54 protein-coding genes, 1 tRNA gene and 2 pseudogenes (1 of these 57 running past the window's edge) are annotated in these 55664 nt (G+C 59.4%); 37 read left to right on the top strand and 20 right to left on the bottom strand.

Features of this window, described 5'->3' with window-relative positions; genetic code table 11:
- Window positions 1-242, bottom strand: partial view of a hypothetical protein gene (locus MOV76_RS08015; protein ID WP_247264303.1) — the 5' portion only. The gene continues 184 nt to the left of window position 1, outside the view; the window shows 242 of its 426 coding nt (coding positions 1-242); the start codon lies at window positions 240-242; its stop codon lies beyond the left edge, outside the window.
- Between the two features lie 251 nt (window positions 243-493).
- Between MOV76_RS08015 and MOV76_RS08010 the strand changes: the two genes are divergently transcribed.
- Both MOV76_RS08010 and MOV76_RS08005 read left to right on the top strand, forming a co-directional pair.
- The gene (locus tag MOV76_RS08010) at window positions 494-715 is read left to right on the top strand and encodes a hypothetical protein (RefSeq protein ID WP_222371650.1); all 222 of its coding nucleotides are present in this window, start codon (window positions 494-496) and stop codon (window positions 713-715) included.
- Between the two features lie 89 nt (window positions 716-804).
- Window positions 805-1317 carry a hypothetical protein gene (locus tag MOV76_RS08005; RefSeq protein ID WP_247264266.1) on the top strand — a complete coding sequence of 171 codons (513 nt, stop codon included), beginning with the start codon at window positions 805-807 and terminating at the stop codon, window positions 1315-1317.
- On the opposite strand, the gene MOV76_RS08000 is transcribed toward MOV76_RS08005, so the two are convergent.
- Window positions 1296-2582 (bottom strand): site-specific integrase, encoded by a 1287-nt coding sequence (locus MOV76_RS08000; protein ID WP_247264265.1) that lies wholly within the window; start codon window positions 2580-2582, stop codon window positions 1296-1298. The two genes, MOV76_RS08005 and MOV76_RS08000, sit on opposite strands and share 22 nt — an antisense overlap.
- A gap of 140 nt (window positions 2583-2722) precedes the next feature.
- Here MOV76_RS08000 and MOV76_RS07995 point away from each other — a divergent pair.
- A tRNA-Arg gene (locus MOV76_RS07995) sits at window positions 2723-2792 on the top strand.
- 168 nt (window positions 2793-2960) lie between these two features.
- Window positions 2961-3534, top strand: a pseudogene (locus MOV76_RS07990) (AAA family ATPase).
- Between the two features lie 228 nt (window positions 3535-3762).
- On the opposite strand, the gene MOV76_RS07985 reads toward MOV76_RS07990, so the two are convergent.
- From MOV76_RS07985 to MOV76_RS07975, 3 genes are all read right to left on the bottom strand, one after another.
- A complete protein-coding gene (locus MOV76_RS07985) occupies window positions 3763-5844 on the bottom strand; it encodes a choice-of-anchor Q domain-containing protein (RefSeq protein WP_247264264.1) in 2082 nt (693 codons plus the stop codon).
- A 791-nt stretch (window positions 5845-6635) separates the two neighbouring features.
- A complete protein-coding gene (locus MOV76_RS07980) occupies window positions 6636-7049 on the bottom strand; it encodes a hypothetical protein (protein WP_247264263.1) in 414 nt (137 codons plus the stop codon).
- A gap of 50 nt (window positions 7050-7099) precedes the next feature.
- Window positions 7100-9544: an arylsulfatase gene (locus tag MOV76_RS07975; protein WP_247264262.1), complete on the bottom strand. Its 2445-nt coding sequence runs from the start codon at window positions 9542-9544 to the stop codon at window positions 7100-7102.
- 626 nt (window positions 9545-10170) lie between these two features.
- On the opposite strand from MOV76_RS07975, the gene MOV76_RS07970 reads away from it, so the two are divergent.
- The 7 genes from MOV76_RS07970 (at window position 10171) to MOV76_RS07940 (ending at window position 17261) form a co-directional block, all read left to right on the top strand.
- Window positions 10171-11973 (top strand): adenylate cyclase, encoded by a 1803-nt coding sequence (locus MOV76_RS07970; protein WP_247264261.1) that lies wholly within the window; start codon window positions 10171-10173, stop codon window positions 11971-11973.
- 218 nt (window positions 11974-12191) lie between these two features.
- Window positions 12192-12998, top strand: a complete 807-nt coding sequence (locus MOV76_RS07965; RefSeq protein ID WP_247264260.1) for a DUF2092 domain-containing protein — start codon at window positions 12192-12194, stop codon at window positions 12996-12998.
- Window positions 12995-13207, top strand: a complete 213-nt coding sequence (locus tag MOV76_RS07960; protein ID WP_018241862.1) for a hypothetical protein — start codon at window positions 12995-12997, stop codon at window positions 13205-13207. Before MOV76_RS07965 ends, MOV76_RS07960 begins: the two co-directional genes overlap by 4 nt.
- Before the next feature lie 15 nt (window positions 13208-13222).
- Entirely contained in the window at window positions 13223-14512 is a 1290-nt protein-coding gene (locus MOV76_RS07955) for an alpha/beta hydrolase (RefSeq protein WP_247264259.1), read from the top strand.
- A gap of 138 nt (window positions 14513-14650) precedes the next feature.
- Window positions 14651-15433: a hypothetical protein gene (locus MOV76_RS07950; protein ID WP_247264258.1), complete on the top strand. Its 783-nt coding sequence runs from the start codon at window positions 14651-14653 to the stop codon at window positions 15431-15433.
- A 297-nt stretch (window positions 15434-15730) separates the two neighbouring features.
- Window positions 15731-16708, top strand: a complete 978-nt coding sequence (locus MOV76_RS07945) for a formylglycine-generating enzyme family protein (RefSeq protein WP_247264257.1) — start codon at window positions 15731-15733, stop codon at window positions 16706-16708.
- A 256-nt stretch (window positions 16709-16964) separates the two neighbouring features.
- Window positions 16965-17261: a hypothetical protein gene (locus tag MOV76_RS07940; RefSeq protein ID WP_247264256.1), complete on the top strand. Its 297-nt coding sequence runs from the start codon at window positions 16965-16967 to the stop codon at window positions 17259-17261.
- Between the two features lie 195 nt (window positions 17262-17456).
- Here MOV76_RS07940 and MOV76_RS07935 read toward each other — a convergent pair whose 3' ends face one another.
- Together MOV76_RS07935 and MOV76_RS07930 are read right to left on the bottom strand one after the other, a co-directional pair.
- Window positions 17457-17747, bottom strand: coding sequence for a DUF982 domain-containing protein (locus MOV76_RS07935; protein WP_018241867.1), 291 nt, complete (start codon window positions 17745-17747; stop codon window positions 17457-17459).
- Window positions 17748-17887: 140 nt separating this feature from the next.
- On the bottom strand, window positions 17888-18235 hold the full coding sequence (locus MOV76_RS07930; protein ID WP_247264255.1) for a hypothetical protein: 348 nt from the start codon (window positions 18233-18235) through the stop codon (window positions 17888-17890).
- Window positions 18236-18689: 454 nt separating this feature from the next.
- Here MOV76_RS07930 and MOV76_RS07925 point away from each other — a divergent pair, with 454 nt between their 5' ends.
- A complete protein-coding gene (locus tag MOV76_RS07925) occupies window positions 18690-18869 on the top strand; it encodes a hypothetical protein (RefSeq protein WP_018241869.1) in 180 nt (59 codons plus the stop codon).
- A gap of 123 nt (window positions 18870-18992) precedes the next feature.
- On the opposite strand, the gene MOV76_RS07920 is transcribed toward MOV76_RS07925, so the two are convergent.
- Both MOV76_RS07920 and MOV76_RS07915 read right to left on the bottom strand, forming a co-directional pair.
- A complete protein-coding gene (locus MOV76_RS07920; RefSeq protein WP_080764114.1) occupies window positions 18993-19304 on the bottom strand; it encodes a hypothetical protein in 312 nt (103 codons plus the stop codon).
- Window positions 19305-19474: 170 nt separating this feature from the next.
- Window positions 19475-19924 (bottom strand): DUF3597 domain-containing protein, encoded by a 450-nt coding sequence (locus MOV76_RS07915; protein ID WP_247264254.1) that lies wholly within the window; start codon window positions 19922-19924, stop codon window positions 19475-19477.
- A 399-nt stretch (window positions 19925-20323) separates the two neighbouring features.
- Here MOV76_RS07915 and MOV76_RS07910 point away from each other — a divergent pair, with 399 nt between their 5' ends.
- Window positions 20324-20995, top strand: a complete 672-nt coding sequence (locus tag MOV76_RS07910) for a hypothetical protein (protein WP_018445476.1) — start codon at window positions 20324-20326, stop codon at window positions 20993-20995.
- A gap of 162 nt (window positions 20996-21157) precedes the next feature.
- On the opposite strand, the gene MOV76_RS07905 is transcribed toward MOV76_RS07910, so the two are convergent.
- The 4 genes from MOV76_RS07905 to MOV76_RS07890 all read right to left on the bottom strand — a co-directional run bounded on the left by MOV76_RS07905 (window position 21158) and on the right by MOV76_RS07890 (window position 25453).
- A complete protein-coding gene (locus MOV76_RS07905) occupies window positions 21158-21931 on the bottom strand; it encodes an amino acid ABC transporter ATP-binding protein (protein WP_003559021.1) in 774 nt (257 codons plus the stop codon).
- A gap of 34 nt (window positions 21932-21965) precedes the next feature.
- Window positions 21966-23120, bottom strand: coding sequence for an amino acid ABC transporter permease (locus MOV76_RS07900; RefSeq protein ID WP_247264253.1), 1155 nt, complete (start codon window positions 23118-23120; stop codon window positions 21966-21968).
- 1 nt (window position 23121) lies between these two features.
- On the bottom strand, window positions 23122-24324 hold the full coding sequence (locus MOV76_RS07895) for an amino acid ABC transporter permease (RefSeq protein WP_026230541.1): 1203 nt from the start codon (window positions 24322-24324) through the stop codon (window positions 23122-23124).
- Window positions 24325-24427: 103 nt separating this feature from the next.
- A complete protein-coding gene (locus MOV76_RS07890) occupies window positions 24428-25453 on the bottom strand; it encodes an amino acid ABC transporter substrate-binding protein (RefSeq protein WP_018241875.1) in 1026 nt (341 codons plus the stop codon).
- A 362-nt stretch (window positions 25454-25815) separates the two neighbouring features.
- Between MOV76_RS07890 and MOV76_RS07885 the strand changes: the two genes are divergently transcribed.
- On the top strand, window positions 25816-27006 hold the full coding sequence (locus MOV76_RS07885) for a cystathionine beta-lyase (RefSeq protein WP_247264252.1): 1191 nt from the start codon (window positions 25816-25818) through the stop codon (window positions 27004-27006).
- Window positions 27007-27037: 31 nt separating this feature from the next.
- On the opposite strand, the gene MOV76_RS07880 is transcribed toward MOV76_RS07885, so the two are convergent.
- Window positions 27038-28192, bottom strand: coding sequence for an FAD-dependent monooxygenase (locus tag MOV76_RS07880; protein ID WP_247264251.1), 1155 nt, complete (start codon window positions 28190-28192; stop codon window positions 27038-27040).
- A 27-nt stretch (window positions 28193-28219) separates the two neighbouring features.
- The gene (locus tag MOV76_RS07875) at window positions 28220-28465 is read right to left on the bottom strand and encodes a zinc-finger domain-containing protein (RefSeq protein WP_018241878.1); all 246 of its coding nucleotides are present in this window, start codon (window positions 28463-28465) and stop codon (window positions 28220-28222) included.
- A 158-nt stretch (window positions 28466-28623) separates the two neighbouring features.
- Here MOV76_RS07875 and MOV76_RS07870 point away from each other — a divergent pair, with 158 nt between their 5' ends.
- The 6 genes from MOV76_RS07870 to clpA all read left to right on the top strand — a co-directional run bounded on the left by MOV76_RS07870 (window position 28624) and on the right by clpA (window position 34492).
- Window positions 28624-29409, top strand: coding sequence for an alpha/beta fold hydrolase (locus MOV76_RS07870; RefSeq protein ID WP_247264250.1), 786 nt, complete (start codon window positions 28624-28626; stop codon window positions 29407-29409).
- Window positions 29410-29537: 128 nt separating this feature from the next.
- Window positions 29538-30371 (top strand): serine O-acetyltransferase, encoded by an 834-nt coding sequence (gene cysE / locus MOV76_RS07865; RefSeq protein ID WP_003539276.1) that lies wholly within the window; start codon window positions 29538-29540, stop codon window positions 30369-30371.
- Between the two features lie 140 nt (window positions 30372-30511).
- On the top strand, window positions 30512-30715 hold the full coding sequence (locus MOV76_RS07860) for a DUF3126 family protein (protein ID WP_003539277.1): 204 nt from the start codon (window positions 30512-30514) through the stop codon (window positions 30713-30715).
- 274 nt (window positions 30716-30989) lie between these two features.
- A complete protein-coding gene (locus MOV76_RS07855; protein ID WP_047621678.1) occupies window positions 30990-31361 on the top strand; it encodes a phasin family protein in 372 nt (123 codons plus the stop codon).
- Window positions 31362-31638: 277 nt separating this feature from the next.
- The gene (gene clpS / locus MOV76_RS07850; RefSeq protein ID WP_017988219.1) at window positions 31639-31989 is read left to right on the top strand and encodes an ATP-dependent Clp protease adapter ClpS; all 351 of its coding nucleotides are present in this window, start codon (window positions 31639-31641) and stop codon (window positions 31987-31989) included.
- Between the two features lie 10 nt (window positions 31990-31999).
- Window positions 32000-34492, top strand: a complete 2493-nt coding sequence (gene clpA / locus MOV76_RS07845; RefSeq protein ID WP_018241881.1) for an ATP-dependent Clp protease ATP-binding subunit ClpA — start codon at window positions 32000-32002, stop codon at window positions 34490-34492.
- Between the two features lie 239 nt (window positions 34493-34731).
- On the opposite strand, the gene MOV76_RS07840 is transcribed toward clpA, so the two are convergent.
- From MOV76_RS07840 to MOV76_RS07820, 5 genes are all read right to left on the bottom strand, one after another.
- Complete coding sequence (locus MOV76_RS07840; protein WP_081624632.1) at window positions 34732-35088, bottom strand: DUF2750 domain-containing protein; 357 nt, start codon at window positions 35086-35088, stop codon at window positions 34732-34734.
- A 211-nt stretch (window positions 35089-35299) separates the two neighbouring features.
- Complete coding sequence (locus MOV76_RS07835) at window positions 35300-35731, bottom strand: HIT family protein (protein WP_247264249.1); 432 nt, start codon at window positions 35729-35731, stop codon at window positions 35300-35302.
- A gap of 152 nt (window positions 35732-35883) precedes the next feature.
- Entirely contained in the window at window positions 35884-37074 is a 1191-nt protein-coding gene (locus MOV76_RS07830) for a GNAT family N-acetyltransferase (RefSeq protein ID WP_247264248.1), read from the bottom strand.
- A gap of 78 nt (window positions 37075-37152) precedes the next feature.
- Window positions 37153-37872, bottom strand: a complete 720-nt coding sequence (locus tag MOV76_RS07825) for a glycerophosphodiester phosphodiesterase (RefSeq protein ID WP_247264247.1) — start codon at window positions 37870-37872, stop codon at window positions 37153-37155.
- A complete protein-coding gene (locus tag MOV76_RS07820) occupies window positions 37869-38339 on the bottom strand; it encodes a RidA family protein (RefSeq protein WP_130716330.1) in 471 nt (156 codons plus the stop codon). The genes MOV76_RS07825 and MOV76_RS07820 overlap by 4 nt, the downstream gene beginning before the upstream one ends.
- A 136-nt stretch (window positions 38340-38475) precedes the next feature.
- Here MOV76_RS07820 and MOV76_RS07815 point away from each other — a divergent pair, with 136 nt between their 5' ends.
- The 17 genes and pseudogenes from MOV76_RS07815 to MOV76_RS07735 form a co-directional block, all read left to right on the top strand.
- Window positions 38476-39312, top strand: a complete 837-nt coding sequence (locus tag MOV76_RS07815) for a cell envelope integrity EipB family protein (protein ID WP_018241886.1) — start codon at window positions 38476-38478, stop codon at window positions 39310-39312.
- Window positions 39313-39502: 190 nt separating this feature from the next.
- Complete coding sequence (locus MOV76_RS07810; RefSeq protein ID WP_247264246.1) at window positions 39503-40579, top strand: toxic anion resistance protein; 1077 nt, start codon at window positions 39503-39505, stop codon at window positions 40577-40579.
- Between the two features lie 14 nt (window positions 40580-40593).
- Window positions 40594-42162 carry a substrate-binding domain-containing protein gene (locus MOV76_RS07805; protein ID WP_247264302.1) on the top strand — a complete coding sequence of 523 codons (1569 nt, stop codon included), beginning with the start codon at window positions 40594-40596 and terminating at the stop codon, window positions 42160-42162.
- A gap of 7 nt (window positions 42163-42169) precedes the next feature.
- On the top strand, window positions 42170-42787 hold the full coding sequence (locus tag MOV76_RS07800) for a 5-bromo-4-chloroindolyl phosphate hydrolysis family protein (protein WP_247264245.1): 618 nt from the start codon (window positions 42170-42172) through the stop codon (window positions 42785-42787).
- Complete coding sequence (locus MOV76_RS07795) at window positions 42787-43893, top strand: substrate-binding domain-containing protein (RefSeq protein ID WP_247264244.1); 1107 nt, start codon at window positions 42787-42789, stop codon at window positions 43891-43893. Before MOV76_RS07800 ends, MOV76_RS07795 begins: the two co-directional genes overlap by 1 nt.
- A gap of 181 nt (window positions 43894-44074) precedes the next feature.
- On the top strand, window positions 44075-44842 hold the full coding sequence (gene rpsB / locus MOV76_RS07790; protein WP_003559062.1) for a 30S ribosomal protein S2: 768 nt from the start codon (window positions 44075-44077) through the stop codon (window positions 44840-44842).
- A 255-nt stretch (window positions 44843-45097) separates the two neighbouring features.
- Window positions 45098-46024, top strand: a complete 927-nt coding sequence (gene tsf, locus MOV76_RS07785; protein WP_018241887.1) for a translation elongation factor Ts — start codon at window positions 45098-45100, stop codon at window positions 46022-46024.
- A 96-nt stretch (window positions 46025-46120) separates the two neighbouring features.
- A complete protein-coding gene (pyrH, locus tag MOV76_RS07780) occupies window positions 46121-46843 on the top strand; it encodes a UMP kinase (RefSeq protein WP_003539289.1) in 723 nt (240 codons plus the stop codon).
- 51 nt (window positions 46844-46894) lie between these two features.
- On the top strand, window positions 46895-47455 hold the full coding sequence (gene frr, locus MOV76_RS07775; protein ID WP_018241888.1) for a ribosome recycling factor: 561 nt from the start codon (window positions 46895-46897) through the stop codon (window positions 47453-47455).
- A 37-nt stretch (window positions 47456-47492) separates the two neighbouring features.
- Window positions 47493-48236, top strand: coding sequence for an isoprenyl transferase (locus MOV76_RS07770; RefSeq protein ID WP_247264243.1), 744 nt, complete (start codon window positions 47493-47495; stop codon window positions 48234-48236).
- Entirely contained in the window at window positions 48236-49066 is an 831-nt protein-coding gene (locus MOV76_RS07765; RefSeq protein WP_130716336.1) for a phosphatidate cytidylyltransferase, read from the top strand. The genes MOV76_RS07770 and MOV76_RS07765 overlap by 1 nt, the downstream gene beginning before the upstream one ends.
- 28 nt (window positions 49067-49094) lie before the next feature.
- A complete protein-coding gene (gene rseP, locus MOV76_RS07760; RefSeq protein WP_247264242.1) occupies window positions 49095-50228 on the top strand; it encodes an RIP metalloprotease RseP in 1134 nt (377 codons plus the stop codon).
- Window positions 50229-50427: 199 nt separating this feature from the next.
- Entirely contained in the window at window positions 50428-52767 is a 2340-nt protein-coding gene (gene bamA, locus MOV76_RS07755; protein WP_113542290.1) for an outer membrane protein assembly factor BamA, read from the top strand.
- A gap of 50 nt (window positions 52768-52817) precedes the next feature.
- Window positions 52818-53885, top strand: a complete 1068-nt coding sequence (gene lpxD, locus MOV76_RS07750) for a UDP-3-O-(3-hydroxymyristoyl)glucosamine N-acyltransferase (protein ID WP_018445462.1) — start codon at window positions 52818-52820, stop codon at window positions 53883-53885.
- Window positions 53878-54345, top strand: a complete 468-nt coding sequence (gene fabZ, locus MOV76_RS07745) for a 3-hydroxyacyl-ACP dehydratase FabZ (protein ID WP_168299889.1) — start codon at window positions 53878-53880, stop codon at window positions 54343-54345. The genes lpxD and fabZ overlap by 8 nt, the downstream gene beginning before the upstream one ends.
- A complete protein-coding gene (gene lpxA, locus MOV76_RS07740; protein ID WP_018241895.1) occupies window positions 54342-55160 on the top strand; it encodes an acyl-ACP--UDP-N-acetylglucosamine O-acyltransferase in 819 nt (272 codons plus the stop codon). Before fabZ ends, lpxA begins: the two co-directional genes overlap by 4 nt.
- A gap of 3 nt (window positions 55161-55163) precedes the next feature.
- Window positions 55164-55664: pseudogene (locus MOV76_RS07735) on the top strand (DUF1009 domain-containing protein); the annotation flags it as partial.

Below are 55664 nucleotides of genomic sequence, written 5' to 3'. Positions count from 1 at the left end.
GCGGCTGCTTGCCTTTGCTGGGCGACCATCCGCTCACATTCCAACATGCTCATCCCGCGTCGGTTCACTTCCGCCACGAGCTGGAATTGAAATGCTGGATCTTGCGTTTCCAGTGCCGTCTTACAAAGCGCGGCTTTGCTCACCGCCGACGGCTTGTTGTTGAATTCAGACGGCGTCGTAGTGCAGCCCGCCAAAGCGAGCGAAATCGCCGCGACGCCGAAGCGTCGAGCTGACAGATACATTTTCACGGATAACCCCTCAGTTGCCCGCCGCTAACATCGCAGATTTCTGTTCGACGTCAAATTGCATATTAATCTATCGTTAACGCAGCTTGTGCGTGCGGCTGGCGGATTGCACCTTAGACCGAAACGGTCGTCATTGTGTGCCAGATTGGCGTGCCCAGTTCAAAAGAGAGCGCCGGCTGACATACTTTTTGTTGACTTCGTTGTGCAGAGATTCAAAAATTCTCTCGTTAAGCGAGAGGATTATCAAGATGTCCGAACTCGAAGACCTTTTACGACAGAAAGCCGAGATAGAAGCCAGGATCGAACAGGTTCGGGCATCGGAAATCGATGGGCTCAAGCGACGATTTGCCGAAATGGCTCTGCAATTGCGCGAGCTGAATGCGTTGCCTGGCGCCATTGTTGAAGCGTTCACGGATAAAGCGGGCACCTTCAATGTCTTCCGAACCATGAAAGTCAAGAAGCCTTCCTAGGGGAGGGGATTTTGCACCTACGTGATCTAACACGAGGCGCGGCGTCGGCTGCTCGCCTTCGCGGCCATATCCTTCGTTCCGGATATACCTTGTTCGGCCAAAAGGTTTGGACGGAAGGCGAGAACCTGGCATGCCGGCTGTTTTATCCAGACTACTTCGCCCTGAAACAAATTCTCTACACGCGGACAGCAAGGGCCATTCGTGCTCACTGCCAGGCGCTCGGCCTATGCAGGAAACGTCACCTTTGGGGCCCGTTGGATAAGATGCTGCTGAAAAAGCTCTATCCGACTGGCACTCGCGATGAGATATGCGCGGCCTTCCCGGGCGTCGAGTGGGAAAATATCTGTGCGGTTGCCCGCTATTACGGCTACCGGCGGAAGAAGAAGCCTTACAAGAAAACTGGAGTGCCGGCCTTAGATGCTGTGCGCGTGCGCTGTTATGACGTGAAGATCAACATGCGCGAGTTGGACGAGGACTGCCGCACTAAGAAATATTTCCAAAAGCGGGGATACAAGGCGCAATATCCGAACTTCCGAGCCATAAACCGTGCCGCATCCTATTTAGGCGGCTATCTCGATTTTCACTTTCCCCCCGAGACCTGAAGCGCATTAGAAGCAGCGGTCCCGTCTGGAGCCAGACCCTTGACGTGGTCCGCCCATGCAATGAGCGCAGCCCGCTTTTCCTCGGCATAGTCGTAGCGATTGTAAACCGCTGCAACGCCCTTGATCGACCCCGATCGGTGATTGATCACTGCCTCGACGACATGCACCGGGACGCCCAGCCGAGCCATCCCACTTGCTGCTGTGCGTCTCAAGTCATGGAATGTCCAAGGCTCAAGCTCGACCTTGGCACCGGACTGGCCTAGCGCCTCGGCTTCCTCCCTGGCTATCTTCAGCATTTCCGCATCGATGTTCTTTTTTGCTCGACCATACCCAGAGACTTTTGTCACCCCCGTTGTCGTGAAGAGAAAAATCGGCTCTTCGTCGTCGGCCGGCCGGATCTTTGGTAGCGTCTCGATTTGGCGTATGGTTTCAGCTGCAAGAGCGACGAAATGCTCTTTCCGGTTCTTCGATCGCTCAGGCGGAATAATCCATTGCTGGTCGTTTCCTGCCAGATCGATTTCCCACCATCGGGCACCAGAGACCTCGCTACGACGTTGTGCGGTCAAGAGCAGAAGCCGGGCCATTGGTCCGAAAGGATAGCCGATGTTTCCGGATGCCAGCCAGAGAAGCCTGACTTCGTCATCCGTCAAAACCCGATCGCGCGTCGTCTCTTCACTGGGTTTATCGATCTTCTTTTCCATCGGTGACACGTCGATAATATCGCGCTGAACAGCCCAGTTAAAAAACTTCCTCAGCAGCGAAAGCAGCCGGTTCGCGACGATAGGCGCCCGCTCTGCGACCTCGTCCAGGTGAGCGACAATCTCTTGTCTCTTGATGCTCTTCATTGTCCGTTTGCCGAACTTCGGCCGGACGTCCTTATCAAAAAGCCGCTTCCTCTCTGTGATAGTCGAAGGTCGGTTTTTCTTCTCGACATATCGCTTGATGAACTCGTCGAGCGCATCATTCACGATATCGAGCTTGAGCGCCTTCTTGGTCGCTTTGGCTGCCGCGGGGTCGTTACCCTCCGAGACGTCGCGCAATAGCTTTGATGCCTCTTCGCGGGCTTTAGCCAAGGGAAAAAGGGGCAGGGGGCCGATCGTGAACTTCTTTGGCTTGCCTTCAAACCTGTAACGGATGGCCCAGCTAGTCACGCCGGAAGGCTGAATGATCAGGTAGAGGCCAGGCAAGCCGCCGTCAGGAATTTCCTGTCGAATGTCCGTCGCTTTGAATGCTTCGATTGCGCGAACGGTCAGGGCTTTTGCCATAGGTCTTTCCGGGGTAACGCCGGGGTAACGGCGGAAGGGTGATACGTCGTGATTGCCAAAGTTATTATCACGATTCACCACAAGCCCTGCAAGCCTTGGGATTCAGGCTGTCCGCATATATCTGTTGATAGCTGTTGATAGGCCGAGTTAAGGGAAATCACCTGCCTTCTAAGCAGGTTGTCGCAGGTTCGATTCCTGCAGGGGTCGCCATTTTTCAAGTGTCCATCCATGCAGCATGCCTTTCGCCAAACAGGTAGAGCGGCTTCCGTAAAACGAAGCTGCTGGGCCGTGGACCGTCTATCCGATTGGAACATGCATTTACGGCCATGTCTTCGGGCGACATGATTATCAACGAAAACTATGTAGGTGTCGCGAAAGATGGGTGTCCGCATCGTGCTCATAGGCTTCCCGGGCGTTGGGAAGTTGACCATCGCGAAAGAGTTGAGCGCCATGGTTTCGGCAAAAATTGTCGACAACCACCGGGTCAACAACCCGATTCTGCGTCTGCCGGATGAGGATGGAACGGCCCCGTTTCCAAAGGGAATATGGGAGTTTACAGGTCGAGTTCGACAAACCGTCCTTGATGCAATCACCGCTTACGCGCCGTCCGCCAATTTCATTTTCACGCATGCCGGCTTGGATGGTGATGAGCGGAGCCTTCGTACCTTTCAACAGATCGCCGGTGCTGCCGAAGGCTGCGACGCCGTTTTGGTGCCGGTGCGATTGCTGTGATGAAGAGGAGCTGGCTCGCCGGGTTTCGAACCCCGAGCGACGCCAAAGGTTGAAATCCACGGATGTGGCAGCCTCGAGGGATCGCAGTCGGAGGGCGGGGGTTTTCGATCCACTCCACCCAAACACATTGGTGCTCGACGTCACTTCCGCATCACCGGGAAAAACGGCCAACACGATCCGAGAGCATATTCTAAAGGTCCTTGGCGACCTGTCAGCCTGAAATTCGTCGGAGTTGATTCTATTCGCGCTACGATCGTCGATACGCCTGATGGCGGGAGGTGAGGCGTTCTGACGAGCTATCGGTTTACGCAAAGCCGGCCCGAAAGGCCGGCTGACGCCTGCCGAAAAATCGCAGCGCGCGGATGGGGCTCCCTCATCCGCGCGCCGAAGTAGCCGACTTTTGCGGCCAGCGTGTTGTGGCGATCGGACGACCGCCACAACGCTATCGTTACAGGAGAAAATCGCCTGCCCCCAGGTGGACGAGGCCCTTCAGCTGAACCTCGAAGTCATGAATGCCGTCGCCGTTCGTGTCGGCCTGGATAACGGTAACATCGCTCGCGGATCCGGCGTTGTCGTCATAGTGCCAAGCGAGCGCGCCAGCCTTGTGATCGAACAAGGCATTCTCCTGTGCCTGGAAATGGAAGGTACCATTGCCCGCCGCAGAGCCATTCGCATCGATCGCCGAGATGTCGATCTTATCGACGCCGTGCTGGAAGTCGGTGATGACGTCGCGGTTCAAGCCGGACCCGGTTTCCGTCGGTGCCTTCAAGATAAACGTATCCTCACCGATGCCACCGGTCATAATGTCCTTTCCGGCACCACCAATGAGGACATCATTGCCGGCGCCGCCGTCCAGCTTGTCCGCGCCAGCCCCGCCAGTGAGAACGTTGCCGCCGCCGTTGCCGCCGGTCAGTACGTCGTTGTAGCTTGAGCCGGTCAAGTTTTCGATGCCGGCGATCTTGTCGCCGGTCGCCTGACCGCCCGATGCGACCTTAGTCGCCAAGTTGACGTTGACCGCGTCGGAGCCCGCATAGCTGGCCGTGTCATTGCCAGTACCGCCGTCGAGCACGTCCGCGCCGGCCCCGCCCTTCAACACGTCACTACCGCCGAGACCCTTGAAGGTTTCGTTGCCGCCGTTGGACTGGCCGGTGTGCGGCAGGATGTCGTTACCGTTGGTGCCGATGAATTCCTTTGTCGGCGCCGTTGGCGTTGTCGGTTGCGTCGGCGTGGTCGGCGTGGTCGGCGTTGTCGGTTCCGTCGGGGTGGTTGGCGTTGTCGGATTCGTCGGCGTGGTTGGCGTTGTCGGTTGCGTCGGCGTGGTTGGCGTTCCCGGTGTCGCACTGGAGCCCGATTCGTAGGCACCCATATCGACAGTTCCAACGACGCGAGCGTGGCCGTCCAGATCGACCGAGCCGACGCCGTACTTGGCGGTTCCGCCGTCGATCGCTGCCGAGCCGGAGCCGAGGTGGAAGTTGTCGCTCGCTGCTCCCAGGAATTTCGGGTCGACGCCGAGCTTGTTGCCGTTCGCCGTGCTCGGCATAGCGTTGCCGCCGTCGGTCCTGACCGAGGCCTGGCCGGCCGTGCCGTTGTAGGTGTCGTTGTTGGCCCAGACGACGTTGGCGTTGGTATAGCCGCCGTACGACGTGTTATCGACCGCAGTGTTGTTCTTGTTCACCGACGGGTCGGCTACGGCGATGTTGTTGATCCAGGTGTTGTTGCTGGACTGCGCGTTGCTGAGTTCGCCGCGCCAGGTGCCGTCGTTCAGCAGGTCCTGATTGTTGTGGTATGCGGTGTTGTTTTTCACCGTGACGGAGTCGCTCCAGGTAACTTGGATGCCTTTGCTGCCGTTCTCATAGACGAGGTTGTTGTCGACCAGGGTCTTAAACGTGTAGTTCGGATGACCGCTCGTCTGCGTGCTCTGGAAATCGTCGATGATGATGCCGTTGCCATCGGTGTGCGCACCCGACTTCGTGACGTTGTCGTGCGAGATGTTGTTCCGGATGATGTTGCGGAAGCTGCCATCGTCCGGCGCCCCGGTGATATTCCGGTTCTGGTAGAGAGAGATGCCTGAAAACCAGCCAGAACTCGCATTTTTGTAAGTCTCGTTCCCTTCGATCGTGATGAAGTCGGATCCGGCGAAGGCGATGCCGGACGCACCGTTGTCGTGGGAAACGTTATTGGCGATCCTCACATGGTGGACGCCATCACCAACAATGCCGTGCGAAGCGCTCCCGTAGACCTCGAAGCCCTCGACCGCCACATAGTTAGCAGTGATGTTAATACCATTTGCGCCGCCCGACGCTGAGTGGATCACCGCTCCACCCGGTACCTCCGACCGCAAGGTAATGTAGCCGGCGGCGGAACCATCCTTGTACATGTTCACCGACTCATTATAGACGCCGGCGCGCACCACAACCTCGTCGCCGGGCTTAAGGTCCGACGCCATCGCGTCGCTGATCGTGTGAAAAGGAGACGTGGCACTGCCGTTACCGCCGCCGCTGCTGCTCGAAGCTACGTAGTATGTCGTCATGGTCTTGTTCCTCAACCTTAGCGTTGTCTTTGCCGGTTACTATTTTTAGTTAATCAGGCGTTACGGCGGGGGGTTATAGGGCGACATTCTGGAAGGCGCAACAGCAACGCGACAGTAAGTGCTTGAGAAACATAGCCATATTGCTGCCACATTATCCCGATCACTCCGAAGTTACATTTTGAAATATTTGCGGAAATTCGAGTCGCCCAAATTACGGCAGTATAAAGGTCCCGCATGCCGAGAATTATTCTTTCTGCAACTATAGCGAAACGCATCCATTGAAAACATTAGAAAAACCCAGGGGGCGTGACTGGATTCCTCTCGCCAAAGGCGGAATCGACATTTTTTGTGAATTTCGCAATTTTGGGCAGCGTCGCCTTACCAATTCGTGCTGATCGAGATGGTAATGGGGGCATGACCGTAGCTGATTCGACCAAACCCATTGCGCAGCATTTCAAGCGCGCCACCGCCGCGAATATGCCTCGGCACCCATCGCTCATACTCTTGCCCTCGAGCAGCCGGGCGACAAATCGAAGACGTTCCTCCATGACCGAAGTCTCTCTCCACGGCATGAGAAACACGAAAGCAGTCATCGTCTCGCTACCGCCTCACATCATCTCTGAGTATGACAAATGACGATGCAGACTGAGCGACTTCTCGGATATCGCGCAATGACCGCAGCGGGTGCATCTGGCCAATTGCGTTGCGGGAAAAAGGCTGCTTTGCAATGACACGGTAAAGGTTGCCAGCAGATTGCGGCAGGTGAACATGAGGATATCGATGACAGCCAGCTAACGGTCTGCGATGCGCGGTGACGCCAATCCGCACGCCACGCACCAGACGGTCAGCCCGACGTGCCCCACGACAACTGGCCAAAACGCGATGCCGGAAATGCCGTGACGGAGCCAGGAAAATGCCAGGATTGCGGTGACGGCAACATTGTAGAGAAGCATTGCCGATACCAGTCCTCTGACGGCCTTGCCTCCCGCTTCGTGCCGCCCAAGCCAGCAGGCGACGGCCAAGGCGAGCACTGCCGCACCAGCGACACGGGCGACGGTCATGTCGACAGGGGTATCTGGCGCTGCCCCGAGCAGCACTTCAATCAGAAGAGCGGGTACCAGCAGCAACGCCAGGCCCGTGGCTGCTTCAACCACGCCCGTCACCGAAAGCAGGAGCTTGGAATTCGCTCGCATGGTTTCAGGCATGTCGCCTCCTTGAACATCTCGGCGTTTGCGTCGGAGACCCACGTTCGCTTCTACTGGCCGAGTTTGAAAGTCAGCTCGTTGATCTTGCCGGTGAACTTGAACGGAGCGTCGTACCGATACTCGACCATGGCGACCCCGGTGCGCGTATCCTGCCCGACGTCGAAGCTTTCATCCTCCGGAAAGGTGACCGGGATCGTGTGTTCGACCGAGTTCGTCGCCACGTCCTTGCCGTCCACCGACAGCACGCCTGTGCCGCCTTTTCCCAGGCCTGGACCATCGGACTTGAACGTGAAGACGATCTCGTGTTTGCCGGGTTCCAGTTCCGGCCCTTCCCACATGGTGCGCTTCAGGTCGAGAAGGTTGTAGAGAAACACCACCCTGCCTCGCCCGACGCCGAAGTCGCCCTTGCTGAGGAACAAGCCGTAGCCGCCGAACCGGCCGCCCTCGGTGACGATCATGCCCTCCGCGCCGCCTTCGGGTATCTCGACCTCGGCCGTGATCGTATAGGACTTGTTCAAGACGCTCGGCGCTGCACTGGGCGGCACGCCGCTGAGTTCTCCCGAATAGGCAAACTCGGTTCGTCCGGCAGTCAGGTTCGGGCGCGGCGTGTTCCAGCGGGAAAGCGTCGAATTGTCCAATGGCAGGACGTTGTACTTCTTCGCCTCGGAATAGAAGAGGTCCTGCATCTGCTTGAGCTTGTCCGGCAGCTTGGCGGCAAGGTCGTTGAACTGGGTCGGATCATCGTTGACGTTGTAGAGTTCCCAGTTGTAGCCACTGATGACATCGGGAGGCGTCGCAGTGCTCAACTCCCATGGACGGGTCGCCGGCGTCGTCGCAGCCACCCAGCCATTGTCGTAGATGGCGCGGTTGCCGAGCATCTCGAAATATTGCGTCGTGTGCCGGGTGGCAGCATCGACATTTGCCTTATCCCATGTGTACATCATGCTCACCCCTTCAATGGGGCGTTGCTCGATGCCGTTGATTGTCTGAGGCGTCGGGATGCCGGTCGCTTCGAGGATCGTGGGCACGATGTCGATGACGTGGTGGAACTGGCGACGGATGCCGCCGACGTCATCGATATGGCCAGGCCAGGACATCGCCACACCTTGAGAGGTTCCGCCAAAATGCGACGGCACCTGCTTCACCCACTTGAAAGGCGTGTCCATCGCCCATGCCCAGGCCGCGGCGAAATGCGGGAAGGTTCGTTCCGATCCCCAGAACGGATACCAAAGCAATTGATCCTTCACCGGCACGGGGATTCCGTTGAAGGTGGTGAACTCGTTCGGCGTGCCGTTCAGCATGCCTTCAGCGCTCGCGCCATTGTCGCCGCCGATATAGATGATCAGCGTATTGTCGAGTTCGCCGAGATCGTCGACGGCCTGAATGACCCGACCGATTTCATTGTCGGCATAGGCGAGATAAGCGCCATAGATATCTGCCTGCTTGATAAAGAGTTTCTTCTCTTCCAGGCCTAAGCTATCCCATTCCGGAAGTTCCTTCGGCCACGGCGTCAGTTGCGCGTTCTCGGGCATGATGCCGAGCCGCTTTTGGTTGGCGAAGATCGTCTCGCGCAGCTTGTTCCATCCTTCGTCGAAGAGGTGCATATCGCTGATCTTCTTGACCCATTCCGGTGTGGGGTGATGCGGTGCATGGGTGGCGCCCGGGACGTAATAGACAAGCCAAGGTTTCTCGGGGGCAATCTCCTTCAATTGCTTCATGTAGTGGATGGCCTCGTCGGCCATCGCCGTTTCCAGGTTCCAGGTCGGATTTCCTTCGAAGGGATAGATCGCAGTCGTATTGCGGTAGAGGTTGGGCTGCCATTGGCTGGCGTCACCGCCGACAAAACCGTAGAAATATTCAAAGCCCATACCCGTTGGCCATTGATTGAACGGCCCTGCCTGGCTCGATTGATAGGAAGGCGTGTTGTGGTTCTTGCCGAACCACGATGTCGCGTAGCCATTCTCCCTGAGGATCGTGCCGATGGTGCCTTTCTCGATCGGGATGATGGAATCATAACCCGGATAGCCCGTCGCAATTTCGCCGACGACCCCGGCGCCGACCGAATGGTGGTTTCGCCCCGTAATCAATGCAGCCCGTGTCGGCGAACAAAGTGACGTTGAATGGAAATTGGTGAAGCGCAACCCCTGGTTTGCAATGCGGTCCATTGCAGGGGTGGGAATGACGCCGCCAAAGGTGCTGGGTGCACCGAATCCCTGGTCGTCCGTCATGATCAGCAATACGTTCGGCGCACCCTTTGGCGGCACGACGCGCGGCGCCCACCAAGGCTGTGACTCCGAGGCTTTCTCCTTGATGACGCCGCCGAAATTCGGTGCGGGAGGCGGAAGCTGCTTGCCGTCGAGGGTGATCGTCGCTCCGGGCGCTCCCGTGACCGCCTGCGCGAATGCCGCAGGACAGCCGCCCAACCCGGTCAAAGCTGTGAAACCCAGCGCGGCGAGCGCGCCGCGAGAAAAGTGCAACGCATTTCGACGGCACATGGAATTTCTCCTCCTGGATAACGTCGCGGCGCGGACCGGTATGGTGGCTGCCAACAGGTGGGCACGACGGCTTCGCGCCCATCGCGACGGGGGCGGACGTCCGCGATGATCGCTCAACGCGATCCACAATCAACGTATGTTACCGTAACAACGGCAGCAACTACGCGGCAGGGCCTTCACCCTGATGCGGCAGCCGATACCGCACGATCATTCCGACCGCCGAAGCAAGTGCGAGGCAACCGAAGACAATTGCGGCGATCGTCGATGCGCTCATGCGGCAAGTCCGCGGCTGTTGACGACGCCATCCCGATTTTGCCGTGTCACCGTTATACCTCGCGCTTGATGAGCCGTTGCTCCAGCAAACCAATTAGGCACAACGGAGCGTGTCGCCACTCCACGGCGGGCACGCTCACTTCGGGTGGGATGTCGACCGCCGATTGCATCCTGGCCGGGGCACTGAAAAAAGCAACGTATGTGACGGTAACACACGGTAAGCCCGCAACTGCCGTGCAGGCAACGCCAAGGCGCGTCCACGACATCTCCGTGGACGCGGATGACTTTGTGCAGTAGATTACACTAATAAAATTTCTGGTAGTTGCGCCCTCAAGAGCGGTGAGGAGCATGTCATGCAGAATGCGATGGCAGCCGATGCTGCACGACCTTCCACGCGACCGCCTCCCGGACCTGATGATATTCGCAGGCAGCTTGAGCGCATCATCGCGAATCCGGAGTTTCCCCACACGGGCCGTAGCGCCGATTTCCTGCGGTACATCACAGAAGAGACGCTCGCAGGCAACGCCAAGCGCATCAAGGGCTATTCCGTTGCGGTGGAGGTGTTCAAGCGCTCCCAAGGCTTCTCGCAGGACGACCCGGTCGTGCGGATCGGGGCGGGACGGCTGCGGCAAAGCTTGGAGCGCTACTATCTTGTAGCCGGACAGGATGATCCTGTTCGAATGGACATTCCGAAAGGGGGCTATGTTCCAACGTTCGTCTGGAGCAGCCCGGGAGACACCAAGTCTTCCGTTGGCGCATCTGCGCCCGCAGATGGACCAGTCGGTATTGGCAGGTTTCACGGGTATGGAAGGTGGCTTGTCGCCAGTCTGTTGATTCCAGCTCTGATATCGACCTTCCTGTATCAGGTGCAAAGCGGATCACCGTCTTTTGTCCGCAATCCGACGGCGATGCCGGAAATGCATACGGCAAGTCTGGTCGTTGCCCCGTTTGCGAATCTTGGTGAGGATCCTAAGGCGGAGATTTTTTCGGCCGGCCTGACCGAGGAGCTTCTCACAGCCTTGCCACGCTTCAAGGAGATCAAGGTCTTCGGCCGTGAGACGTCCAGATCGTTGTCGCCCGAAGTCGATGCTTCTCGCGTCCGGAACGCACTCGGTGCCGGCTATCTGTTGATGGGAGGAGTGCGTATTTCGGGGGACAAGATGCGAGTTACCGCGCGGCTGCTTGATACGGACAACGGCGAAATCCTGTGGTCGCAGATCTATGACGAGAACATGGGTTCGGGCGATCTGTTCGCGATCCAGGCAGACGTCGCAAACAGGGTGGCGACGGCCATTGCTCAACCCTATGGAGTTATCGCGCAGGAAGATGTCGCCAATCAACCTCCCGACGATCTCGGCGCCTATGCCTGCACATTAAGCTTCTACACCTATCGAACCGAGTTGAGTCCGGAACGGCATCGGCAGGTCAGGGATTGCCTTGAAAGTGCGGTCGCTCGTTATCCATCGTTCGCGACCGCATGGGCGATGCTGTCGATCGTCTACCTCGACGAAGATCGGTTCGACTTCAATGCGCGGCGGGGATCGTCCATTCCAATCGAGCGTAGCCTCGTCGCGGCGCGGCGCGCAATCCAGCTTGATCCCGGCAGCACGCGCGCGCATCAGGCATTGATGATGGCGCTGTTCTTCAATCAGCAGCTGGATGAGGCTTTACGCGTTGGCGAACTGGCGCTCGCAACCAACCCGAACGACACGGAACTGCTTGGAGAGTTCGGGACACGCGTGGCGATGGGCGGGGATTGGGCTCGCGGGGCAGCACTTCTTGAGCGGGCCATCGTTCTCAATCCGGGTGGCGGCGGTTACTATCACGGGACACGAGCGCTTGCTGCGTTCATGCTGAACGACGGCAAGACGGCGGTCGCGGAAATCAGACAGGCCGATTTGCAGAAATTCCCGCTATTCCACCTCGTTGCCGCGGTTATCTATGCCGAGAATGGATTTGAGGCTGAGGCACGGCGCGAAGGCGCAAAGTTCGTTGAAATGCGCCCGGACTTCCTGCCCAACTTAGCGGCGGAACTTCAGTCCCGAAACGTCCGCCCCGTGGATCAGGAGCGGTTCAGCGCCGCAATCCGAAAGGCGGGACTGGCCATAAGCAGTCGAACCGCAACCACAGTTTCGACCGTTGGGTCAGGTCTTTGATCCCACAGCCCTGAGGCGTTGTCCGTATCTGCTTTACGGTGCGTGTACTACAGAGCATACCCGATGTTACGAGCGCCGAGCTCGTCTTTGCCGCACAATAGCTGATGCAACAGGACAAAGGGGCGGAGCGAATGAGGCGGTCATCCCTGGATCGCGATCTCATCCTCTCCCGACACGTTTGACTTCGCTCGCCACCAAGACGCAAGGAGCACAGGTCGATGGTAAAACTTTCCTGCAAGCATTGCCTGACCGCAAACTGGCGATCCTCCGTAGCGCTTGCGCTGGCCGTCACGTTGATCTCACCTTTGGCCGCCCGTGCCGAACAGCCCGATGCCAGGAAGCTCGTCAAGGCGATGTCCGACTATCTCTCGGCCCAGAAGGCGATTTCATTCGCCTACGACACCAATTTTGAGATTGTCACCACCGAGCACCAGAAATTACTGCTCGCAAGTTCCGGAAAAGTGGAGATGGGCCGACCCGACAAGCTCCGCGTTACTCGCACCGGTGGCTTTGCCGATGTCGAGATGACCTTTGACGGCAAGACGGCGACGGTCCTTGGAAAACATCTCAATCTTTACACTCAGGCTGATCTGCCCGGCACGATCGATCATCTCGTCGATGAAATGCGGGATAAACTTCACCGCCCGGTTCCCGGCGCCGATCTCCTGCTGCCCAATGTCTATGACGAACTGATGCGCGACGTTGTTGACGTCAAGGATCTCGGAAGCGGCGTGATTGGCGGCGTTGAATGCGATCATCTTGCATTCCGAACCAAGGAACTCGACTGGCAGTTATGGATCGCGCAAGGCGAAAAACCATATCCTTGCCGATACGTGATTACCGCCACACAGGTCGATCTGGGACCGCAATACAGCATCCAGATCAGCGACTGGAAAACAGGCACCGATGTCGTTGCCGAAGACTACAGTTTCAAGAACACCACGGATGCAAAGAAAGTCGAGCTGGAAAAGCTCGTGGACATTGATGAGCTTCCGGATCGTTTCGCAAAGGGAGACAGCAAATGACCTCGTTGCAAAAAATCAAAATCCTGCTGCTGACCATCGTTGTGGCCATGTCCGGTCTTGAACTCGGCGAACGGCTGGCGGTCCCTGGAATGACGGGAATCTTTACGCCGGCCGAGGCGCGTGTCGGGCGGCCCCTCACGCCCGTCAGCGTGGCAGGTGTTGCACGACGCACCGTCAGGCGATGCGCGGTCGGTGTCTATTACTGCTGAAAGCAAAGGGCACCTATGGGGATCAACGAATTGCCTACCAACCTCCTGGTGATTCTCTGCATTTCGCTCATTTTTCTTTCTGGTTGCGGTGGCCATCCCAAGGGCGTCCTTACGCCGATCGCCGATACCTCTTCACCTGGTTTGAGCCGGGTGAACCTCCTTGTCGCAACGACCAGGAGCCGCTCGACCGTTCCCGGCGAGATGTTCTCGGGCGAACGTGCGCTGAAGCCCACCTTTGCGGAAATGACTATCTCCATCCCACCTGACAGTGCCCGCAAGGTGGGAAGTGTCGCATGGCCAAGAAGGTTGCCTCCGAATCCTGCAAGGGATTTCGCGACGCTGAAGGCCAAGGAGATCGATATCGACGCCGCAAAATCCTGGCTCAGCGCCAGCGTGCGCAAGACACCGGATGGAAGCGTCCTGGTGTTCATCCACGGTTTCAACACGCGATTCGAAGATTCCGTCTACCGCTTTGCCCAGATCGTCCATGATTCCCGCGTCCACAGCGCGCCCATTCTCGTCACATGGCCATCGCGCGGCAGCCTGCTTGCCTATGGCTATGACCGGGAAAGTACGAACTACACCCGCAATGCGCTCGAAACGCTGTTTCAGTACCTGGCCCGCGACAAAGAGGTGAAGGAGGTTTCCATCCTCGCCCATTCGATGGGGAACTGGCTGACACTGGAGTCACTGCGTCAGATGGCCATTCGCAACGGCAGGCTGCCGGCGAAGTTCAGGAACGTCATTCTCGCCGCACCCGACGTCGATGTCGACGTGTTCAGCCAGCAGATCGTGGATATGGGCAAGCAGCACCCGCAGTTCACGCTGTTCGTATCACGAGACGACCGGGCGCTTGCCGTCTCGCGCCGCGTTTGGGGAGATGTGTCGCGCCTCGGCGCGATCGATCCGGAGCAATCGCCCTACAAGGAAGAACTGGAGATCAACAAGATCAGCGTGATCGATCTCACCAAGGTCAAGCAGGGCGACCGTCTCCACCACACGAAGTTTGCAGAATCTCCCGAGATCGTTCGGCTGATCGGTTCCAGGATTTCCGACGGGCAGACGCTGAGCGAAGACAAGGTGGGGCTGGGTGACCACATACTCGATGCGACGATCGGAACGGCCGCGGCAGCAGGTCACGCCGCCGGTCTGATCCTCACCGCCCCGGTTGCGGTCGTCGATCAGAATACAAGAGAGAATTATGGGGACAGGGCAAACGCGCTGATAGGTGGCGACAAGCGTGCCCGCACGGCGGCAACGGCCTGTGCCGCGGGACATTCGACGCAGGAATGCCAAAAGCAGTGATTGCTACCGGCGGAACACAATTTATGCGCGCTTGCGTAATGGAAATTTATTTATAATTTTATTAGTTATCTGGAATATTTTGTTTTGGGGGAACTGTCAGGCGGGATTCGCACTCGCTTGCTGATTGAGGGATAGGACATGAAAGCCATCTATATCGCCACCGTCTGCGCCGCGCTTGCGATTGCATCACCTGCCAGGACGGCCGACATCACGCCGCTGACGCCCGATGCAAAGCAGGTGGAAAGCTCAAGCGGGTGGACCTTCACGGTCGCCCCCTATTTCTGGGCGGCCGGCATCTCCGGAGATACCGCACAGTTCGGATTGCCCGAGGTCCACATGGACGCCGACTTCGGCGACCTGCTGTCAAATCTCGACTTTGCCTTCATGGCGGCAGGTGAGGCGCGTTACGACCGCTTCAGCATTTTCGGCGACGTCATCTATACCAAACTCGGGGCGGATGCGAGCACGCCTGCCGGCATCCTGGCCGACAGTGTCGACGTCACCTCGAAGACGTTTGCCGGCCTGCTCGGTGTCGGCTACTCGGTGCTGGAGAGCCCATCCGGCCACCTTGATATCGTCGGGGGTATCAGGGTCTGGTCGGTCGACACGACCATCGGATTCAACGGTGGGCTGCTCGACGGCGTGGAAGGCGACGATGGTGATACCTGGGTCGATGGCATCGCAGGTTTCCGGGGCAATTACTTCTTTACGCCGGAAATCTACATGACCGGATGGGGACTGGTCGGGGCAGGCGGCGCTGATATCGACTGGGACGTCGCATTGGCCCTCGGCTACAAATTCAACGAGACGGTGTCCGCGGTCGCGGGGTACCGGGCATTGGGGGTCAACTACAGCAACGACGGGTTCGTCTTCGACGCCGTGCAGCAAGGGCCGATCGTTGGGCTCGCTATCCATTTCTAGCGGGTGGACTTGGATGGTCGCGATGGGTCGACAAGCGGTTCTCGCACTATTCGAACAGACCGTCAGGTGAATTGTGATGCCGCGGTTCCCGCGGCACCATCAGTTCAAAGCCAGTCGGAGTTTGTCAACGAACGGCAATAGCTTGTCATCCGTCCTAAAGCGTCGATGAGAGGTCGGTCATTGAAGGGCGACCGTTACGGGAGCGGCTTCCTTGATGGCCAAATAGGGATGCAGATATGGTTGAGCTGAGCGGGTACCCGCCGCGCGATGCTCGGCGGTCATACCATGGAGGCGGCAATGGCCTTGGCATTCGGAGCAGAACACGTGCCCGACGATCTGGTGTGGATCGAGGGCCGTACGTTCACCATGGGATCGAACGACCACTATCCGGAGGAGGCGCCGGCCCACCCGGTGAAGGTCGACGGCTTCTGGATAGAGCGGACACCGGTCACGAACCGCAAGTTCATGGAATTCGTAAAGGCGACCGGACACGTGACCGTCGCCGAGAAGGTGCCCGATCCGAAGGACTATCCCGGCGCGCTGCCGGAGATGCTGAGGGCGGGATCGCTGGTGTTCACCCGGCCGAAGTCGGTGAATGGCCCCAATATCTCGCAGTGGTGGACGTTCAAGTTCGGCGCGACCTGGCGGCGGCCTCTCGGCGGTCTGAGCGATCTTCGCGGCAAGCTCGATCATCCCGTCGTCCACGTCGCGTGGTCCGACGCCAAGGCATATGCCGACTGGGCTGGCCTCGACCTGCCGACCGAAGCGGAATGGGAGCTCGCGGCGCGCGGCGGTTCGGACGACACGGAATATGCATGGGGCGACGAATTCATGCCGGACGGCGTCGCCATGGCCAACACCTGGCAAGGCGTCTTTCCCACGACGACGACAAAGCCGAAAGGCCATGAGCGCACCTCTCCCGTCGGCTTGTTTCCGGCAAACGGCTACGGCCTCCAGGACATGATCGGAAACGTCTGGGAGTGGACGTCCGACTACTGGTCGACACGCCATCCGGAGCCTGCCAGCCATTCGTGCTGCATTCCAAGCAACCCGCGCGGCGGCGATGCCGAGGCGAGCTTCGACCCCCGCCAGCCCGAGATACGCATCCATCGGCGCGTGCTGAAGGGCGGATCGCATCTCTGCGCTCCGAACTACTGCCGTCGTTATCGCCCGGCGGCTCGTCACGCCGAGCCGGAGGACACCTCCACCAGCCATGTCGGGTTCCGTTGCATCAAGAGAAAACCCGCGACCGGAGAAGCTAAGACCGCACCTTGATTTCAGAACGATACCCGTCGGACATGACATCTCCAGCGCTTGCCCTTTCGCGCTGGGGCGAGTTCAGCCTGCGGTATGGGCAGCTAATCACAATAGGTGGGATGTCGTTTCGCCCGATGGGTTGTAATTTGGCCGTCAATCTTTAGGGGCCCAAACATGAGAAACATCCTTTCGAGCGTTGGTGCGGCGGCACTCTTGCTGTCGGCAGTGAAACACCTATGCCGCCGATCTCCCGGCAGGGGCCAAGAAGGTCACGATGGAAGAGTTCAAAGCGTTTGCTGATGGCAAGCCTGTAAAGGTGGAAATTCTCGATCTGGAAAAGCCCGTGACCGCTGATCTCGTATGGAGTTGGAAGAAGGGCACCATTACCGGTAAGGCGGATGTCGGCGGCAAAATGATCGACGTGAAAACGAAACTCACGTTCAGGGGCGATAAAGCTTGTTCCAACGGTAAAGGCGAAAAGCCAAATTGCCACTTTATCTATATCGACGGGGATAAGTTCTATGAAGTTCGAGATGACATGAAAGTCCATGCAATCTCGACTGTCGGGTGAGGTTGGGGATCTCTCCGCTCACTGCCGCGGCTCAATCTGGGAGGGCTCATAGAACCCGGTGCTACCCCGCACTTCCCCCAGCCCTTATACGCGGCAAGCTGCAGCTTTCCGTCATCCGTCCAAGCGGTGTATTCGGCTTCGGCGATCAGCGTCGGCTGCGCGCCTATTGCGTGTTGCCGGATCCAGGCAGTGATCTCAGTGAACCACCGAGAGGTAGCGGATGCCGGCTTCATCAGCCGCTCTCATCAGCGCTTCCCGCGCGGCGTTTGGGGGCGTGGTGCCGCGGATGGCGTCGAGGCATGTCCTCACTGCCACGACATACTCCTCGCCATCATCCCCAGGCCATTCGGAAATGAGCATGGTGGCTGCGTCGCCGAGGGTCCTGACGACGCTGTATTTATCTTGGCCGCTCATGAGGATCCTCAGTGCGGGAAACTGATGCGATGTGTACCGATTCATGACATTTGGTCCTTGCATCATAAACATATTAGTAACTCTGCAAGAAGCGTTCCAACCGGAGCTGCAGCATGATCATCCGCAGATGGTTCCGCAAAACTGTCGGCAACTGAACGGGGAGGTCAAGTCCAATTGAAGGAATTATCCAGTCGCAGAGTGATCAAGCCGATCTACGTCAAAGCGCTGCGGAGCAGATCCGAATTGATCTTGGGGTGCTTCTCGGACGGATGATAGGCTCCAATTAGGGCCGCCGTTACCATGATCGACACCGAAGGGAATGATGCGACGATGCTCAACACGGGAACCGGAGAGTTTCGACCCGCCCAGAGGAACACAAAGCCAGCCGCGAAAGCAAAGAACCAAAAGACCAGGACTTCGCCCATTGTCCCCGCGAATACCTCCATTGCTCCAGAGGACACCGAAGCCACGGTGTCCAATCCTCCAAGCCACAACACGATGTTCATCACCATATCCGCGATGAAGGCCAATACCATCGATCCTATCAAAAGCCGTGACATCTCGTTTCTCCGTTGAAATCTTAAGTTGTTGTTTTGTCAGGCGCAGCTTTCGATCGGATTATCTGGATTGTTAAAATGCTTAGGGCTATTGCCCTCTTGTCCGATTGGGCAGCAATTCAAAGCAATGATTACACAACCAGGTGGCCGGGAACTTGTTTTAAACACATTGCCGTCCTATTGATTCTTCTATCGAAATTGCTTGTCGAGCTTGGTTTGCGCCCCGGCGTCCCAGCTGATCTTTCCTTTCAAAATCGATTTCTGCGCCGCCCGGCAGCCGCCGGAGGGTGATTGTCATGCCGGTTGAGGGGGAATCGTCATGAACGCAGGCAATTCTTTGATCGACGCAAGCCTCCGCCAAACACCCATCGCCGCTGCCTGATATGCCTTCGGTCTTTGACCGCGGATGTCAGTAGCGGCATTCCGGCTGGGTTTTCCAGCCATTGAGGAGAATTTCATGAGCAAGACCAATGCAGAGGCACTGTTGCGCAAAGCGCAGCGCCAGGTTGCCAATACCAGCGGCGGTGGCCATCTCGGCGGCACCAACTTCGGTCAGGGCAATGACGCTAAGACCTCGTCCGGAAGCGGCAATCGCCCGGCAGGCAAGGGTCGTCCACCAACTGGCGGCAAACGCTGACGACAGCGCCGCGCGTCTTTCCGATTTAAGGAATTATGCAGAGGTCGCAGCATCTCGATTGAAGACAGCCCCGCCAAAATGGCGGGGTTCTTGTTTGATAGGCCCTGAAGGGCCAGTCTCTTCTCAGCGATCCAGGAAGTGATCGAAGTAGACCTGGGGGATGGGGTACGCGTAGACGCCTCTGTCGACGAAGCTGTACCTATAGAGGCAACTTCTGAGAGCCGCATTGTAATGCAGGCTTCGCGGGTCCGGCGAGCCTCGTCGCCATGAGCCTGCTTCCGGCACGCAGCGTTGAAGCGCTTTATCGTATCGAGCCAGGAGCGCCGGGTCGGTATCGACCCGAATGCCGCTGTAGGAATGATAGTTTGAAGGAGATTCTGCGGCCGATATACAGCCGAGGCTAAGTGCAAGACCAACGACTACCATCAATCTCATCGGATTTAATTCCCCCTGATCGATTATCGAAGTATCGAGCGGAACGTTATTCGTTCCAGTGCCTGCGGGCAAGGGGACCTGCCGGCCCCCGGTCTGATCGGCCGTGACCTCGGCGGAACAGCAATCGCATAGCTGCCACCACAAAAATGGCGGCAGCCATCCGTCATCGATCAATCCAGGAGATCGGCAGGTACCTTGCCGCCATTTTCCGAAAGCCGCTTCATCAGCGCCTTGTGCAGCCACATATTCATTTTTGCGGAATCGTTGCTGTCGCCCGTATAGCCGAGTTCAGCGGCAAGTTCCTTGCGCTCGGTCAGGCTTGCATCCATCCCGACGGCTTTCATCAGGTCCACGATCGAGCGGCGCCAATCGAGCTTCTGGCCGCTCTTCTTCACTGCCGCGTCAAGGATCGGGACGATATCGACTGTGCCTGTGCCTGGAGCAGTGGCCGTGGGGGCCGGCTTGCTCTGCGGGGCAGGGGCCGCAGGCGTAGGACTGGGCGCTGCCGACGGTGAGGTAGGCGCTTGCGCCGGCTCTGTCTTCGGCGCGCCGGCAGCAACGGGTTCGGCTGCTTTCGCCTCTCCGAAAATTGCATGTTTGATCTTGTCGAAAATGCCCATTCTAAACCTCCAGTTCCATCAGATGAGAACAAGCTGAAACATGGACTTCGCGCCTGATATATCCAGACGGAAGGGGAGTTATTTTTAGCAATCTAAATCGGAGGTGGAAAAGTCAATTCGAGGGAAGGGTGTAGTCGACCTGCGCGAAAACGCTGCAAGTGGATTAATCGCCGCCAATGGTATCGCAAACTGAGATTTGCTTGCTGGCCCTAAGTTTCCTGGCGCAATGGGGGAGGAAATACACTGTCGGCTCTCCAGCCGCTGCGATATATGTTTGCTTTTGGCGCAGTCTGTCAGATAATTCGTATTTCAATAACCGTGAAACATCATCGCACGCTACCGAACCGACTTGCCGCGCCGTCTCGTGAAACATTCGTGATCCCTTCACGTTGCCTTGCCATGGACGTCCTGGAGTTGCAGGCGTCCGATCGATCGAAGGCACGCGCGTTCCTCGATTTTCGACTGCCGGACAGATCGTCCGACAGAATGGAAACGGAGGAAAACATGACCCGTAATCACAAGACACTATCCCTTGCAGTGCTCGCGTCCAGCTGCGCCCTCCTTGCCATGCCGGCAAGCGATGCGCGTGCGCTCGATGTCGGCGTGTCGGTGAATGCCGGCAATGCTGTCAGCGCCGATGTCGGCGCGTCACTCGGCGGCGGGAGTGGCATCAGCGCCGATGCCAATGCTTCCGTCGGCGGTTCGAACGGCGTCAATGCCGATGCGACCGCCAATGCTGGCGGCGGCCGGGGCATCAATGCCGATGTCAATGCACGCGTCGGCGGTTCTAGCGGAATCGATGCCAAGGCCACGGCCTCGGTTGGCAACCGTAATGACGTCGATGCCAATCTCGCCATCGGCGGGGTGGATGAAGCTGGCGGCAGCAATACCACGGCTGCGCCCGGCAGCACGCTCAGCGCGTCGCGGGCACGTACCCTGGAGGCCTTTCGCAGCATGCCTGTCAATGACCAGCGCAAGATGCTCGTCCGTTGCGCCGACATCTCCGCCTCCGGCGGTGATTCCGGCCTTGCCGGTCTCTGCAGTCTGCTGCAGGCGACCGCCTCCCGCTGAACATACAAAACCCGCCGAGCCAGCGGCTCGGCGGGTCCTTTTCAAAGGATGCTTCGATCTAAAGCATGTTGCGCAAAACTGTGCAGCAGTTTTCCGACAACGACATGCGTAAAAACAATGACCTAAAGCGCGAAGAGCGAATCTGAAAGATCGCGACGCGCTTTAGTGCAGGATCTGGCTGAGGAACAGCTTGGTGCGTTCGTGCTGCGGGTTATCGAAGAAGGCGGCCGGTTCGTTCTGTTCGACGATTTGACCCTGGTCCATGAAGATAACCCGGTTGGCGACCTGGCGGGCAAAGCCCATTTCATGCGTGACGCAGAGCATGGTCATGCCTTCTTCGGCAAGCCCCACCATGGTGTCGAGCACTTCCTTGATCATTTCGGGATCGAGTGCGGAGGTCGGCTCATCGAACAGCATGATCTTCGGGTTCATGCACAGCGACCGGGCGATCGCCACGCGCTGTTGCTGGCCGCCGGAAAGCTGTCCCGGATACTTGTTGGCCTGCTCCGGAATCTTGACCCGCTTCAGAAAATGCATGGCCACTTCTTCGGCCTGCTTCTTCGGCATCTTGCGCACCCAGATCGGCGCCAGGGTGCAGTTTTCGAGGATCGTCAGATGCGGGAAGAGGTTGAAGTGCTGGAACACCATGCCGACTTCGCGCCGCACCTCGTCGATCTTTTTCAGGTCGTTGGTGAGCTCGGTGCCGTCGACGATGATGCGACCCTTCTGATGCTCTTCCAGGCGGTTGATGCAGCGGATCATCGTCGACTTGCCCGAGCCCGACGGGCCGGCAATGACGATCCGCTCGCCGCGCATGACCTTCAGGTTGATGTCGCGCAGCACGTGGAAATCGCCGTACCACTTGTTCATGTTGACAATCTCGACCGCCACTTCCGTCGCGGAAACGGTGAGCTTTTTCGCTGGAGCTTCAGCCATGATATTTTCCCTCATTCTTATCGTTTTAGCGTTCTTATCGTTTGTGGCCGGTATCGAGATGGCGTTCCATGAAGCCTGAATAGCGCGACATGCCGAAGCAGAACAGCCAGAAGATAAAGCCCGCGAAGATCAGACCCGTGATCGGCGTGACGGCGCTTGCCCAGTTGGCATCGGAGAAGTTCAGCTTGACGATGCCAAGCAGATCGAACATGCCGATAATGGTGACCAGCGACGTGTCCTTGAAGGTTCCGATGAAGGTGTTCACGATGCTCGGGATGACCAGCTTGATGGCCTGCGGCATGATGATCAGCCGGGTCTTTTGCCAATAGCCGAGGCCAAGCGAATCGGCGCCTTCGAATTGTCCCTTCGGGATCGCCTGAAGGCCGCCGCGGATCACTTCCGCCATATAGGCCGAGGTGAAGATCGACACACCGATCAGCGCCCGAAGCAGTTTGTCCACGTTCCAGCCTGTGGGAAGGAAGAGCGGCAGCATGACACTTGCCATGAACAGAACGGTGATCAGCGGAACGCCTCGAATGACCTCGATGAAGGTAACGCAGAGCATCCGGATGACGGGCATCTTCGAGCGGCGCCCCAGCGCAAGCAGAATGCCGCAGGGTAAGGAGACGGCAATACCGACAAAGGACAGGACGAGCGTCACCATCAGCCCGCCCCAAAGCGGAGTGTCCACCACTTCGAGGCCGAAGCCGCCGTGAAGAAGCCAGAAGGCGAGGACCGGCAGAACGGCGAACAGAAGAATGGCGTTCAGGCCCTTGCGCGGCGCCGAAGGGATCAGCATCGGAACCAGCAGCAGAATGAACAGGATCCCGACGATCGCCGGTCTCCAACGCTCATCCAGCGGATAGCGGCCGAATATAAACTGATCGTACTTGGCGCTGACGAAGGCCCAGCATGCACCACTCCAGCCGTCAGGCTGAATGCCGCCCTGGATCGTCGTCGCGCAGAATGTGCGGTCCGGCCCGGTCCATACGGCCTGGATGAACAGCCAGTTGACGAGATGCGGCACGGCCCATGCGATGAGCGCAAGAGCCAGGATTGTCAGGATCACGTCCTTCGGGGTTGCCAGGAGATTGCGGCGTATCCAGGCGACGGCTCCCCTCTCGCCGGGGGGCGGTGGTTCGGCGGCAAGGATGGACGTTCTGACGAAGGGTTTATCGGCGACCGACATCTTATCTCTCCACCAGTGCCATCTTGGCATTGAACCAATTCATGAACAGCGACGTGAGAATGCTCAAGCTGAGATAGACGATACCCCAGATGCAGACAATCTCGATCGCTTGACCGCTCTGATTGAGGATCGTGCCACCGACGGCAACGAGATCCGAGAAACCGATCGCGATGGCGAGTGAGGAGTTCTTGGTCAGGTTCAGGTACTGGCTCGTCAGCGGCGGGATGATGATGCGCAGCGCCTGCGGCACCACGACAAGTCTCGTCACGCTCGACGGATGCAGCCCCAGCGCGCCGGCTGCCTCGGATTGTCCCTTTGGAACGCCACGAATGCCGCCGCGAACGATCTCGGCGATGAACGAGGCGGTATAGAAGGACAGAGCGAGAAACAGCGACATGAATTCGGGACCGACGACCGAGCCGCCCGTGAGGTTGAATTTTCCGGCAACCGGAACGTCGAAGGTGAGCGGAAAGCCGGAGACGACGAAGACCAGCAATGGCAAGCCGACGATCAGTGCAATCGATGTCCATACGGTGTGGAACGGCTGGCCGGTTGCGGCTTGGCGTTTGTGGGCCCAGCGCGCGATGATGATGGTGGCGACAATCGCAATCACCAGGGCGATGCCGACCGCTATCATACCTGTCTCGAAGATCGGCTTCGGGAAGGCCAGTCCTCTGTTGTTGAGGAACATGCTGAACGGCAGACCCACTGACTCGCGCGGCTGCGGCAAAACGGAGAGAACGCCGAGATACCAGAAAAAGATGACGAGCAGCGGCGGAATGTTGCGGAAAACCTCGACATAGACCGTGCAGAGCTTGGCAATCAGCCAATTGTGCGACAGCCGGCCGATCCCGATCAGGAAGCCGATGATGGTCGCCGTGAAGATACCGGTCACCGCCACCAGCAAGGTATTCAGAATGCCGACGACAAGTGCGCGCGCATAAGTCGAGTCACTCGAAAAGCTGATCAGCGACTGGCCGATTTCGAAACCGGCGCGACCGCGAAGGAAGCCGAAACCCGATGCCGTATTGCTGCGGGCAAGGTTCACGGCCGTGTTGTGGGCTACCCACCACACAATGCCCACGAGAATAACGATTGTTAGAACCTGGAAAAATATGCTCCGGTATTTCGGGTCGTACATTGCCGACCGGAAACTCCAGCCGGTGCCATGCAAAGGTGTCGTATCCACAGCCCCATGCGTCATGCCGCGCCAATCCCCTTGTGCCCGTTTTCGGGCTTTCTTTTTGCTTTTTGGAAGATGGGAGGGCGGCTCGGCCGCCTTCCCGGGATTTCATGCCAAAGCTCGATTAACGAACCGGCGGTGCGTACTGGATGCCGCCCTTGCTCCAGAGAGCATTCAAGCCGCGTGCGATCTTGAGCGGGCTGCCCTGGCCGATGTTGCGCTCGAAGATTTCGCCATAATTGCCGACGCCCTTGATGACGTTGGCGGCCCAATCATTGGTCAGGCCGAGATCGGTGCCAATCTTGGTGTCGGTCTCGCTGCCGAGGAAGCGCTTGATGTCCGGATTCGGCGAATTCTTCATCTCGTCGACATTTGCCTGGGTGATGCCGAACTCTTCGGCATTGATCAGCGCATAAGCCGTCCAGGAAACGATATCGAACCACTGATCATCACCTTGACGGACGGCCGGGCCAAGCGGCTCCTTGGAGATGATCTCAGGAAGGATAACGTGTTCGTCGGGATTCTTCAGCGTCAGACGCAACGAATAGAGACCGGATTGGTCGGTCGTGTAAACGTCGCAACGACCGGCGTCGTAAGCCGCGTTGACCTCAGGAAGATTTTCGAAGACGACCGGATTGTACTGCAGATTGTTCGTCTTGAAGTAATCAGCGAGGTTCAATTCGGTGGTCGTGCCCGACTGTACGCAGACTGCGGCGCCGGAGAGTTCGAGAGCCGACTTCACGTTCAAGCTCTTGCGCACCATGAAGCCCTGACCGTCATAATAGGTGACAGGACGGAAGTTGAAGCCGAGTGCGGTGTCGCGGTTGATCGTCCAGGTGGTGTTACGCGAGAGAACGTCGATTTCACCGGACTGCAGAGCGGTGAAGCGTTCCTTCGCGTTTGTCGGCGTGTACTTGACCTTGGTGGGGTCGCCGAACACGGCCGAAGCGACGGCCTTGCAGAAGTCGACGTCGAAGCCGGCCCAATTGCCGGAAGCGTCAGGTGCGGCAAAGCCGGTAAGGCCGGTATTGACGCCGCACTGAACGAAACCCTTTGCCTTGACATCTGTGAGTGTCGTGGCCGAAGCAGCCGAAGCGCCAAGAGCGAAAACTGCTGCGCCGATCGTTGCGGACAGAAGCTTGTTCTTCATTTTTCCCAACCTTTTCCGTTGTCTTGTATTTTCTTGTGGGAAGTTCCAGCGGAAAAACTCTGCCGCCTCCCCATTTTCTCGACACCCTCCCGGCGCGAGTTGTTCTATCACAGTCGCAAATGTCACCATGGTCAAGTGTCGCGGTCAATAATTGCGGCAAATTTCAGCATTTTGGTAGATTGCGCTGCGTTCGTGGGCACTTGGCTATGAAATAGGCGCCTGATTGCGGAAAAATAACGCGAAAATCGTGGCTTTCACCGCTTCGCTACGTCGCCGGCGATCAACTCCTAGGGGTTGACCTGATATGGCGGGGCGTCCAAAAGTCCGGTTTTGCGTCTCCGTCGCCAAAGGCTATTCCCGACATGAAAGACAAAGACAGCTTGCTGCAGAATGCCGGCATCAACACCCGCCTGACCCATATCGGCAACGACCCTTTCGACTATCACGGCTTCATCAACCCGCCGGTCGTGCATGCCTCGACGGTGTTGTTTCCGAATGCGCGGGCGATGGAGACGCGCACGCAGAAATACACCTACGGAACGCGCGGCACACCGACGACGGATGCGCTCTGCGAGGCGATCGACGCACTCGAAGGCTCGGCCGGCACGATCCTCGTGCCCTCGGGCCTTGCGGCCGTCACCGTTCCGTTTCTGGGTTTCGTCGCTGCCGGCGATCATGCGCTGGTGGTCGATTCGGTCTATGGCCCGACGCGCCATTTCTGCGATACGATGCTGAACCGCCTCGGTGTCGAGGTGGAATATTACGACCCGGCGGTCGGCGTCGGCATCGAGGCTCTGTTCCGGCCGAACACCAAGCTCGTTCACACCGAGGCTCCCGGCTCCAATACCTTCGAAATGCAGGATATTCCGGCGATCTCTGCGGTTGCGCACCGTCACGGCGCCGTCGTCATGATGGACAATACCTGGGCGACGCCGCTCTATTTCAGGCCGCTCGATCACGGCGTCGACATCTCGATCCATGCATCGACGAAATATCCGTCCGGCCATTCCGATATTCTGCTCGGAACGGTTTCGGCCAATGCCGAGCACTGGGAGCGGCTGAAGGAATCGAACGGTGTGCTCGGCATCTGCGGCGCACCCGATGACGCCTATCAGATCCTGCGTGGATTGCGCACCATGGGCCTGCGCCTCGAGCGGCACTATGAAAGCGCGCTTGATATCGCAGAATGGCTGGAGGGCAGGGAGGACGTCGCCCGCGTGCTGCATCCGGCCCTGCCGAGTTTCCCCTCGCACCATCTCTGGAAGCGGGATTTCAAAGGCGCCAGCGGCATCTTTTCCTTCGTGCTAGCCGCCGACGGCCCCGAAAAGTCCAGAGCAAAGGCGCACGCCTTCCTCGACGCTCTCAGGATTTTCGGTCTTGGCTATTCCTGGGGCGGCTATGAAAGCCTCGCTTTGCACGCCTATCTCAATGATCGCAAGGTCGCCAAGGCGCCGACGGACGGTCCGGTCATTCGCCTGCAAATCGGCATCGAGGACGTGGCCGACCTCAAGGCCGATATCGAACGGGGTTTTGCCGCGGCAAGCGCGGTTTGACCGGACACGCTTTGTCGTGGCTGGCAGCGCCTCACGGCAGATCGACAGCCCGATAGCCGTAGATCCAGTCGAGATCTGCCGCCAGGCTTAGCGGTGGCTTGAGGCCGAGCACGAGATCGCGGCCGATCCGGATCGGCCCTTTCGCATGATAGGCAAACCGGTTGAAGGCGCCGCGCTGGCGAAGCTTGGCGATGCGGGGCGCGCGATGTCTTTCGAACTGCGCCAGCGCTTCCGCCGCGGAGCGGTTCGAAAGAAACGCAGCGAGTTCATAGGCGTCTTCGATCGCCATCGCCGCTCCCTGGGCGGCAAAGGGCATCATCGCATGCGCGGCGTCGCCGATCAGAACCGTCTCGCGGCCATCCTGCCAGGAGCCTGTCGTGGTTTCGAACAGCGGCCAGAACGTCAGCTTCCGGTGTTTTTCGAGCAGCGAGACGATCGCGGCATTCCAGCCGGAAAGGCGCGCCCGCAGCTGCGTCCGCTGTTCTTCCGTCGCCTCGCTTTGCCAGGCCTGCGGCGCAATATTGCCGGCGGTGATCGCCACCATGTTGAAGCTGCCGGTCTCCCTTAGCGGATAGCAGACGAGATGCGCCGAACCGCCGAGAAAAGCCGAAACGCTTGCCCGGTCGAGGAAGCCGGGCGCCTCAGTTTCGGCAATCGTAAAACGGTAGGCGATATTGCCGGAAAAGCGCGGCGAGGGGCTGCCCGGAATGGATTGCCGAACCTTTGACCAGACGCCGTCCGCGCCGATCACAACATCGGCCGCGCGCTCGAAAGACGGTAGGGTCGAATCTATCCGCACGCCAAGGTGAAGCCGGCAGAGCGGATCGGCCGTAACCGCAGCCAAAAGGGCTTTCTGCAATGTGGTGCGATGCAGGACGCCATAGGGAGCGCCCCAGCGTTCTCGCGCGAATTTGCCGGCCGGCACCACCGCGAGCTGGCGCAGCGATCCGCCCGATATCAGCCGGATTGCGTCGGGCTCGAGCCAGACCTTTGACAGTCTTTCAAGGATACCGAGTTCGGCAAGGATGCACGAAGCGTTTGGCGAAACCTGTAATCCGGCGCCGACGTCCGTGAGTTCGCCCGCCTGCTCGAAGATCTCCGAACTGATGCCCCGGCGCGAAAGCGCAAGGGCAACTGTCAGCCCTGATATCCCGGCGCCGATGATGGCGGCATGTTCGACCGGCATTGTCCGTCCGATCCGGATCTGGACCGACTACGCCGCCTTCACGTGGAAAACGCAGCCGGCCGGATTGGTCTGGCTGGGCTTGAGCGTGGAATTGAAGCGATAGAGCGTCGAGCAGTAGGAACAGACCTTCTCATTGTCGTCGCCCATGTCGATGAAGATATGCGGATGATCGAAGGGAGCCGAAGCGCCGGTGCACATGAATTCCTTGACACCGACTTCGATAACGCGGTGACCGCCGTCGTTCTGGAAGTGGGGAATGTTGTGGCCGGCCATGTCGCTCTCCGAATGCTTTGAAATGTGCGCGAACCTTATAAGCCTTCGCCGCAAATGTGTAGAGCCAAACCGCCGCGCCGGGCACAGTTTTTAGCCGCAGTTTTTGGCTTCACGATGAAAGGCCGCTCGACTATGGTCGCGCCAAAAAGGAAGGCCCGATGAACCTGAATACACCCGCATTTTCAAGCTTCACCCGTGATGGATTGCAGCTCGCTTTCTTTGATGAGGGCGATCCGGCCGGCGTGCCGGTGTTGTTGATCCACGGCTTTGCCTCGACTGCAAACGTCAACTGGGTCCATCCGGGCTGGCTGAAGACGCTCGGCGATGCCGGCTACCGGGTGATCGCCATGGACAATCGCGGCCACGGGGCAAGCGACAAGCCGCACCATGCCGAAGCCTATCGTCCATGGGTCATGGCCGGTGATGCGATCGCCTTGCTGGATCATCTGGGCATCCCAGAAGCCAATGTGATGGGCTATTCGATGGGCGCGCGCATTTCCGTATTTGCCGCACTTGCCAATCCGCATCGCGTCCGTTCGCTGGTTCTTGGTGGCCTCGGCATCGGCATGACCGACGGTGTCGGCGACTGGGACCCGATCGCCGATGCGCTGCTGGCGCCCTCGCTGGACGCGGTGACCCATGCCCGCGGCCGCATGTTCCGCGCCTTCGCCGAGCAGACGAAGAGCGACCGGGTCGCTCTTGCGGATTGCATCCGCGGTTCGCGCGATCTCGTCGCCCGTTCTGATATGGCCAAGCTCGACATGCCGACGCTGATCGGCGTCGGCACGAAGGATGATATCGCCGGCTCGCCGCAGGAATTGGCGGCGCTGATGCAGAATGCCGAAGCGCTCGATATTCCGGGCCGCGATCATATGCTCGCCGTCGGCGACAGGGTTTTCAAGCAGGCGGTGCTGGCCTTCTATGCAAGGGTCGCCCATCGCTAACAACATCGTGATGCCGAAAAACCATGCTAAAAAACCATGGCGACGGCACCCATTTATGTTATTGGCGTTTTCCTCTATATATTGGCATTCCGAAAACGGCATTCCGGCTGGCAGCGAGGAGAGCGGCGATGGTCGCAAAGACTGACATTCGTGCTTTTGACACAGGCCATCCGCTGAAGGTGATGGATCCCATCTGGGACAGCCTGCGTGAGGAAGCCCGTCTCGCCGCCGAACGGGACCCGGTTCTCGCCGCCTTCCTCTATTCTACGGTGATCAACTACCATTCGCTCGAGGAATGCGTCATCCACCGCATCTGCGAACGTCTCGATCACCCCGACATGCAGGCGAACCTGCTGCGCCAGACCTTCGAGGAAATGCTCCTCGACTGGCCTGACTGGAGCTCCATCCTGCGCGTCGATATCCAGGCGATCTATGACCGCGATCCCGCATGCCTGCGCTTCATGGAGGCGGTGCTTTATTTCAAGGGCTTCCATGCGCTGCAGACACATCGTCTGGCCCATTGGCTGCTGAACCGCGGCCGGCGCGATTTTGCGCTCTATCTGCAAAGCCGCTCCTCCAGCGTCTTCCAGACCGACATCAATCCGGCCGCCCGTATCGGCAAGGGCATCTTCCTCGACCACGCCACCGGCCTCGTCGTTGGCGAGACGGCCGTCATCGGCGACAACGTCTCGATCCTGCACGGCGTCACACTCGGCGGTACCGGCAAGGAGGGCGCCGACCGCCATCCGAAGATCGGCTCCGGCGTCATGATCGGCGCCGGTGCCAAGATCCTCGGCAATATCGAGATCGGCTATTGCTCGCGCGTCGCCGCCGGCTCCGTCGTCTTGAAGGCAGTGCCGCCCAAAAAGACAGTCGCGGGTGTGCCGGCCAAGGTCGTTGGTGAGGCCGGTTGTTCTGAGCCGTCGCGCAATATGGACCAGGTGATCGGCGCCGATATCTGAGCGCCCGTTGGAAACAAGGATAGGAAAAGTCGGCGGGATCCGAGCGGGGAGAGCCATGAGCAAACGGCAACCTTGCCTTTACACCGCTGCATTTCCTGTGCAAGAAGCGGCCAATCAAGACCGCTTACGGAGATGACAGAGTGAAGCCAGAAGAAATCAAGAAGCTCGACGCCTATTTCAAGCGCATGTTCAATCCGCAGATGATCGTCAAGGCGCGTCCACGCAAGGATGATTCTGCGGAAGTCTATCTCGGCGAAGAATTTCTGGGTGTCGTCTATATCGATGACGAGGACGGCGACCGCTCCTACAACTTCTCGATGGCGATCCTCGACGTCGATCTCTGATCGCGCTCGAAAGCTTCAAAAGGACCGAACGGCGCGATCCGTTCGGTCCTTTTTTCGTTTTTTCGATTCGGAACGAGAATTTTTTCAAAACTTCCGGTTGTGGCATTCTGATATATTTTAGCAAAATCAGTTAAAGACGTACGTGCCCCGGCGCGCGGGCTTTGTTATATAATTGTAATGCAACTCATGGATGTTTTGCGGCGCACAAGACTACTTGACTATTTGTGCATTGCAGCTACCCTGCCGCCATCAACAGCCCAACGGAGGATGGCTCATGTTCAACTTTGAAGACGCCAACAAGAAGAGCAAGGAAGCCGTCGACACGGCCCTGAAAACCTATTCGGACACGACCAAGGGCTTTCAGGCAATCGCCGCAGAAGCCACTGAATATTCGAAGAAATCCTTTCAGGACGCGGTGACGCATTTCGAAACGCTGGCCGGCGTCAAGAGCTTTGAGGCTGCCTTCGAGCTGCAGACGAGCTACGTCAAGGCGTATTTTGAAGGCTTCGTCTCCGAGACGACGAAGCTCGGTGAGATGTATGCCGATCTCGCCAAATCAGCCTACAAGCCCTATGAAGCGCCGATCGCCGCTGCCGTCGTCAAGACCGCCAAGTCGGTGTCGGCGGCGACGCCTGCTGCTGCATGAACTGATTTCAAAAGGCGCAACCTGCGCTACATATTGAAAAAAGAAGACCGGCTACGCATCTGTAGCCGGTCTTTTTGTTTCCACTTTCGCTGCAGCGCCCGCATGGGATCGGCCGGGGACTTTTTTGGTCTTTCCCGTGCATGCCGGCCATTTCTTGATTGCAGTGTCTGACAGGGGGCTTAAAATCAGCCTATTATGAACTAAGTTAGTGTTTCAGATATTCGGCGGGAAAAGCACCCTCCCATGCTCCGCTGGATTGCTTGAGGAATAAATGACAATGATCGCAAAGCCGATCCGGATGCAGAACGACAGCGAAAGGAACGGGGACAACGCAAATCGAACCTCGGTCATCACGCGCACCAAGCCGAAGACCAAGAAGCCCAATCTTTATCGTGTGCTGCTTTTGAATGACGACTACACTCCCATGGAATTCGTCATCCATATTCTGGAGCGTTTTTTTCAGAAGGATCGTGAAAGTGCCACCCGCATCATGCTCCATGTCCATAACCACGGCGTCGGCGAATGCGGAATATTCACATACGAGGTAGCGGAAACGAAGGTCAGCCAGGTGATGGACTTCGCCCGGCAGCACCAGCATCCGCTGCAATGCGTCATGGAAAAGAAGTGAGGATCTGAACGTGCCAACATTTTCGCCTAGTTTAGAGAAGGCGCTCCATCAGGCACTGACCTTTGCCAACGAGCGGCACCACGAATATGCGACGCTCGAGCATCTGCTGCTTGCCCTGATCGACGATGCCGATGCGGCCGCGGTCATGGGTGCCTGCAATGTCGATCTCGACGCGCTGCGCAAGACGCTCGTCGAATATGTCGATAACGAACTTTCCAACCTGATCACCGGTTATGACGAGGATTCGAAGCCGACCTCCGGCTTCCAGCGCGTCATCCAGCGTGCCGTCATCCACGTGCAATCGTCCGGTCGCGAAGAGGTGACCGGCGCCAACGTGCTCGTCGCGATCTTCGCCGAGCGCGAGAGCCACGCCGCTTATTTCCTGCAGGAGCAGGAGATGACCCGCTACGATGCCGTCAACTACATCTCCCACGGCATCGGCAAGCGCCCGGGCGTTTCCGAAGCGCGTCCCCCGCGCGGCGCCGAAGACGAAGCCGAAAGCAGCAAGCCGACGGCGCGCGGCGGCGAGGAAGAGGGCGGCCCCAAGAAGCAGCAAGATGCGCTCAAGGCCTATTGCGTCAATCTCAACGAGAAGGCCAAGGGCGGTAAGATCGATCCGCTGATCGGCCGTCACGCCGAGGTGAGCCGCACGATCCAGATCCTGTGCCGCCGTTCGAAGAACAATCCGCTCTATGTCGGTGATCCCGGCGTCGGCAAGACGGCGATCGCCGAAGGCCTTGCCAAGCGCATCGTCGAAGGCAAGGTTCCGGAAGCGCTCGCCGATGCGACGATCTTCTCGCTCGACATGGGCACGCTCCTGGCCGGCACGCGCTACCGCGGCGATTTCGAGGAGCGCCTGAAGCAGGTCGTCAAGGAACTGGAAGAATATCCGGGCGCCGTGCTCTTCATCGACGAGATCCACACGGTGATCGGCGCCGGCGCCACATCGGGCGGCGCAATGGATGCGTCGAACCTCCTGAAGCCGGCCCTGTCATCGGGCGCGATTCGCTGCATCGGTTCGACCACCTACAAGGAATACCGCCAGTTCTTCGAGAAGGACCGGGCGCTGGTCCGTCGTTTCCAGAAGATCGACGTCAGCGAGCCGTCGATCGATGATGCGATCGAGATCATGAAGGGCTTGAAGCCCTATTTCGAAGAGTATCACCACCTGCGTTATTCGAACGACGCCATCAAGTCGGCCGTCGAACTGTCGGCCCGCTACATCTCCGACCGCAAGCTGCCCGACAAGGCGATCGACGTGATCGACGAAACCGGTGCGGCCCAGATGCTGCTGCCGCCGTCCAAGCGCCGCAAGCTGATCACCGAAAAGGAGATCGAGGCGACGGTCGCCACGATGGCGCGCATTCCGCCGAAGACCGTCTCCAAGGACGACGAGGCCGTGCTCGCCAATCTCGAGCAGGAACTGCGTTCGGTGGTCTATGGCCAGGATATCGCGATCGAAGCCCTTTCGACCTCGATCAAGCTGGCGCGTGCTGGTCTTCGCGAGCCGAACAAGCCGATCGGCGCCTATGTCTTCTCCGGTCCGACCGGCGTTGGCAAGACCGAGGTGGCAAAGCAGCTGGCATCGTCGCTCGGCGTCGAACTCCTGCGCTTCGACATGTCGGAATATATGGAGCGGCACACGGTTTCGCGTCTGCTCGGGGCGCCTCCCGGCTATGTCGGCTTCGACCAGGGCGGCCTTCTCACAGATGGCGTCGACCAGCACCCGCATTGCGTGGTCCTGCTCGACGAAATCGAGAAGGCGCATCCCGACATCTACAATATCCTGCTGCAGGTCATGGACCACGGCACGCTGACCGACCACAACGGCAAGAAGATCGACTTCCGCAACGTCATCCTGATCATGACGACCAATGCGGGTGCATCCGAAATGGCCAAGGCGGCGATCGGCTTCGGTTCGTCCAAGCGCACCGGCGAGGACGAGGAAGCGCTGACCCGCCTGTTCACGCCGGAATTCCGCAACCGTCTCGACGCGATCATTCCTTTCGCGGCGTTGCCGACGGCCGTCATCCACAAGGTCGTGCAGAAGTTCATCATGCAGCTGGAGGCCCAACTTTCCGAAAGGAACGTCACCTTCGACCTGCATGAGGATGCGATCGCCTGGCTGGCGGAAAAGGGTTACGACGAGAAGATGGGCGCCCGCCCGCTTGCTCGCGTCATTCAGGATACGATCAAGAAGCCGCTCGCCAACGAAATCCTCTTTGGCAAGCTGAAGAAGGGCGGCGTCGTCAACGTCACTGTCGGCCCGAAGGAAGATGGCAAACCCGGCATCGTGCTGGAAGCCATTTCGGAAACGGCGCCGATCAAGCCGAAGCCCGAAGCCGAGGTCGTGCATCCCGAAGGCGATGATGGGGATGACGGCGAGCTGAAGACGAAGGCGGCCCGCAAGACCCGCGCCAAGGCGGTGCCGCAGGCCGAGCCTGAGGTCCGCGACGCCCCGAAGAAGGGAAGCGCGGTTCCGAAGGTTCCACGCAAGAAGTAAGATACCGTCACCGAATTGGAAAAGGCCGCGTTCTCCGCGGCCTTTTTCGTTTTCTGAACCCTGCATCACCATTCCTCAGAGCGCCTAGTGTAGTCGATCGCGAGAAAGTCGGCGACCTCGGGCACCCAGCGGTCACGCACGAAGGTGACAGGGGATGTGCATTGTAGGTGTCGTAGCCAGCCTGCTGCATAATTCCCTAAACTGGATCGATTTAAGGATAAAACTAAAGACTCAACAGGTTAGCGAGTTGACGCGCTATGTAGACGTCGGCGAACATCGGCAGGTGCAATATCGAAACCGGTGGCACTGACACCACTCCAGTTGATACCGACTCTCAGGTTATCCTGCTCCAAACCTTGCAGCCAACGATCAAGAAACACCTTCACTGGCAGCTTGTGCGGAGTGAACCCCCGATAAGCGGGCACTTGATCAATAATGCGTCGAGCCCGAATTTCTGACGACCAGAACGGCATGGCCGCTTCATTTGACTGGTTTGTCGACGTTGGGAAGCCTGCTTCGTCACGAATAGTCCATACGAACCCACTCTGTGTGACTTCATTGAAAAATGCGTGGGTGTGGGCTGCCGCAAGGCTCATAGGACTACCTAGGTGAGTAAATGAAGATATCTGTGTCGGTTTGAGCGGCCATCAAAGCGCGCCATCCCGCGCTCGCCGAGGCGAGAATGGCACGCTTTGCGAACTGGTCACGAAGCACCTTCATTTCCAGCACTAGATCCAGAAAATCACCGTTTTAAGCAAGGATAGGCTGTCAGTTTGAGTCCGCCCTCGCGTGACATCGCGGGTGACCCTACGCCAGCGCGGCCCTGATCTTTTCGGCATTGGCGGCAAGCACGGCACTGTCCTCCATCTTGCCGGAATGCGGCTTGAGGGCCGTGCCCTCATGCCGCGGGATGACGTGGAAATGCAGATGGAACACCGTTTGCCCGGCGGCCGGTTCGTTGAACTGGGCGATGAACACGCCATCGGCGTCGAAGACGTCCTTGACCGCATTGGCGACCTTCTGGACGACTGATATCGCATGGGTGAGGGTGGCTGGATCGGCATCGAGGAGATTGCGGGACGGCGCCTTGGGAAGGACGAGCACATGGCCCGGTGCCTGCGGCATCACATCCATGAAGGCGATGGTATGCTCGTCCTCGTAAACCCGGTGCGAGGGGATTTCGCCGCGGAGGATCTTGGCGAAGATGTTGTTGTCGTCATAAGCGGCCGGGCTGGTCATCACGAAATCTCCTCGTTTTTCACAGCGCCGTGCGTCTTTTCAAACGCGCAAAGGACGCTGTAGCACTTTGAATTGCTGCATAGTTTTATCCTTAAATCGATTCCAATTTAAGGAATATGCGTCGTTGAGCGGGTAGCGCGGCCGGTGCGGCGTCAATCCTCCTGCAGACGTTCACCCTTGCGGAAAGGACTGTGCTCGGTCAGCAATTCGCTCATCTGTTCGACATCGGCGCGCTCGCGCGCGAGATAGTCGCCGATCGCCCGGCGAAGGCCGGCATGAGCGACATAATGGGCGGAATGCGTCGTCACCGGCAGATAGCCGCGGGCGAGCTTGTGTTCGCCTTGCGCTCCGGCCTCGACCCTTTTCAACCCTTTCGAAAGGGCGAAGTCGATCGCCTGGTGATAGCAGACCTCGAAATGCAGGAAGGGATGGTCCTCGATGCAGCCCCAGTGACGGCCGTAGAGCGTATCGCCGCCGATGAAGTTGATCGCGCCGGCGATATAGCGCCCGTCGCGCTTGGCCATGACGAGCAGGATGTCGTCGGCCATGCGCTCGCCAATCAGCGAGTAGAACTTACGGGTGAGGTAGGGCCGGCCCCACTTGCGCCCGCCAGTATCCATATAGAATTTGAAGAACTGGTCCCAGATGCGTTCCGTCAGGTCGCGGCCGGTCAGCCAGTCGATGCCGATACCGTTTTCGAGGGCGGCGCGGCGCTCCTTGCGCAACGCCTTGCGTTTGCGCGAGGCAAGCGTTTCGAGAAATTCCTCGTGATTGGCATAGCCGTCATTGATGAAATGGAACTGCTGGTCGGTGCGATGCAGATAGCCGTCCATCTCGAAGACGCCGATCTCTTCGTCCGGCACGAAGGTGATGTGGGCCGAGGAGATGCCGAGCCGCCGCACCACCTCCTTCAGGCTTTCGGCGATCGCGCTCTGGATCGGTAGCCGTTGCAGCCCCTCGGCGACAAGAAGACGCGGGCCTGTCGCCGGGGTGAACGGGATCGAGCACTGAAGTTTCGGATAATAACGCCCGCCGGCCCGCTCGAAGGCGTCGGCCCAGCCGTGGTCGAAGACATATTCGCCCTGGCTGTGGTTCTTGAGATAGCCGGGCAGGGCGCCGATCAACTCGCCGCGATCGGTCTCGAGCAGCAGATGGTGGCCGAGCCATCCCGTCTCTGCGTCGGCCGAGCCGGATTCCTCCAGCGACGATAGAAAAGCGTGTGAAACGAAAGGGTTGTAGGCAATCGTAGCGCAGGTCTTCGACGCTCCGGAAAGCTTGGCCCAGCTCTCCGGGGAAATCGCGGTAAAGGAGCGTTCGACGCGAATGGATAGTTCGTCAGTCATCGGACAAATGCGAAGCCTGTGGGAGGATGGTTTCGGCTCTGTCTCAGTCTGCGCATGATCTTGGCCAAAAAGCGAGCGTCAAGCAGCCACACGCGGATCGAAGCCTTCGAAGGTCATCTGGTCTGCGTTTGCGAATGTAAGCCGGCGCGCCGCTTCGTCACGCACCGTCCATGTGATGACAGGAATGCCCTTTTCGCGTTCGCTGGTGATAAAGGCGTTCGGCAGATCGCCATAATGATAGGAGATGAAATCGAGACCGATCTCCATCGCCTTCGCATGCGTCTTGAACGCCTCCGGCGTGTTGCCGTCGGCCGTCAGCCCGAGCGGGTAGGGTGCGCCAAGCGCCTTCAGATCGCGCAGCAGCCAGTGGTCAAAACTCATCAGCGCCACCTTGCCCTCATAGCCTTCGAGCACCTCGAGCACGGCTTCGGCGAAACCTTCGTCATCGGTCTCCCGCCCCTTGAGCTCTAGAACCAGCGGCACCTTGCCCTTGACGAGATCGAGGAGCTGGCGCAGCGTCGGCACCTTGTCGCTGGTGCCGCCGATGGCGATCAGTCCGAGTTCCCGGGAGGTGCGCTCGCGGATGTCGCCGTGGAGGTTGCACAGGCGCTGCAGGTCCTCGTCATGAAAGATGACCGGTACGCCGTCGGAGGCGTAGTGCAGGTCGCATTCGATCGCAAACCCCGCTTCGACGGCGCGCGAGAAGGCGGAAAGCGTGTTTTCCCAGACATGCGTGTTGAGATCGTGATAGCCGCGATGGGCGACCGGCAGGTCCCTGATCCAGGCAACATTGGTCATTCTGCGATTTCCATGATAGCGTCTATCTCGACGGCGGCATTCAGCGGCAAGGCCGCCATGCCGACAGCGGCACGCGCATGTTTGCCGGCTTCGCCAAGCACGCCGGCAATCAGGTTCGAAGCGCCGTTGATGACGAGATGCTGCTCGACGAACTCGGGCGCCGAGGCGACGAAGCCGTTCAGCTTGATGACGCGCCGGATACGGCCGAGATCGCCGCCAAGTGCCGCCTTTGCCTGGGCAAGGATGTTGATGGCGCAGAGTTCTGCGCCGCGCTGGCCCGTTGCAACGTCGACGGTCTTGCCGAGATGGCCCGAGACAGTGACCTTGCCGCCTTCGAGCGGCAGCTGGCCGGAGATGTAGAGAAGATTGCCGCTGATGACATAGGGTACGTAATTTGCAGCAGGTGCTGCGGCTTGGGGCAGGGTTATCCCCATCTCAATCAGGCGCGCTGCAATTTCATCGGACATTTTCGTCTCCGCTTTTGTTGTCAATTCTTCAAAAATTATGCATCAAGACGAGAATCTTTAATATGACAGTTTCGAGCCTCGATTTGGCCGAAAGCGTTCTTATAACATCGCGACCGAGTCCAACAGGAGTTAATGAATGTTCCGATCGAGTCTTGTCGCTCTGCTTCTCGCCAGCGTTTCCGCCAATGCATGGGCGGCTGCGCCCGCGGTTAGCGCTGCGATCGCGACCGGCCTCGTCGCACATCGCGCGGTCTACGATCTGGAACTGAAGGACGCCTCGGACCGCTCCGGCATCGCCGGCATGTATGGTCGCATGGTCTATGAGTTCGACGGCAGCTATTGCCAGGGCTTCACCACCAATTTCCGCTTCGTGACACAGATCGACACCGGCGACAGCGTGCGTGTCAGCGACCAGCAGACGAAGACCTTCGAGAACCTGAAGGACGGCAAGTTCACCTTCGACACCAAATCCTTCACCGACGAGCAGCTCGACAAGGAGGTCAACGGGGCGGCGCAGGACCAGCCGGATGGTGTCAAGGTCGATCTCAAGCAGCCGGCGAACCGTGAACTGCAGCTTGCTGAAAGCCGTTTTCCCACTGAACATATGCTCGATGTGATCCAGCACGCCAAGGACGGCAAGCGCTTCTTCGAGGCGCGCGTCTTCGACGGTTCCGATGACGGCGACAAGTCGCTGGCGACGACGACGATCGTCGGCAAGCAGGAGACGCCGATCGCCGAGGAAGCCGATGCCGGCAATGCCGGCGCCTTCTCGAAGACGGCCTTCTGGCCGGTGACGATCGCCTATTTCAACGAGAATGCGAAATCCGATGCTTTGCCGGTCTACCGCATGTCTTTCAAGCTCTATGAGAACGGCATCACCCGCGACCTGACGATGGATTACGGCGATTTCGTCCTGACCGGCAAGCTCGCCAAGCTGGAGCTGCTCGACCGCAAGGCCGAGGTTTGCAAGTAGGCGACGAGCTCTCGCCTGTCATAAAACTGTATCATAAAATTCACTATGGTTCGGCGATCAGCGATGACTGAGTCGCCGTCTGTCGTCCTGCTTTTCGGGTCGGTGCGATCCTGGCGGGCAAGCATTGCGATGACGTCTATCTGCTAGACCGCGTAGACCACTACGCATCGCAAGCTTGAAAGCCCGAACCATGGCCGATACCGATCTCGCGACTGTTCAAAATGCCGCCCCGCCGGTTGTTGTCGCCGATCCAGCGGAAATTGCCCGCATCTCTGATAGCATCGATATCACCGACCGTGCCGGCATCTCGGTCTATGGTGACCGCGCCCAGCAGACAGTCAGCGACTATGCCGACGGGATCCTGCGCGAAGTCCGCAACAAGGACCTTGGCGATGTCGGCCGCCTGCTGACCGACATCATCCTCAAATCGAAGAGCCTCGATCCGTCATCATTGAAGGATAAGGGTTTCCTCAGCCGCATGTTTCTCTCGGCCAAGGCCCGGCTCGAACGCTTCAAGGCGGAGTTCGAAGACGTGGCCGGCCAGATCGACCGGATCGGCCTGGAACTCGACCGCCACAAGGATACGCTGAGGCGCGACATCGCGCTGCTCGACGACCTGCATGAGGAAACCCGGCAATCGATCATGCGGCTCGAGGCCTATGTCCAGGCCGGCAAGATTTTCGCCGAGCGTTTTCGGAGCGTCGATCTGCCGAGGCTGAAGGCGCAAGCCGAGGCGGCAGCAACAGGCCCCGGCGGCGGCATGCTGGAGGCGCAGACCTATCAGGACAGCCTGCAGGCGCTCGACCGTCTGGAGAAGCGGGTCTTCTACCTGCAGCAGGCCCGCCAGCTCGGTATCCAGCAATTGCCGCAGATCCGCATCGTTCAGGCGGGCGACGAAACGCTGATCGAGAACCTGCAGGCGACTTCGGCGCTGACGGTGCCGGCCTGGAAGCAGAAGATGGTGATCCTGCTCGGCCTGACGCGGCAGAAATCGGCGCTCGACCTGCAGAAGGCGGTGACCGACGCCACCAACGACATGATCCGCCAGGCATCCGAGATGATGAAGGATCAGGCGATCGCCATCGAGCAACAATCGCAGCGCGGCATCGTCGATATCGACACGCTCGCCAAGGCGAACAGGGATCTGATCGACACGATATCAGGCGTGCTGCAGGTTCAGGAAGAGGGCCGGCGGAAGCGGGCGCTCGCCGAGCAGCAGATGGAGCAGATGACGATCGAACTCAAGAAGGCGATGACCCAGGCGTGATCGGCAAGGTGACGATGCGAGCACTGCTTTCAGGCCTGGCACTTCTTGCCGCTCTGCCTCTTGCCGGCTGCAATCCCTTCGGTCAGGGGCCGGATTTCTCGATCGTATCGGGATCGGAGAATACCGTTCTGCAGCCGATCGTCGAGGAATTCTGCAAGCAGAAGAACGCCACCTGCACCTTCAAATATGAAGGCACGCTCGATATCGGCCTGGCGTTGCAGAGCGACCAGGGCGTCGCGCAGGATGCGGTTTGGCCGGCCTCCAGCGTCTGGGTCGACATGTTCGACACCAAGCGCCGCGTCAAGAGCCTGACCTCGATCGCTCAGACGCCGGTGGTCTTGGGCGTGCGTAGGTCGAAGGCACAGCAGCTCGGCTGGATCGGCAAGGATGTCTTCATGAAAGACATTCTTGCTGCCGTCGAGAGCGGATCGTTGAAGTTCCTCATGACCTCGGCGACACAATCCAATTCGGGCGCCAGCGCCTATCTCGCCATGCTGTCGAGTGCGCTCGGCAACAAGCCGGTAATCGAACCCGGCGACCTCGACGACAGACACGTCCAGGAGAGCGTCCGGTCGCTGCTTTCGGGTGTCGTGCGCTCTTCCGGCTCCTCAGGCTGGCTTGCCGATCTCTATGTCGAATCCGCCGGCAAGGGCACGGTCTATGATGCGATGTGGAATTACGAGGCGGTGCTGAAGGAAACCAACGACAAGCTCGCGGCCCTGTCGCAGGAACCGCTTTACGCCATCTATCCGGCCGATGGTGTGGCCATGGCGGATTCGCCGATCGGTTTCGTCGATCATGGCCGCGGGCCAGAAGTCCAGACCTTCTTCAACGATCTGCTCGCCTATCTGAGCTCGGCCCCGGTGCAGCAGCGCATCGCCGATACGGGCCGGCGCATTCCGCTGTCCGGTGTTGCCGCAAAACCGGACGCAAGCTGGAATTTCGATCCCGCCCGGCTCGTGACGGCAATCCGCATGCCGGAGGCGGGCGTCATCCGCCAGGCGCTCACCCTTTATCAGGCCGCACTGCGCAAGCCGTCGCTGACCGCGCTCTGCCTCGATTTTTCCGGCTCGATGCAGGGCGACGGCGAGGACCAGCTGCAGAAGGCAATGCGTTTCCTGTTGACACCAGACGAGGCGAGCAGGGTGCTGGTGCAATGGTCGCCCGCCGACCAGATCATCGTCATTCCCTTCGACGGCGGCGTGCGCAATACCTTCATGGCGAGTGGAAACCCGTTGGAGCAGGAAGGGCTGCTGAACGAGATTTCCAGGCAGAAGGCTGATGGCGGCACCAACATGTATGCCTGCGCCGAACGGGCACTGCAGCAGATTGCCCGAACCGACAGGCTCTCGACTTATCTGCCTGCCATCGTCATCATGACCGACGGCAAGTCCGACGATCAAAGCCAGGCCTTCGCTAGAGAATGGAACGCGATGGAGCCGCATGTGCCGATCTTCGGCATCACATTCGGCGACGCCGACAAGACCCAGCTCGACAGCCTCGCCAAGCTGACCTCAGCGCGCGTGTTCGACGGCGGTTCGGATCTCGCCACCGCCTTCCGCACGGCGCGAGGCTACAATTAGGACAGGCATGCGCAACTGGCTCGGCAATGACGGCAACTGGATCGTGGCGGGACTGGCGGCGGCAATCACCGTGCCGCTCTTGAGCTTCGCCGCCGGCATGCCCTTCTGGATCGCCGCCATCATCGCCCTCCTGGTCTTTGCCGGCCTGGTCATTCTGCTTGCACCGCGCCGGCTGTTCGAAGGCCTCGATGTCAAGAGCATCGGCAGCGGACGCGTCGCCTTTGCCCGCGACCTGCTGGAGGCTGCGGTTCCTTTTGCCGAACGCCTGGAGACTGCCGCGGATGCGATCGGTGACAAGCAGATGGCAGCCGCAGTCCGGCATCTCGCGGAAATCGCCGCTGATGTCTTTCGCAAGGTCGAGGCCAAGCCCGAAAGCGCCAATGCCGTGCGGCGGTTCCTCTCCTATTATCTGCCGCGTGCCGCCGAGGTGGCGGAGGGTTTTGCCGTCATCGAGGCCAAGCGCGTTCCCGACCTCAAGCAGTTGGAGGAGGTCCGCAGCGTGCTGGTCAAGCTCGAAGAGGCCTTCGTCCATTATGCCGACAGCCTGGTCGACGAGGAACTCGGCACGCTCGACACCGATCTGCGCCTCATTCAGGCATCGCTCAAAGAGGATATCGGACGCTGATGGCCCTTTCTCGTCGTGCCTTTGGAGTGGGACTGCTCGGAGCCGGCGTCGTCGGCACCGGCGGTTATTTCGCCGTCCGGGATCGGCCCGAATTGCAGGGCCTGCTCGGTAGCCGCACGACGTTGTTCGGCTTCGTCGGCGGCGAGAAGGAGGCCTTCCTCGCCGATCCCGACGTCATCAGGGCGCTCGGTGGATACGGATTGACAGTGGACAGCCGCGTCGCGGGCTCCGTCGAGATGGTCCGCGAACAGGCGCTGCTGTCGCAGCATCCGCAATTCCTCTGGCCGTCTTCCTCGATCATGGTCGATATCGCCAGGCAAAACGGCATTTCTATCCGCAACGACCGCGTCGTGCTGAACACGCCGATCGTCGTCTATTCCTGGCAGCCCGTTGTCGATGGATTGGTGAAAGCGGGATTGGTGACGGTGACGAACGAAGGCCATCATCAGCTCGACCTCAAGGCGCTGCTTGATGCGATTCTTGCCGGATCCGACTGGTCGAAGCTCGGCGTCAATTCGCTCTATGGCCGCGCCCGCATCGTCTCGACCGATCCCAACCGCTCGAATTCCGGCTTCATGTTTGCGGGCTTGGTGCTCAGCCTGTTCAGCGGCAACGTCGCGACATCCGCAGACCTCGCAACCTTTGGCGGCAAGGTGCAGGCGATCTTCCGCAACATGGGCTTCAAGTCGCCGTCGTCAGGTAAACTTTTCGACCAGTATCTCGCGGGCGGTCTCGGCGGTGAGCCGATGATCGTCGGCTATGAGAACCAGCTGGTCGAATGGATCCTCGCCGATCCCGCGCGCTGGGAGCGCATCAGGGCGAGCGCCGGCGCAAAGCCGGTGGTGCTCTATCCGCGCCCGACCGTCCATTCAGCGCATCCGCTGATCGTCGTCGACCAGAATGCCAACCGGCTGATCGAAGCGCTGTCCAGCCCGAAGCTCCAGGAACTTGCCTGGACGAGACACGGCTTCCGCGGTCCGCTGGGGACCGCCACCGGCAACGCCGACAGTGCGATCGGTACCCTGCTGCCGGCCGAGGTCGATGCCATCCTGCCGATGCCGGATGCAGGCGTCATGCTGTCGCTGCTGCCGACGCTGGCAAGCTGAGCCGCCAGGTTTTTTCGGCATAAGCCTTGCTTTTGCGCCAAATCGAATGTATGGGCACCGGCATTCCACACGTAAGGCATGGGATCGTCCGGGAGAAATCCGGGCTGTTCCGCCCGGTGGCATCCTCGAAGAGGGTGCTGTTCGCCTTGCGGAGGTTCAACCGGAAAAGGAGTAACAAGGCATGGCATTGCCTGATTTTTCTATGCGCCAGCTTCTTGAAGCAGGCGTCCACTTCGGCCACCAGACGCATCGCTGGAACCCGAAGATGAAGCCGTACATCTTCGGCGATCGCAACAACATTCACATCATCGATCTGGCCCAGACCGTTCCGATGCTGTCGCGCGCCCTTCAGGTCGTCAGCGACACCGTTGCCCGCGGCGGCCGCGTTCTCTTCGTCGGCACCAAGCGCCAGGCGTCTGAGATCATTGCCGACAGCGCCAAGCGCTCGGCCCAGTACTACGTCAACTCGCGCTGGCTCGGCGGCATGATGACGAACTGGAAGACGATCTCCAACTCGATCCAGCGCCTGCGCAAGCTCGACGAGATCCTGAACGGCGAAGCCCAGGGCTTCACCAAGAAGGAACGCCTGAACCTCGAGCGCGAGCGTGAAAAGCTCGACAAGGCCCTCGGCGGTATCCGCGATATGGGCGGCACGCCTGACCTGATGTTTATCATCGACACCAACAAGGAAAAGATCGCGATCGACGAAGCCAAGCGCCTCGGCATCCCGGTTGTCGCCATCATCGATTCGAACTGCGATCCGGACCTGATCGACTATCCGATCCCGGGTAACGACGATGCTTCGCGCGCGATCGCTCTTTACTGCGAGCTGATCTCCCGCGCTGCCATCGACGGCATCGCCCGTCAGCAGGGCTCTTCCGGCCGCGATCTCGGCGCATCCTCCGAACTTCCGGTCGAACCGGCTCTCGAGGAAGCAGCCGAAGGCTGATGAAAGCGGGCGGATCGAAAGATCCGCCAAAGCTTACAGAGACAGGGCTTGCAGAGACTGGGAAAGGCCGCTCGCGACTCATCGAAGTTCGGCGGCCTTGCCTGTTTCAGGGCGAAGGCATCAGGCTCTTCGCCAGAGAAGTTTCGTTATGGCGCGTCTTCATCACGCTGTCATACATACAGGTACATTTCGTGCCTCAATCCGGTGCTGAGCCGCGCTTTACGGCCCACCGTATGAACCGACAAGAGGAAGCTAATGAGCGAGATTACGGCTGCAATGGTGAAGGAACTGCGCGAAAAGACCGGCGCAGGCATGATGGACTGCAAGAAGGCTCTTGCTGAAACCGGTGGCGACATGGAAGCGGCGATCGACTGGCTGCGCGCCAAGGGCATCGCCAAGGCCGACAAGAAGTCCGGCCGTACCGCTGCCGAAGGCCTCATCGGCGTTTCGAGCCAGGGCACCAAGGCCGTCGTCGTCGAAGTCAATTCCGAAACCGACTTCGTCGCCCGTAACGATGCCTTCCAGGAACTCGTCCGCGGCATCGCCAAGGTCGCCGTCTCGACCGACGGCACGGTCGACGCCGTTGCCGCTGCGACCTACCCGGCATCCGGCAAGTCCGTTTCCGACACGATCAAGGATGCGATCGCCACGATCGGCGAGAACATGAACCTGCGCCGTTCGACCGCTCTCTCCGTCGAGGACGGCGTCGTCGCCACCTATATCCACAATGCTGTTTCCGACGGCCTCGGCAAGCTCGGCGTTCTCGTGGCGCTGAAGTCGACCGGCGACAAGGAAGCCCTGAACGCCATCGGCCGTCAGGTCGCCATGCACATCGCGGCGACCGCGCCGCTGGCGATCCGCCCGGAAGAAGTCGATGCCGCCGTCGCCGAGCGCGAGCGCAACGTCTTCATCGAGCAGTCGCGCGCTTCCGGCAAGCCTGACAACATCATCGAAAAGATGGTCGAAGGCCGCATGCGCAAGTTCTTCGAGGAAGTTGCTCTTCTCTCGCAGGCTTTCGTCATCAATCCGGATCTGACGGTTGCCGCCGCCATCAAGGAAGCTGAAAAGGCCGTCGGCGCGCCGATCGAAGTTGCCGGCATGGCCCGTCTGCTGCTCGGCGAAGGCGTCGAGAAGGAAGAAACCGACTTCGCGGCCGAAGTTGCGGCTGCCGTCAAGGGTTGATCTTCCAGTCATAATTGGGAAAACACGAAGGGCATCGCGTGACAACGCGGTGCCCTTCGTGTATCGGGCATTCACGGCAATTTACGAGGAGCCAAGATGTCTTTAGAGCCTGTCTATAAACGCGTTCTACTCAAGGCTTCCGGCGAAGCGCTCATGGGTGGCCAGGGTTTCGGGATCGATGTGACGGTGGCGGACCGCATTGCATCCGACATCGCCGAGGCACGGCATATGGGCGTGGAAGTCGGCGTCGTCGTCGGTGGCGGCAATATCTTCCGCGGTGTCGCGGTTGCGTCCAAGGGCGGCGACCGGGTCACCGGCGACCACATGGGCATGCTCGGCACCATCATCAACGCGCTGGCGCTGGCGACCTCGCTGCGCAAGCTGAACATCGATACGGTGGTGCTTTCGGCCATCTCCATGCCCGAGATCTGCGAGAGCTTTTCGCAGCGCGCAACCCTTTATCATCTGTCGATGGGACGCGTGGTGATCTTTGCCGGTGGCACCGGCAACCCCTTCTTCACCACCGATTCCGCCGCAGCACTTCGCGCCGCCGAAATGGGCGCGGAAGCGATCTTCAAGGGTACGCAGGTGGACGGCATCTACACCGCCGACCCGAAGAAATATCCCGATGCGACTCGCCTCGACCGCTTGACGCACCAGGAAGTGCTGGACAGGGGGCTTGCGGTGATGGACGTTGCCGCCGTGGCGCTCGCCAGGGAAAATTCCATTCCGATCATCGTCTTCTCGATCCACGAGAAGGGTGGTTTTGCTGAAATCTTGACGGGCGGTGGCCTCAAGACCATCGTCTCCGACAACTGATAAAGCTGCGCCGCGGTTTCGGCGCAGCCCTCGCCAGACGGGAGCATCGACATGAGTGAAGGTATCGATATCAAGGAACTGAAGCGCCGCATGGACGGCGCCATTTCCGCATTTAAGAGCGACATCGCATCGCTGCGCACCGGCCGTGCTTCGGCCAACATCCTCGACCCGGTGACGATCGAGGCCTATGGTTCCCGCATGCCGCTGAACCAGGTCGCCAACATCACCGTGCCCGAGCCGCGCATGCTGTCGGTTTCCGTCTGGGACAAATCGATGGTCAGTGCTGTCGAGCGCGGCATCCGCGAATCCAATCTCGGCCTCAACCCGATCGTCGACGGCCAGAACCTGCGCATTCCGCTGCCGGAACTGAACGAGGAGCGCCGCAAATCGCTCGTCAAGGTGGCGCACGACTATGCCGAAAAGAGCAAGGTGGCGATTCGCCATGTCCGCCGCGACGGCATGGACGGCTTGAAGAAAGCCGAAAAGGACGGCGTCATCGGCCAGGACGAGAGCCGGGCGCAGTCGGAACGTGTACAGAAGATGACGGACGAGACGATTTCCGAAATCGACCGCTTGCTTGGCGAGAAGGAAAAGGAAATCATGCAGGTCTAGTGGATCTGTGCCTTTGCCTGGAAAGACCGGACGGGAAATGTCGGAATCTATATTTGTGACTGTGCCAGAGCATGTTGCCATCATCATGGACGGCAATGGCCGCTGGGCCAAGCAGCGTGGTCTGCCGCGCACGATGGGCCATCGCAAGGGCGTCGAGGCGGTGCGCGAGACAGTACGCGCCGCCGGTGCGGCCGGCATAAAATATCTGACCCTCTTTGCCTTCTCCTCGGAGAACTGGCGCCGGCCCGAAGCCGAGGTCTCCGATCTGCTCGGCCTGCTCAAGGCTTTCATCCGGCGCGATCTCGCCGAGCTCCACCGCCAGAACGTGCGGATCAAGGTGATCGGCGACCGCCACAGCCTGCGCAGCGATATTCTCGGCCTGCTTCTGGAGGCGGAGGAGACGACCAAGGACAACACGTCACTGACGCTCGTCATCGCCTTCAACTATGGCTCGCGCGACGAGATCGCCCGCGCCGTGGTGAGCCTCGCCAGGGATGTCGAGGACGGCCGCCTGAGGGCGCAGGATATTACACCCGCGCTGATTAACGCCCGCCTCGATACCGCGGGTATCCCCGACCCGGATCTTATTATTCGCACCAGCGGCGAAGAGCGGCTTTCCAACTTCCTCCTGTGGCAGGCCGCCTATTCGGAATTCATCTTCCTTCCGGAATACTGGCCGGATTTCAGCCCTGAGATCTTCCGCTCGGCGCTCGAGACATTCGCCTCTCGCGACCGGCGCTTCGGCGGCCTGTCGTCGCAGGCGGCTGCGGTCGGCACCTGATGCAGAGGGAACTGAAGCTCCGCATCGTTTCAGGACTGATTCTTGCGGCCATCGTTCTTGCCGCCACCTGGTATGGCGGCCTTGCCTTCCGTATCCTGGCGGTCGCCATTGGCCTGCTGATCTACTATGAATGGTCGAAGATCACCGGCATCGCGCGGGATTGGGTCGTCAATGCCGTCGGCTGGATCGGTGAGGCGGCGGTCGCCTTCCTCGTGCTTGTCGGCAATTTCGAATTCGCCGCCGGCATGTTGGCCGGCGTCACCGCCGTCGGCATAGCCCTGGTCATCCTGCATGGTACGAGCCGCTGGTTGCCAGTGGGCCTGTTTTATGCCGGCGTCACCGGCCTGGCGCTTGCCGCGATCAGAAGCGATGACCGGCTTGGCCTTTACGCCATGCTCTTCGTTTTTGCCGTCGTCTGGGCAACCGATATCCTTGCCTATTTCGTCGGCCGGGCGCTCGGAGGACCGAAGCTTGCTCCTTCGATCTCGCCGGGAAAGACCTGGTCCGGCGCAATCGGCGGCGCCGTTTCGGCGGTCGCAGCCGGCGTCGTTCTCGTCCATTTTCTCCTTCCGGGCGCTGAAATCATCGCCGCCTTCGCAGCGCTTGTTCTCTCCATTTGCAGCCAGTCCGGCGATCTTTTCGAATCGTTCATCAAGCGGAGATTCGGCGTCAAGGATTCCAGCCGTCTCATTCCGGGCCATGGCGGCGTCATGGACCGTGTCGACGGACTGATTTTTGCCTGTTTTTCGGCGTTCTTGCTTGCAGGGCTTTTTTCCCTGATAAAGGGGACCGGAATGACGTCGCTTGGCGCGGCATTGTTCGGACTCTGACAACGCGGCAGTCTGACGGAAGGCACTCATGGAAACGCTGAGCGGCATATACGCATTTTTGATGGGGAATATCGTTACCTTCATCCTCGTGCTGTCTCTGCTCGTCTTCGTGCATGAGATGGGCCATTACCTGGTCGGGCGTTGGAGCGGCATTCGCATCCTTGCCTTTTCCGTTGGCTTCGGTCCGGAGATATTCGGCTTCACCGATCGCCACGGAACGCGTTGGAAGATCGCGGCGATCCCGCTTGGCGGCTACGTCCGGTTCTTCGGCGACGAGGATGCCTCGAGCAAGCCCGACACCGACAAGATCGCCGCCATGTCCGAGGAAGACAGGGCGCGCTCCTTTGCTGGCGCCAAGCTGTGGAAACGCGCTGCAACCGTCGCGGCTGGCCCGATCGCCAATTTTCTGCTGGCGATCGCCATCTTCACCATTCTTTTCTCGGTCTATGGCCGCACGATCGCCGATCCTGTCGTTGCCGAGGTCAAGCCTGATGGCGCCGCGGCTGCCGCTGGCGTGCTTCCAGGCGATCTATTGGTCGCCATCGATGGCGGCAAGGTCGAGACCTTCGACGACGTGCGCCGCTATGTCAGCATCCGTCCGAGCCAGAAGATCGTCGTGACCATCGAGCGTGGTGGGCAGAAGCTCGATCTGCCGATGGTGCCGCAACGCGTCGACATGACTGACCAGTTCGGCAACAAGGCTGAGGTCGGCCAGATCGGCATCGTCACCAACCAGCAGGCCGGCAATTTCCGCCTGCAGACCTATACGCCGCTGCAGGCGTTGCGTGAGGCTGTGCTCCAGACCCGGGATATCGTTACCGGCACCTTCAAATATATCGCCAACATCTTCAGCGGAACGATGCGCGCCGATCAATTGGGTGGGCCGATCCGCGTGGCGCAAGCTTCGGGCCAGATGGCGTCGCTTGGGATAGGCGCGGTGTTGCAGCTTGCGGCGGTGCTTTCTGTTTCGATAGGATTGCTTAACCTGATGCCGGTTCCGGTACTTGATGGCGGCCACCTGATGTTCTATGCGGTGGAAGCGGTGAGGGGAAAACCGCTGGGCTCTTCGGCCCATGAAATTGCCTTTCGCATCGGCCTGGCGATGATACTGACATTGATGGTTTTCACGACCTGGAACGATATTGGCTCGTTGAGAGGGTAAACGAGCAAGGCGAGGGTAATTACTATTTATTTACGATGTTTCAAGGCTGTAGTGGCGAATGGGTCACGCTTGCAAATGAAGTAAACAGAAATTAACGACCTGCCTTGCTTGTATGTCAAAAGCGGGTAAAACGACACACGTGACCGGAATCGGGTTCTCCTGGAACCGGGGACGAGGGAAACAAAAGGTAATGGGTGAAATGAAGGCTGGTTCAAAGTTTTTGAACGCAGTATCGGCGGTTGCGCTGTCTGCTAGTGTTGTTGCTTCGGGCGCAGGTGCTTTGACGTTCGTTTCCGCTACGGCCGCTGAGGCCGCGGTTATCCAGCGCATCGATGTGCGCGGCGCAAGCCGTGTCGGCGCGGAAGCCGTTCGGTCGAACCTCACCATCGCTCCTGGAAAGAGTTTTTCGAACAGCGATATCGATGCATCGGTCAAGCAGCTCTACGGGACGGGTTACTTCTCCGACGTCAAGATCTCGGTCTCCGGAAGCACGCTCGTCGTCAACGTTCAGGAAGCCCAGCTCGTCAATCAGGTCGTCTTCAACGGCAACCGCAAGATCAAGGACGACAAGCTCGCGACGATCGTCCAGACCCACGCTGCTGGTCCCTACAGCGACACCCAGATCCAATCCGACATTCAGTCGATCAAGGAAGCTTACGCTGCCACCGGCCGCAGCGAGGTTGAAGTCACGACGCAGGTGGTGCCGCTCGGCGAAGGCCGCGTCAACCTCGCCTTCGTCATCAACGAAGGTGATCGCACCAAGATCGATTCGATCAACTTCGTCGGCAACAATGCCTACAGCGCCGGCCGCCTGGCTGCCGTCATCAACACCAAGCGTTCGAACTTCCTGTCGTTCCTGACCCGCAAGGACGTCTATAACGAAGACAAGCTCCACGCCGACGAAGAAGCGCTGCGCCAGTTCTATTACAATCGCGGCTACGCCGACATGCGCATCGTTTCTTCCGATGCCGCCTTCGACGACGCGACCAACAAGTACACGCTCACCTTCAACATCGAGGAAGGTCAGCGTTACGACTTCGGACCAGTGACCGTCCAGTCGACCGTCGAAGGCGTCGGCTCCGACCAGTTGCAGCCGCTCGTACGCACTCGCGAAGGCCAGGTCTACAACGCCAAGGAAGTGCAGAAGTCGATCGAGGCGATCTCCGATCAGGTGGCGTCTGCCGGTTATCCCTTTGCGCGCGTCACGCCGCGCGGTAACCGCGACCTCAACAACAACACGATCGGTGTCGAATATCTGGTCGACCAGGGCGAGCGCGCCTATGTCGAGCGCATCGAGATTCGCGGCAACAGCCGCACGCGCGACTACGTCATCCGCCGTGAATTCGACATGAGCGAAGGCGACGCCTTCAATCAGCAGATGATCACCAAGGCCAAGCGTCGCCTCGAAGCGCTCGGCTATTTCTCCTCAGTCAACATCTCCACCCAGCCGGGCAGCTCCCCGGACCGGGTCGTGGTGGTTGTCGATGTGCAGGATCAGTCGACCGGTTCGTTCGGTGTCGGTGCGGGTTATGCCGCCGGCGGCGACGGCCTGCTGCTCGAAGCCTCGATCGAGGAAAAGAACTTCCTCGGCCGCGGCCAGTATATCCGCATCTCGGCCGGCGGCGGTCAGGAAGGCTCGCGCGCCTACGGCGTCAGCTTCACCGAGCCTTATTTCCTTGGCTACCGTTTGGCGGCAGGATTCGACGTCAACCGCAGCGAAACGTCGAGCAATGACAACTACGATTACGAGGAAACCAGTGTCGTCCTGCGCGTCACCGCGCCGATTACCGAGGATCTGGCGACGACCTTCCGTTATAACTACAAGCAGATGAAGTATGACGCTGATAACAGCGATCTTTCCGATCTGTCTGCTCCGTATCAGCACCTGGTAGAGGACAGCCCGTGGACACGTTCTTCCGTCTCGCAGACGCTGACCTACAACACGCTTGACGACACGGTCCTGCCACGCGAAGGCATCTATGCGACGGCGACGCAGGAAATTGCCGGTCTCGGCGGTGACTCGCAGTTCTACAAGATCTACGGCAAGGCTCGTTACTACCGTCTGCTCGCCGACGATGCCGATATCATCGGTTCGGTCTCGGCTTCGGCGGGTTATGTCATCGGCTTTGGCGACCATCTGAACGTCTTCGACCAGTTCACGCTGACCAACGGTGACATTCGTGGCTTCGAAAACAAGGGTATCGGCCCGCGCGTTTCCGGTACCAACGACGATCCGCTGGGCGGTACCACTTATTTCACAGCGTCGGCCGAAGCGACCTTCCCGATGCCCGGCTTCCCGCGTGACTTCAACCTGCGCGGCGCGGTCTTCGCCGACGCCGGCACGTTGTTCGGCAACGACGTTGACCTGAGGGGCGACGGCATCGAAGGCGAAGACGCCTCCCTGCGCGCTTCCGTCGGTGTCGGTGTCGTCTGGCAGTCTCCCTTCGGTGCGTTGCGTCTGGATTACGCGATCCCGGTCCTCAAGGAAGACTTCGACAAGACGCAGAACTTCAAGTTTGGCATCAACAACCAATTCTGATATCGGCAGTCCGGAACTGTAAGACTCAATTCCGTTCTGGAGCATTGCCGATGGAGCAAAACGTTTTCTTTCTGCCCCATGAAGGTCTGAAGCTCGCTGAGCTGGCAGAGTTTCTTGGGGCGGAACTTGTCAATTCCGACCATGCCGGTGTTATTGTCAGGTCCGTTGCCCCCATCAGCCGGGCACGGGCAGGCGATGTCTGTTATATCCTGTCGCGCCGCAGCCGCGATGAGCTGGCGACATGCGAAGCCTCGGTGGTGATCTGCGACAAGGCGCTTGCTGATCTCGTACCTCAGCATATCCCGGTCATTCTGTCGTCCAATCCGCATGCGGCCTTCGCGATGGCGGGCGGCCTGCTTTATCCCGCAGCCTTGCGCCCGGTCACCTTTTCGCCAGGTGAAGGCGAGATCGCGCCAAGCGCGGTGATCGATCCGAGCGCCAAACTCGAAAAAGGTGTGATCGTCGAGCCGATGGCCGTCATCGGTGCGCATGCCGAGATCGGCGAGGGGACGCGCATTGGCGCGCAGAGCATCATCGGTCCGGGCGTCAAGATCGGCCGGGATTGTTCGATTGCGGCCGGTGCGAGCATTCTCTGTGCACTGCTCGGCAATGGCGTCATCATCCACAACGGCGTCCGCATCGGCCAGGATGGTTTCGGCTACGCGCCGGGTCCTCGCGGCATGATCAAGATCGTCCAGATCGGCCGGGTGATCATTCAGGACAATGTCGAGATCGGCGCAAACACCACGATCGACCGCGGCGCCATGGACGATACGGTGATCGGCGAGGGCACCAAGATCGACAACCAGGTCCAGATTGGCCACAACGTTCAGATCGGCCGCCATTGCGCCGTCGTTGCGCAGGTCGGCATCGCCGGTAGCGCGAAGATCGGCAATGGCGTGCAGATCGGCGGCCAGGTCGGCATCAAGGGGCACGTGACGATCGGCGACGGCGTGCAGATCGCCGCCCAAAGCGGTATCATGACCGATCTTGCCGCCGGCGGACAATATGGTGGCACACCTGCGCGTCCGCTAAATGACTATCTGAGAGATGTCGCGCAAATGATGTCCAAGACGAGAGTGCGCGGGAAGAAACCTGGAGGCGAGCAAAATGACTGAGGAAGCCACGACAACGCTTTCTTCGGCTGACATCATCGAGATCATGAAACTGCTGCCGCATCGCTACCCGTTTCTCATGGTCGACAGGATCATCGAGATCGACGGCGACAACACAGCGATTGGCATCAAGAACGTCACCGTGAACGAACCGCATTTCACTGGCCATTTTCCGGAATCTCCGATCATGCCCGGCGTTCTCTTGATCGAGGGCATGGCCCAGACCGCGGGTGCGATCTGTGCCAAGAAGGATGGCCAGCCCGGCAACCTCGTTTATTTCATGACCATCGAGAATGCGCGCTTCCGCAAGCCCGTCGTACCCGGCGATCGTGTTGAATTCCATGTCAAGAAGCACAAGCAGCGCGGCAATATCTGGAAATTCCATTGCGATGCCAAGGTCGACGGCGCGCTTGTCGCCGAAGCCGATATCGGCGCGATGATCGTTCGTAAGGATCAGGCATGAGCACTATCGCCGAAAGCGCCCGCATTCATCCGATGGCCGCCGTCGAAGACGGTGCTGTTATCGGTGAGGGCGTCAAGATCGGTCCCTTCTGCCATGTTGGGTCGCACGTCGTCCTGCATGCGAATGTCGAGCTTTTGTCGCATGCGGTCGTTACCGGCCGCACTGTGATCGGCAAGGGCACGCGCATCTTCCCGATGGCGGTCGTCGGCGGCGATCCGCAGAGCGTGCATCACGGCGGCGAGGAAACGACGCTGACGGTCGGCGCCAACTGCACGATCCGCGAAGGCGTGACGATGAACACCGGCACGGCCGATTTCGGCGGCCAGACGATCGTCGGCGACAACAACCTCTTCCTTGCCAATTCCCATGTCGCGCATGACTGCCGGGTCGGCAATCACGTGATCATGTCGAATAACGTCATGCTCGCCGGTCATGTCGTCATCGAGGATCGTGTCATCCTGGGTGGTGGCTCGGCCGTTCACCAGTTCACCCGCGTCGGCCGTCAGGCCTTCGTCGGCGGGCTCTCGGCAGTGAGCTACGACGTCATCCCCTACGGCATGCTGAACGGCAATCCCGGGCTGCTGAGCGGCCTCAACGTCGTCGGCATGACGCGCGCCGGTGTCGACCGCGCCGTCATTCATAGAGTGCGCCGCGCCTACAAGTCGATCTTCGAAGGAACGGGCTCGGTCCGCGAAAACGCCGCCGCCATCCGCGAAGAATATGCCGATTGCGAGCAGGTGGTCCACATCCTCGATTTCATCGCCGCTGACAGCGACCGCGCCTTGTCCTCGCCGACCCGGGGACAGAAGGGCTAGTCCGTGACTTTATCCGGCGACACCGCTGCGGGCCGGCTGGCGATCATCGCCGGCGGCGGCCTTCTGCCTTCCTATGTCGCCGAAGCCGCGCGAGCGGCGGGTGAAAATCCCGTCATCGTCGCGCTGAAGGACGAAAGCGACCGGCGCTGGGAAGGGTATGACCATGCCGTCATCGGCATCGGCGATTTTGCAGCTCTCGAGGGCCTCTTGAACCGCTACGGCATCGGCCGTGTCGTCATGTCCGGCAGCGTGCGGCGCCGGCCGGAATGGCGCGAGGTGCGCCCGACTCTGCGCACTCTGATGAAGATGCCGGCCGCGATCCGCACCTTGCTGTCCGGCGGCGACGATACGGTGCTGCAGATGGTGATCCGGCTGATCGAGGGAAACGGCCGGCGCGTCGTCGGTGCCCATGAGATCGCCCCCGACCTTCTTGCCGCCGTCGGCCCGCTCGGCACGGCGATACCGGGCGAAGAAGACCGGCGCGATATCAACCGCGCGGCGGAA

The sequence above is a fragment of the Rhizobium sp. PRIMUS64 genome, assembly GCF_023006465.1.
Taxonomy (GTDB): Bacteria; Pseudomonadota; Alphaproteobacteria; order Rhizobiales; family Rhizobiaceae; genus Rhizobium; species Rhizobium leguminosarum.
Note: the sequence above shows the minus strand (reverse complement) of the source record. Positions and strands in the feature narration are given on the sequence as shown.

Excerpts from the sequence above, each read along its gene's own strand:
- MOV76_RS08000 (WP_247264265.1), bottom strand. The coding sequence starts at position 2,582 with ATGGCAAAAGCCCTGACCGTTCGCGCAATCGAAGCATTCAAAGCGACG.
- MOV76_RS08010 (WP_222371650.1), top strand. The coding sequence starts at position 494 with ATGTCCGAACTCGAAGACCTTTTACGACAGAAAGCCGAGATAGAAGCC.
- MOV76_RS07975 (WP_247264262.1), bottom strand. The coding sequence starts at position 9,544 with ATGTGCCGTCGAAATGCGTTGCACTTTTCTCGCGGCGCGCTCGCCGCG.
- MOV76_RS07950 (WP_247264258.1), top strand. The coding sequence starts at position 14,651 with ATGAAAGCCATCTATATCGCCACCGTCTGCGCCGCGCTTGCGATTGCA.
- MOV76_RS07810 (WP_247264246.1), top strand. The coding sequence starts at position 39,503 with ATGGCCGATACCGATCTCGCGACTGTTCAAAATGCCGCCCCGCCGGTT.
- MOV76_RS07965 (WP_247264260.1), top strand. The coding sequence starts at position 12,192 with ATGGTAAAACTTTCCTGCAAGCATTGCCTGACCGCAAACTGGCGATCC.
- rpsB (WP_003559062.1), top strand. The coding sequence starts at position 44,075 with ATGGCATTGCCTGATTTTTCTATGCGCCAGCTTCTTGAAGCAGGCGTC.
- MOV76_RS07930 (WP_247264255.1), bottom strand. The coding sequence starts at position 18,235 with ATGTCACGGCTTTTGATAGGATCGATGGTATTGGCCTTCATCGCGGAT.
- MOV76_RS07945 (WP_247264257.1), top strand. The coding sequence starts at position 15,731 with ATGGCCTTGGCATTCGGAGCAGAACACGTGCCCGACGATCTGGTGTGG.
- MOV76_RS07895 (WP_026230541.1), bottom strand. The coding sequence starts at position 24,324 with ATGACGCATGGGGCTGTGGATACGACACCTTTGCATGGCACCGGCTGG.
- bamA (WP_113542290.1), top strand. The coding sequence starts at position 50,428 with ATGAAGGCTGGTTCAAAGTTTTTGAACGCAGTATCGGCGGTTGCGCTG.
- MOV76_RS07980 (WP_247264263.1), bottom strand. The coding sequence starts at position 7,049 with ATGCCTGAAACCATGCGAGCGAATTCCAAGCTCCTGCTTTCGGTGACG.
- fabZ (WP_168299889.1), top strand. The coding sequence starts at position 53,878 with ATGACTGAGGAAGCCACGACAACGCTTTCTTCGGCTGACATCATCGAG.
- MOV76_RS07875 (WP_018241878.1), bottom strand. The coding sequence starts at position 28,465 with ATGGCCGGCCACAACATTCCCCACTTCCAGAACGACGGCGGTCACCGC.
- MOV76_RS07800 (WP_247264245.1), top strand. The coding sequence starts at position 42,170 with ATGCGCAACTGGCTCGGCAATGACGGCAACTGGATCGTGGCGGGACTG.
- MOV76_RS07770 (WP_247264243.1), top strand. The coding sequence starts at position 47,493 with ATGTCGGAATCTATATTTGTGACTGTGCCAGAGCATGTTGCCATCATC.
- MOV76_RS07870 (WP_247264250.1), top strand. The coding sequence starts at position 28,624 with ATGAACCTGAATACACCCGCATTTTCAAGCTTCACCCGTGATGGATTG.
- rseP (WP_247264242.1), top strand. The coding sequence starts at position 49,095 with ATGGAAACGCTGAGCGGCATATACGCATTTTTGATGGGGAATATCGTT.
- clpS (WP_017988219.1), top strand. The coding sequence starts at position 31,639 with ATGATCGCAAAGCCGATCCGGATGCAGAACGACAGCGAAAGGAACGGG.
- pyrH (WP_003539289.1), top strand. The coding sequence starts at position 46,121 with ATGTCTTTAGAGCCTGTCTATAAACGCGTTCTACTCAAGGCTTCCGGC.
- MOV76_RS07855 (WP_047621678.1), top strand. The coding sequence starts at position 30,990 with ATGTTCAACTTTGAAGACGCCAACAAGAAGAGCAAGGAAGCCGTCGAC.
- MOV76_RS07805 (WP_247264302.1), top strand. The coding sequence starts at position 40,594 with ATGCGAGCACTGCTTTCAGGCCTGGCACTTCTTGCCGCTCTGCCTCTT.
- lpxA (WP_018241895.1), top strand. The coding sequence starts at position 54,342 with ATGAGCACTATCGCCGAAAGCGCCCGCATTCATCCGATGGCCGCCGTC.
- tsf (WP_018241887.1), top strand. The coding sequence starts at position 45,098 with ATGAGCGAGATTACGGCTGCAATGGTGAAGGAACTGCGCGAAAAGACC.
- MOV76_RS07955 (WP_247264259.1), top strand. The coding sequence starts at position 13,223 with ATGGGGATCAACGAATTGCCTACCAACCTCCTGGTGATTCTCTGCATT.
- MOV76_RS07890 (WP_018241875.1), bottom strand. The coding sequence starts at position 25,453 with ATGAAGAACAAGCTTCTGTCCGCAACGATCGGCGCAGCAGTTTTCGCT.
- lpxD (WP_018445462.1), top strand. The coding sequence starts at position 52,818 with ATGGAGCAAAACGTTTTCTTTCTGCCCCATGAAGGTCTGAAGCTCGCT.
- MOV76_RS07905 (WP_003559021.1), bottom strand. The coding sequence starts at position 21,931 with ATGGCTGAAGCTCCAGCGAAAAAGCTCACCGTTTCCGCGACGGAAGTG.
- MOV76_RS07940 (WP_247264256.1), top strand. The coding sequence starts at position 16,965 with ATGGAAGAGTTCAAAGCGTTTGCTGATGGCAAGCCTGTAAAGGTGGAA.
- MOV76_RS07935 (WP_018241867.1), bottom strand. The coding sequence starts at position 17,747 with ATGTTTATGATGCAAGGACCAAATGTCATGAATCGGTACACATCGCAT.
- MOV76_RS07830 (WP_247264248.1), bottom strand. The coding sequence starts at position 37,074 with ATGACTGACGAACTATCCATTCGCGTCGAACGCTCCTTTACCGCGATT.
- MOV76_RS07885 (WP_247264252.1), top strand. The coding sequence starts at position 25,816 with ATGAAAGACAAAGACAGCTTGCTGCAGAATGCCGGCATCAACACCCGC.
- cysE (WP_003539276.1), top strand. The coding sequence starts at position 29,538 with ATGGTCGCAAAGACTGACATTCGTGCTTTTGACACAGGCCATCCGCTG.
- frr (WP_018241888.1), top strand. The coding sequence starts at position 46,895 with ATGAGTGAAGGTATCGATATCAAGGAACTGAAGCGCCGCATGGACGGC.
- MOV76_RS07960 (WP_018241862.1), top strand. The coding sequence starts at position 12,995 with ATGACCTCGTTGCAAAAAATCAAAATCCTGCTGCTGACCATCGTTGTG.
- MOV76_RS07920 (WP_080764114.1), bottom strand. The coding sequence starts at position 19,304 with ATGAGATTGATGGTAGTCGTTGGTCTTGCACTTAGCCTCGGCTGTATA.
- MOV76_RS07825 (WP_247264247.1), bottom strand. The coding sequence starts at position 37,872 with ATGACCAATGTTGCCTGGATCAGGGACCTGCCGGTCGCCCATCGCGGC.
- MOV76_RS07840 (WP_081624632.1), bottom strand. The coding sequence starts at position 35,088 with ATGAGCCTTGCGGCAGCCCACACCCACGCATTTTTCAATGAAGTCACA.
- MOV76_RS07970 (WP_247264261.1), top strand. The coding sequence starts at position 10,171 with ATGCAGAATGCGATGGCAGCCGATGCTGCACGACCTTCCACGCGACCG.
- MOV76_RS07985 (WP_247264264.1), bottom strand. The coding sequence starts at position 5,844 with ATGACGACATACTACGTAGCTTCGAGCAGCAGCGGCGGCGGTAACGGC.
- MOV76_RS07915 (WP_247264254.1), bottom strand. The coding sequence starts at position 19,924 with ATGGGCATTTTCGACAAGATCAAACATGCAATTTTCGGAGAGGCGAAA.
- MOV76_RS07835 (WP_247264249.1), bottom strand. The coding sequence starts at position 35,731 with ATGACCAGCCCGGCCGCTTATGACGACAACAACATCTTCGCCAAGATC.
- MOV76_RS07765 (WP_130716336.1), top strand. The coding sequence starts at position 48,236 with ATGCAGAGGGAACTGAAGCTCCGCATCGTTTCAGGACTGATTCTTGCG.
- MOV76_RS07880 (WP_247264251.1), bottom strand. The coding sequence starts at position 28,192 with ATGCCGGTCGAACATGCCGCCATCATCGGCGCCGGGATATCAGGGCTG.
- MOV76_RS07795 (WP_247264244.1), top strand. The coding sequence starts at position 42,787 with ATGGCCCTTTCTCGTCGTGCCTTTGGAGTGGGACTGCTCGGAGCCGGC.
- MOV76_RS07925 (WP_018241869.1), top strand. The coding sequence starts at position 18,690 with ATGAGCAAGACCAATGCAGAGGCACTGTTGCGCAAAGCGCAGCGCCAG.
- MOV76_RS07910 (WP_018445476.1), top strand. The coding sequence starts at position 20,324 with ATGGACGTCCTGGAGTTGCAGGCGTCCGATCGATCGAAGGCACGCGCG.
- MOV76_RS07815 (WP_018241886.1), top strand. The coding sequence starts at position 38,476 with ATGTTCCGATCGAGTCTTGTCGCTCTGCTTCTCGCCAGCGTTTCCGCC.
- MOV76_RS07820 (WP_130716330.1), bottom strand. The coding sequence starts at position 38,339 with ATGTCCGATGAAATTGCAGCGCGCCTGATTGAGATGGGGATAACCCTG.
- MOV76_RS07900 (WP_247264253.1), bottom strand. The coding sequence starts at position 23,120 with ATGTCGGTCGCCGATAAACCCTTCGTCAGAACGTCCATCCTTGCCGCC.